Below are 56097 nucleotides of genomic sequence, written 5' to 3'. Positions count from 1 at the left end.
GTGTGGCCGGAATTCTGTTGGCAGGCAAATCGCTCAGGTGTTTCACAGGTATTGCGCCGTCCCGTTCCCGCACAGGTTGCGACCCTGAAGGCCCGCTGGGCCCAGGTCGGCCCCGGAGGAACGCGGGCGAGGCGGATTGCGGAAGGGCAGGCTCGTGGCAAGTGCATTACGTTGGATGGCCTGGATCGCGTCGGCCGCTGCCGTCCTCGTCCTGCTGAGCCAGCCCGTCAGCACGCAGGACCAGCTGATCATGAGCCTCTGCGCCATGGCGGCGATGGTGGTGCTGTGGGTGTTCTTCGACAACCAGCCGGCGCGCTTCGTCTTCCTCGCCCTGGGAAGCCTCGTCGTGCTGCGCTACATGTTCTGGCGCGTGACGAACACGCTGCCCTCGGTCGGCGACCCGGTCAGCTTCGGGTTCGGACTCCTGCTCCTCCTGGGCGAGCTCTACTGCGTCTTCATCCTGTTCGTCAGCCTGACCATCAACGCCGACCCGCTCCGGCGCGCGCCCCCGCCGATGGCCGCCGCCGATGATCCGGAGGCCCTCGACGCGCTGCCCACCGTCGACATCTTCGTGCCGAGCTACAACGAGGATGCAGGCATCCTCTCGGTCACCCTCGCGGCGGCCCGCCTCATCGACTATCCCGCCCACAAGCTGACGGTCTGGCTGCTCGACGATGGCGGCACCGACCAGAAATGCGCCGATCCCGATCCGGCGAAGGCGCAGGCCGCGATGCGGCGGCGCATGGAGCTCCAGGCCCTGGCCGCCTCCCTCGGCGTCGAGTACCGCACCCGCGCCCGCAACCAGCACGCCAAGGCGGGCAACCTCAACAACGGGCTCAAGCACTCGCAGGGCGAGATCATCGTGGTGCTCGACGCCGACCACGTCCCGTTCCGCTCCTTCCTGCGCGACACGATCGGGTACTTCGCCCAGGACCCGCGCCTGTTCCTGGTGCAGACGCCGCACGCCTTCCTGAATCCCGACCCGATCGAGCGCAACCTGCGCACCTTCGAGCGCATGCCCTCCGAGAACGAGATGTTCTACGCGGTGACGCAGCGCGGTCTCGACAAGTGGAACGGCTCGTTCTTCTGCGGCTCGGCCGCGCTCCTGCGCCGGCGCGCCCTCGACGAGGCGGGCGGCTTCTCGGGCGTCACCATCACGGAGGATTGCGAGACCGCCTTCGAGCTGCATGCCCGCGGCTGGAACAGCATCTACGTCGACAAGCCCCTGATCGCCGGCCTGCAGCCCGAGACCCTGGAGGCCTTCATCGGCCAGCGCTCGCGCTGGTGCCAGGGCATGTTCCAGATCCTTCTGCTGAAGAACCCGCTGTTCAAGGGCGGCCTGCACGCCATCCAGAAGGTCGCCTACCTGTCGAGCATGACGTTCTGGTTCTTCCCCGTGCCGCGGCTGATCTTCATGTTCTCGCCGCTGCTGCACATCTTCTTCGACCTGAAGATCTTCGTCGCCAGCGTGGATGAATCCATCGCCTATACGGCGACCTACGTCGTCATCAACCTGATGATGCAGAACTACGTCTACGGGAAGTTCCGCTGGCCCTTCGTCTCCGAGCTGTACGAGTACGTCCAGGGCCTGTTCCTGTTCCGCGCCATCGCCTCGGTCATCGTCTCGCCCCGGCGCCCGACCTTCAACGTCACCGCCAAGGGCACGACCCTGGAGCAGGACCACCTCTCCGCCCTGGCCTGGCCGTTCTTCGCCGTCTACGGCCTGCTGCTGCTCGGCTGCGCCACGGCCCTCTACCGCTACCTGTTCGAGCCCGGCGTCACCAACCTGATGCTCGTGGTCGGCCTGTGGAACTTCTTCAACCTGCTCATGGCCGGCGCCGCCCTCGGCGTCGTGGCCGAGCGCCGGGTCACGGAGGCGAGCCCGTCCCTGGCGATCAACCGGCAGGGCCGGATGATGCTGGCCGGCCGCGCCCTCGACGTCGCGGTGGACCGCGCCTCGGCCGTCGGCTGCACCGTCCGGTTCGGGGCCGACGTCCTGCCGTTCGGCACCGGCAGCACCTACCGCACCGGCCAGCTCTCGGTGCAGCCCCTCGACGGCGCCCCCGCCGGCGGCGTGCTGCCGTTCGAGGTCGGGACGATCGCCCATGCGGGCGACGACGTGGTGGTGACCCTGCGCTTCCAGCCCCTCGACGCGCAGGGCTATGCCGGCCTCGCGAACCTGATGTACGGCGATGCGGGCGCGCTGCTGCGCTTCCAGCAGAGCCGGCGCCGGCACAAGAACATCGTCTCGGGCACCCTCCAGCTGATCTGGTGGGGCCTCGTCGAGCCGTTCCGCGCCTTCAGCTACCTGTTCAAGCCGCGCCCGCAGGCGGCGCCCGCCCCCACCACCGACACGGCCCTTCCGCGCACCCCGCAGCGGGCGCCGCTCCTGCCCGGCGGAAGCCCCGGCGGGGCGGAGGCCGCCCGGCCGCGCCCGGCCGAGAATCCCCTGCCGGCCCGGCCGAGCTTCGCACGCAGCAACGACGGCGAGCCGGGCACCGACTGGGTCCGCCTGATGCTGGAATTCGAGAACGATCGCCTGCTCGGCGGGGCGGCGGGCGGCGGGCGCGGCGCCGACCTGCACGCCCGGTCGTGAGGGAGGCTCGCATGCGTGTCACGACGATCACCCGCGGGCTTCTCGCGCTGGCCCTGGTGGGCGGGGCCACGGAGGCCCGGCCTCAGAGCTTCATCGGCGCGGGCCCCGCCGAGCGCTTCTCGGTCCCCCCCGCGGGCGACGCCCTGCGCCGCGCGGGCGAGCCCGGGCGCGGCCCGGCGGCCGCCGTCGCCCCGGCGCCGGCGCCGGCGGTCCGGGAGGGCACCCTGGCGACCATCGGGCCCGCCCGGCGCCTGCCGGCCACCACCGGCGGGTTCCGCCTGGAGGGCGAGGAGGACGTCCTGCGCTTCCCCGTCTACGTCACGGAAGCGCAGAGCCGCGGGCGTCCCCGCCTGCGGGTGTCCTACCTCTCCGCCATCTCGGTGGCGCCCGAGACGTCGGAACTCGTCGCCAGCGTCAACGGCGTCGTGGTCGGCCGAACCCGCATCCAGGCGCCCGGCGCCGTCAAGGTGGTGGAGTTCGAGCTGCCCGAGGGCAGCCTGAAGCTCGGCTACAACGCCATCGATCTCTCGGCGAGCCAGCGCCACCGGGTCGATTGCTCCCTCAACGCGACCTACGAACTCTGGACGCAGATCGATCCCTCGCGCTCCGGCCTCGTGGTGGCCCCCGTGGCGGCCGCCGGGATCGAGCTGAAGGATCTCGCCGCGCTGGAACCCGACGACGGCGGTGCGCTGCCGGTCCGCGTCGTGATCAACGACAAGCCGAGCCTGCCCCGCCTGGAGCGGATGTTCCACGCCATCGAGGCGATCGGCCTCGTCGGGCGCATCGCCCGCCCGGTGGTGGAGTTCGGCTCGGTGATGACCGGCCGCGCCGGGATCAACCTCATCGTCGGCACCGCGGCGGAACTGCGCGGCACGCCGGACCTCGAGGCCGTCGGCCCGATCACCGGACCCAAGCTCGCGATGCTGCCGCCGCGGGAGGACCGGGCCCCCGCCCTCGTCGTCAGCGGCACCAGCTACGACGAGATCGAGTCGGCGATCGCGACCCTGGCCCGCGGCACCGAGCCCTACGGCACGCCGCGCGGCCTGAAGGCCGCGGCGCTGCTGCGGGGTGCGCCCCTGGAGAGCGGCGACCGGATCGCGCTGCAAGCCCTCGGCGTGGCGACCCGGGAATTCTCCGGACGCCTTCTGACCACCCGCTTCGACGTCCAGCTGCCGCCGGACTTCCTGCCCGCCGATTACGGCAAGATGCTCCTGAACCTCTCGGGGGCCTACGCGTCCGGCCTCTCCTCCGAGGCGCGGATCCTCGTCGACCTCAACGGCCGCAACGCCGCCAGCGTGCCCCTGCCGCAGACGCGGGGCGAGGTCTTCGAGAACAACACCATCCCGCTGCCCCTGGGCCTGTGGCGGCCGGGCCTGAACCGGGTCGAGATCTCCGCGCAGGTGCCGACGCCCGGCGATGCCACCTGCGCGGCGAGCACGGCGGACGCGAAGCGCGAGCGTTTCCTGTTCCTCGACCGGACCACCGTGAGCGTTCCGAACCTGGCCCGTGCCGCCCGGATCCCGGATCTCGCCGCCACAACCAGCGGCGGCGCCCCCTTCCTGGAGGATGGCAAGCGGCCGCGCCTCGTGCTGCCCGTTCTCGATCGCGACACGGTGGCGGCGGGCGCCATGATCGCCGCGCGGCTGGCGAGTGCGGCCGGGCGGGTGATCGATTTCGAGCTGGCCACCGAGGCGCAGAGCGGGACGGGACCGACCCTGATGGTCGCGCCCGTCCGCGCCGTGGCGCCCGCGACCCTGACCGGGCTCGGCCTCGATCCGGAGCAGATCCGGCGGATCTGGGAAGCCCGCGCCGAGACGGCCCGTCCGGCGGGCCAGTCCGGCTCGGTGCCGGCGCCGACCCTCGATCGCCTGCGCCGCAACGTGCCGGCACGCTGCAGCCTGCCGGATCTCAGCTTCCGCGTCGCCGGCCCGGCGACGCCCCGCGGCGCCGGACCGGACGCCGCCGCCGGAGACCGTGCGGGCCGGGTCCCCGCCAGCGACGGCGACCTCGTGACGAAGTGGGACGAGACCCTGCGCGCCCGCCATCCCCTGATCGAGGCCGCCGACGGCCTCGTCACGAGGGCCTCGACCACGGTGCGGGGCCTGCTCGGCGAGACGCGGACCTGGATCGACGCGGAGGCCTCGGAGCGGGCCTCCGCCGTGCCGCCCCGTGCGTCGCTGATCCTGGCCCAGGCCCTGTCCAGCGGCGGGATCGGCGTCGACGACACCACCACCCTGATCACGGCGCCGAACCCGCTCCTGCTCAAGGCCTCCGTGGCCTGCCTCATCGATCCCGGGGTCTGGTCGCGGATCGGCGGGCGCTTCGCCTTCCTGGACGCCGCCGACGGCCGCCTGGACACGGTCGAGCCCGACACCGTCCGCATCGTGGAGACCCGGGCCCCCTCGCTCTGGAATCTCCGGCTCGTGCTGGCGGGCTGGCTCTCGATGAATCCCGCCGTCTACGCGACGCTGGCGCTGACCCTGGCGCTCTGCCTCGGGCTGACCACCGCGCTCATGGTCCGCAACGTCGGCCGGAGGAATGCATGAGACGCCCGCTCCGGACCGTCCGCGGCGCGGCCCTCGCGGCCGCCCTGACCACGGGCCTCGCGACCGGCTTCGCCGCCGGGCCGGAGGCCCGGGCCCAGGGCGGGCCGGAGGCCCGGGTCGATGGCCGACCCGCGCTGATGCCCGCCGGCTCGCTCCGCGATCCCCAGCCCCGTGATCCCGCCATGCCGGACCAGCCGCGCTCCGTTCCCCCCGCCATCGCCCTGCCGGCCGCGCCGCAGGTCAAGGACGAGTCCGCCCGTGCGGCCCAGCCCCTCGTCGGGAGCCTGAAGGACCAGGACGGCTGGCGCCTCTACCGGTCCCGCTTCGTCACCGAGGCCGGGCGGGTGGTCGACACCGCCAATGGCGGGATCAGCCACAGCGAGGGGCAGGGCTACGGCATGCTGCTCGCCGTGGCGGCCAACGACAGGCCCACCTTCGAGCGGCTCTGGGGCTGGACCCGCGCCAACCTGATGGTGCGTCCGGATTCCCTCCTGGCCTGGCGCTGGGAGCCGGCCAAGCGCCCGGCGGTGGCGGACATGAACGACGCCACCGACGGCGACATCCTGGTCGCCTGGGCGCTGACGGAGGCCGCCGAGGCCTGGGACGATGCCGGCTACCGCGTTGCGGCCCGGCGGATCGCCGTCGAGGTCGGCCGCCGGACCATCCTGTTCAAGGACCGGAACGGGGCGCTGCTGCTGCCGGCGGTCACGGGCTTCTCGGCGGGGGAACGCGCCGACGGTCCCCTGATCAACCTGTCCTACTGGGTCTTCCCGGCCTTCGCGCGCCTGCCCCTGGTGGCTCCGGAATACGACTGGGACGCCCTGACCCGCAGCGGCTTGCGGCTCCTGCGCCGCGCCCGCTTCGGCAGCGCCAACCTGCCCACCGAATGGATCTCCCTGAAGGGGGACCAGCCCCGTCCCGCGGACGGCTTCCCGCCGCTCTTCTCCTACAACGCGATCCGGATTCCCCTCTACATGGCCTGGGCCGACGTGGGACGGCAGGAGGATTACGCCCCCTTCGTCGCCCTCTGGTCCGGGCCGGACCGCGAGCGCCTACCCATCGTGGACACCAGCGACGGGCGCACGGTCGAGTGGCTCGGCGAGAGCGGCTACGCGGCCCTCTCCAGCCTGCTGCTCTGTACCGTGAAGGGAACGCCGCTCCCCGAGGGCTTCGGCCAGGTGCAAGGCACCGAGAACTACTATCCGACCACGCTGCATCTCCTGGCCATGGTGGCCGCGCAGATGAGGGGACCCTCATGCTTGAAGCGTTAGCGCGCCGGCGGCGCCGTGGCCCCGCGCCCCTCGGCCTCCCGATAGGCCTCGCCCTCGCGGCGCTCACCCTCCCGGCGCTCACCCTCCCGACCCTGGCCCAGGGCCCCGGCGGCGAGGATGCCAGCCGCGCGCCCGCCATCGTCGTCGACCCGACGGGATCGGCGGCCAACGGCATGGTCGACGAGAGCGCCCTGCGCTACTACGCGGCGCAGAAGCAGACCGCCCGGATGAAGGCGGAGGCCGCGCGGCTGAAGCAGCTCTACCCGGGCTGGACGGAGCCCACCGACCTCGACACCCTGCAGCCGAGCCCCCCCGAAGAGGCCCCCCTCTGGGATCTCTTCACCGCCGGCCGCTTCGACGACCTCTACGCGGCCATCGCGGCGCGGCGCACGCTGGACGGGACCTGGCAGCCCTCGGACGAGCTGGCGCGCAAGCTGCGCCGCGCCGGGTTCCGCAGCCGCCTCAAGGGGCTCGCCAGCGCTAGGCGCAACCTCGACGTCGTCGCCCTCTACCGCGCCGATCCCAGCGCCCTCGACCCCAGCGACGTCGAGAGCCTCTGGATCGTCGCCGACGCGCTGGCGGCCGAGGAGGCCACGCCACAGGCCTACAACCTCTACAAGTCCGTCTTGGATACCAGCAACGACCCGGGCGCCCGCCTGGCCACCATCCAGAAGGCGATGTCGAACCTGCCGATGGCCGCGGCCGAGCAGCTCATCGCCCTCGGCCGGACGGATTCCGACGGCAATTCCGAGTTCCGGCGCATCGCCATCGACATCACGCGCGCGCGGATCGTCGCCTTCCTGCACGACGAGGCCGCGCACGAGCCCACCACCACGGAAATCGCCGTGTTCCAGGCCCAGGCCCGCAAGACCGGCGACCCGCGGGAGACCGGTCTCCTCGGCTGGTACGCCTACAAGCGCCAGCAGTTCCGCGAGGCGCTGGACTGGTTCAAGCTCGCGATCAGCCGCGGCGGCGACGCGATGATCGCCCACGGGCTCGCCCATTCGCTGCGCGCGGTCGGCATGACGCGCGAGGCCGAGGAGGTGGCCTATGCCTGGCGCGACAAGTACGTCGGCAACAGCATCCTCTTCATCGAGCTCCTGGAGCGGAAGCTCACCCAGGCCAATCCCGTCTTCATCGACCTGGACCGGATCAACCGCTACGCGAAGGTGACCCTGGCCTCGAGTTCCGGGGAGGGCGCGCAGGCATTGGGCTGGTACGCCTACAATTCCTGCCAGTTCGACGCCGCCCTGGAGTGGTTCCAGCACGGCATCGCCTGGCTGCCGGGCGAGTCGACGGTGCTCGGCTACGCCCTGGCGCTGCAGCGCCTGAAGCGCACGCGCGAGTACCTCGAGATCGTCAACCGCTACGACGGGCTGTTCCCGAAGGTGGTGGACCTGCTGTTCCGCGAGGGGCCGGAGGGTCCGCCGCTCGCCTGCAGCGTCGCGGCGGCGCCCCCGGCCGGCGCACGCCAGCCCGCGGCTCCCGCCGCGACGGCCGTGCTCGCGAACACCGCCCGCGCCCCCGCCGCCTACGGCCGCGTGCCGAAGCCCGACATCTCGGCCAACGGCGCAGTGCGTCCCCTGCCGGTCCTGCGCAGCGAATTCCCGCTCTCCGTCGCCGCCGAGAACCCGTTCCGCTACCTGCCGGCCGCCCTGGCCCGGCAGGTGCCCGAGCGGAGTGCCGGCGGCGTCCTGGCCGAACCCGCGACGGGTGCGCCACCCCTGGTCGCCCGCCGGGTGCCGGGCGCCGGGACGATGCCCTACGAGCGCTACGGCTTCGCCCTGCTGCCGGGCTACAACGGCATGACCCAGGCCTCCACCCTGACCGATCCGCCCGCCGGCACCCAGTGGCAGGACCAGCAGGCCGCCGGCGCCAACGGCCAGACCCGCTCGAGCCGGGAATCCGACCGCTTCGGCATCCCGGGATCGCAACGCGCCACCTTCATCGAGGCCGGCCCCACCGCCGGACAGCAGCCATGAGTCGGATACGGCATTCCGCAACCGCGGCGGCGCTGGCGGCGCTGGTGGTCCTGCCCTCGCCCCCCGCCGCCGCCCGGCCCGGCCGCGCGGCCCTCGAGCTGCCGGGCGCCGGCCCCGTGTCGGACGTGGCGCAGAATTCGTTCCGCGACGGCTTTTCCCAGCGGATCACCTTCCGGGACGATCCGCGCGGCGTCGCCGAGGTGAGCGTGCGCAGCGGGGAGGGGGGCTCCGGTCCCGCCCTCGCCATGGCCAAGCCGAGCCGTACCGGGATCGCGGCCGAGTTGCGGGCGCGCTTTCCCGGCGAGACCATGCGGGTGGTGACCCAGGCGCACCGCAACGCCCACGGACCGGTCGGCCTCGCCCTGGGCATCGACTGCCTCTACGCCTGGCAATGGATCGACCTCGGCGGCGATGCGGCGCGGAGGCGGCCGTCCTCCCTGTTCGGCAGCGATCCTGGCGCGCCGGCCGCCTCGGTGCGGATCAAGCTCTGCCGCACGGCGACGGCCACCCTCGCCGACCTGACCCGCGCGGTGGAATCGATGCGGCTCTCGGCGAATCCCGCCGATGCGCCCCGCCTTCAGCCGGAGACGCTCGCCCGCCGGCCTGCGCCGGCGCGCCGGCGCGAGGCGGTCACCCGGTCGACGGGGACGCCCCGCGAGACCGCGCCGGGATCGGCGACCGCGCTCCGTCCGCCCGGCCCGATGGAACGGCCCGGCTCGGAGAAGCGCCCGGAGGCCTCGACGCGCCGCATGGCCTCCGAGCAGTCCGGCGAGACGCGGCGCTACCTCGTGCCGGGGCCCGGTGCGGCGGCGCCCGCGGTGCCGGTTCCGGTCCCCCCGGGCGAAGGTCAGGCCCCGCGCTACATCACGGACGCCGCGCCGGCGGAGGGCGCCGCCGCGATCATGGTCCCCAGACCGGCGCCGAACCGGGCCGAGGTCGAGGATCTCATGGCCCGCGAACTCCCGGCACGGGCCCTTCGGCCGCCGCCCTGAGGCGGATCCCGGATCGGCCCACCGCCGCGATTTCTACCCGGGCTGCACGGGAGCGTCGGAGCGTCCGCCGGGGAGGGGAGCCGCGCCCGAGCCTGTGCGATTCCCCCCCTCCGTCGGGTCCCGCCCGGCGGCGACGGCCCATGCGATCTGTGATTTTCCCGATCCTGCGCACCTGCAACCTTGAATACCCATGCCCAGCGCGCGAAGAAGCGGTCAGCAGGGGTGGTGGGTTACGGATATGGCCCGGGTCGACGCGTGCGGTATTCCTTCGGGCCCGGTGGGCCCCGCCTCGAACCGTGGGCCTGCCGGCCGCGGGATCGCCGCATGAGCCGCGCGGCGGATGCGCCCGGCGCCGAGGCAGCGGTGCCGTCCGGTCTTCGCCCCGCATCCGGTCTTCGCCTCGCCTGCACCGCCACGGACCACGTCAGCCTCGCCTATTCGGCGAGCGCGATTCCGGTCATCCGGGAGATCGCGATCGCCAACGCCACGGAGGCCGATCTCGTCGACCTCCGGCTGCGCATCGAGAGCCGGCCACCGGTGGCGGGCCCACTGACGCTGCGCATCGACCGCGTGGCCGCGGGTTCGAATTATCGGGTCGAGACCCCGTCCCTGCCCCTCGATGCCGGCCTCCTCGCCGCCTGCACCGAGGTCGGCCGCCTCGCCCTGACGGTGATCCTGGAGGATGCGGAGGGCGAGCGGGGGCGGACGGTCGCCGAGATGCGCCTGCTGCCGCCGGCGCACTGGGGTGGCGCCCGGAGCGCGCCCCACCTCCTCGCCGCCTTCGTCCGACCCGACGATCCGGCCGTCGACGCCGTCCTGCGCACGGCCGCCAGGAAGCTCGGCGCGGCCGGCCGCGCGACCACGCTGGATGGCTACGGGCGCGGCGGCAAGGTCCGGGCCTGGGACCTCGCCGGGGCGATCTGGGCCGCCCTGGCCGACCATCGCCTCGCCTCCGTCCTCCCCCCGGCGCGCTTCGAGCAGGCCGGACAGACGGTGCGCGGTCCGGGCGAGGTGATCGAGGACCGGGTCGGGACCTGCCTCGACCTCTCCCTGCTCTACGCCGCCTGCCTGGAGCAGGCCGGCCTGAACCCGGTACTGGTACTGACCGTCGGCCACGCCTTCGTCGGCGTGTGGCTCCAGGACGAGGGCTTCGCGAGCGCGACGATCGACGACCGGCAGCACCTGCGCAAGCGGCGCGATCTGCAGGACCTGATCCTCGTCGACACGACGCTGCTGACGCAGGATCCACCGACGACCTTCCGGGCCGCGGTCGATCACGGCGCCGGGCTGGTGGAGGACGGCGCTCCGGCGGCCCTCGACATCGCCATCGACATCCGCGGCTGCCGCCGGCGCGGCATCCGCCCCATGGATCTCGGCGGCCGGGGCAGGGAGGCGGCCCCCGGTCCGGTCGAACCGCTGGACCAGCCCCTCTCGGAAGCCCCCGCCTTCGACGAGGCGGAGCGCCCGCGCCTCGACGCGGCGCCCGAGACGCCGGTCGGTCGCCTGGAGCGCTGGAAACGGAAGCTCCTTGACCTGTCGCTGCGCAACCAGCTCCTGAACTTCAAGCCCGGCAAGGGCGCCATCGCCCTCGCGGGCATCGATCCCGGCGCCCTGGAAGACGGCCTGGCGGCCGGGCACGCGTTCCGGCTGACGCCGGTCTCCGACGGGCCGGCCGGGTCCGAAGGCGCCCTGGCCCGGAACGAGATCCCCACCACCGCGACGGAGGCCGATCTCGACGGTCGCCTGCTCGATCTCTATCGCCTCGCCCGCAGCGGGTTCGAGGAGGGCGGGGCCAACATCCTGTTCCTGGCCATCGGGTTCCTGTCCTGGACCCGCAAGGCGGACGAGGCCGCCCACCGGGCGCCGCTGCTGCTGGTCCCGGTCACCCTCCGGCGTGCCAGCGTCCGCGCCGGCTTCCGCCTGGCGCTGCACGACGACGAGGTCCGCATCAACCCGACCCTGCTCGAGATGCTGCGCCAGGACTTCCGGCTGCGGATGCCGGATCTGGAGGGCGACCTGCCCCGCGACGCATCCGGCATCGACGTGGACGCGATCGTCCGGAGCGTCCGCGGCCACACGCGCGACCTGCGCGGCTGGGAGGTGGTGCCCGACATGGTGCTGGCGACCTTCTCCTTCACCAAGCACCTGATGTGGAAGGATCTCGTCGACCAAGGCGACCGCCTCACGCGCAACCCGGTGGTGCGCCACCTCATCGAGACGCCCAAGCACGCCTACGGCGACGGGACGCCCTTCCCCGATCCGTCGCAACTCGATCGGGACCATCCGCCCGAGACGGTCTTCGCACCTCTCTCGGCGGATTCCTCGCAGCTCTCCGCCGTCCTGGCGGCCGCCGGCGGCAAGGACTTCGTCCTGTTCGGGCCGCCCGGCACCGGGAAGAGCCAGACCATCGCCAACATGATCGCCCAGTGCCTGGCGCAGGGACGCACGGTGCTGTTCGTCTCGCAGAAGACGGCCGCCCTCGAGGTGGTGCAGCGGCGCCTGCAGGAGGTCGGTCTCGGCGATTCCTGCCTGGAGGTGCATGCCACCAAGGCCCAGAAATCGGCGGTGCTCGGGCAGTTGCGCCGGGCGTGGCACGCGCGCGCCGCGCCTGCGCAGACAGAATGGCCGGGCGCCACGCGCACCCTCGCGAGCCTGCGCGCCGAGCTGAACGGCCTCGTGCAGGCCCTGCATCGGCGGCGGGAGAACGGGCTCACGGCCTACGAGGCCTTCGGACGCGTGATCGCGGCGGGCCCTGACGCGGAGAGCCTCGTCCTTGCCTGGCCCGACCACCGGGCCCACGAACCGGACACCCTCGTGGCCCTGCGGGCGGCCTGCCGGGACTTGCGCCCCGTCCTGGCCTCGGTGGGTCCCCTGGCCGACCATCCGCTGCAAGGTATCGTCGCCACCGAATGGTCGCCGGTCTGGCGCGACGGCCTGGGCGCGGGGATCGCCGCCGTCATCGAGTCCCTGACGGCCCTGCGCGCGAGCGGACAGGCCTTCGCCGCGGCGATCGGGCTCCCGGGCCTGCCGGCGACCGAGGCGGGGATCCGCGGCCTCCTGGATCTCGGCAGCGCGCTGATCCGTCCCGAGGCCGCCTGCGGAGGCGCCTTCCTGGCGGATGCCGCCGGCGACCTGCGCCGGGCGGTGGCCGCGCGCGACCGCTTCCAGGCGACCCGGGCCGCACTCCGCGGCCGGCTCACCGGCGCGTACCGGCCCGGCCTCCTCGACCAGGACCTGCCCGGACTCCTCGCCGAGTGGGTCGCGGCGCGCGGCGCGAACTTCCTCGTCCGGGGCGGGCGCCTGAGGAAGGTCCTGCTGCAGGTTCAGCCCTATGCGGAGGGCGCATTGCCGGAGGATCTCGGGCCGGACCTCGCCGGCCTGATCGAACTCGCCCGGCACGGGCAGGCCGGCCGGCCCGAGGAGGCGGCCCTCGCCCGGCTGGGCCCGCCCTGGAGCGACCCGGAGGGGCCCGCCGCCGACTTCGCGCCGGCCATCGCCTGGGCCGAGACGGTGGCGCGGCTCCTGCCCCGCCTCGGGCCGTCGAGTCTCGGCCCCGAGCGCCTGCGCGACCACGTCGTCCGGCTTGTCACCCATCCGTCCCAGGGCTGGGAGGCGGGTGGCTCCCGTGCGGAGGCCTACGCCGCCTTCGCGCACGATCACGCCCGGACGCTCGACGCGACGACGGCGTTGGCCCGCCGAGCCGGGCGGGGCGATTCCGAGACGCCGCCGGCCGCGGAGGCGGACTGGATCGGCGCCGGCCTCGCCCGCGCCCGGCGCTGGGCCGCCGGGCTCGGACGCGCCCAGGGCTGGTGTGCCTGGCAGGGCGCGGCCCAGGCGGCGCGCGGCCTTGGCCTCGGCCCCTTGATCGAGGCCCTGGAGGCGGGCCGGATCAACCCCGACGCCGCCGAGGCGGCGTTCGAGATCGCCTATGCCCGCTGGTGGATCGACCGCGTCGTCGGCGACGACCCGGTCCTGCGGGGCTTCTTGCCGGAGCGCCACGAGGACGCGATCGCCCGGTTCCGCGCCGCGGATGCCCGGGTCGGCGACCTCGCCCGGCACGTCGTCCGCGCCCGCCTGGGGAGCGGTATCCCGGGTCCGACGACCTTCGGAAACGACCCCGAATGGGGCACGCTCTCGCACGAACTGACCAAGAAGCGGGCACAGATGCCCCTGCGCAAGCTGTTCGGCACGATGCCGAACGCCCTCGCGCGGCTCACCCCCTGCGTGATGATGAGCCCGCTGTCGATCGCCCAGTACCTGCCCCCCGATGGGACGCCGTTCGACATCGTCATCTTCGACGAGGCCTCGCAGATCGCCCCCTGGGACGCCATCGGGGCGATGGCGCGAGGCCGGCAGGTGGTCGTCGTCGGCGATCCCGAGCAGCTTCCGCCGACCAGCGTCGGCGACCGCGCCGGCGACGACACCGAGGACGGTGGCGACATCGCGGACCAGGAATCGATCCTTGATGCGTGCCTCGCGGCCAACCTCCCGCGGCGGGCCCTCGACTGGCATTACCGCAGCCGCCACGAGAGCCTGATCGCCTTCTCGAACGCCCGTTACTACGGCGGCCGCCTCGTCACGTTTCCCTCGCCGGTGACCCAGGACCGGGCGGTGCGCCTGACCTTCGTGCCGGACGGCGTCTACGAGCGTGGAGCCGGCCGCGTGAACCGGCCCGAGGCCCGCGCCGTCGTCGCCGACATCGTGCGCCGCCTGCGCGATCCGGATTTCGCGCGGGCGCGGCGCTCCCTCGGCATCGTCACCTTCAACGGCGAGCAGCAGCGGCTGATCGAGAACCTGCTCGACGCGCAACGGCGATCCGATCCGGAGCTGGAGCCGTACTTCGATCGCGACCGCTGGCACGAGCCCGTCTTCGTGAAGAACCTCGAGACCGTGCAGGGCGACGAGCGCGACGTCATCCTGTTCTCGGTCGCGGTCGGCCCCGACCCGGGCGGCCGAACGGTGAGCACGGTGTCCTCCCTCAACAAGGAGGGCGGCCATCGCCGCCTGAACGTCGCCATCACGCGGGCCAGGCAGGAGCTCGTGGTCTTCGCCTCGATCCGGCCCGAGCAGATCGACCTCGGCCGCACCCGGACCCGCGGGGTGCGCGACTTCAAGCACTTCCTCGAATTCGCCGACCGCGGGGCGCGGGCGCTCGCCGAGGCCTTCGCGCCCACCGGCGGAGAGGTCGAGTCGCCGTTCGAGGCCGCCGTCATGGCGGCGCTGCGGGCCAAGGGCTGGACCGTGCACGCGCAGATCGGCGTCTCGGGCTTCCGGATCGATCTCGGCATCGTCCACCCCGACGCGCCGGGGCGCTACCTCGCCGGCATCGAGTGCGACGGCGCCACCTATCATCGGTCCGCGACGGCCCGCGACCGCGACCGTCTGCGCGAGCATGTGCTGACCGATCTCGGCTGGCGCATCCGGCGGGTCTGGAGCACCGCCTGGTGGAGCGACGCAGCCGGCGCACTCGCGCAGCTCGACCGGCGCCTGCGGGAGGACCTGGAGGCCGACCGCCTCGATGCCGTCGAAGCCACGGCGGAGAGCGATCCGATCGCGGCACCCGTGCCCGACGCCCCGATCCTGACGGACCCTGCGGATTACACGACCGCTGCGGCGACGACGGGTGCTCCGAGCCCGACTCCCGTTCCGGAGGCGGACGACGCGATGCCGACCCACCGGCTCGACGCCGGGCTTCCCCCCACGCCTGGGCCGCCGCCGATTCCCACGGTGGCGCGCGATCCGACGTACCGTCTCGCGGACCCGGCCGATCTCGGCCTCGCCCTGGAGCCCACGCGCTTCCATGACGCCGCCTACCGCCCGATCCTGGCGGCCCTGGTGGCGCACGTGCTCACCGTGGAGGGGCCGATCTACGAGGACGTGCTGCTCCGGCGCGTGGCCCGCGCCCACGGCCTGCAGCGGGTGGGCCCCCTCATCCGCGAGACGATCCTCGAACAGGTCCCCGCCTCGGTGGCCCGCAGCGACGATGACGGTCGCGCCGTCCTGTGGCCACCCCACGACGAACCGCGGGCGCGGCATCCCTACCGGGTGGCGCCCGCCGGCCTGCGCAGCCATGCGGACACGCCAATGCCGGAACTCGTCGGTCTCGCCGAATCGGTGGCGCAGGGCACGTCCGAGGTCGAGCGCGCGCGACTGATGGCCCAGGTGGTCGGTCTGTCGCGAGTGGAGGCGGCGACACGGGTCCGGTTCGCGCGCGCATGCGAACGCGCCGCGGCGGCGGGCGCGCGCCGTGGCGGGCCGTCCGGAACCTGACGGGGCGGCCGCCGCGAACGCCATCGGCCTGGCCTGGCCCGCGCCGTTCACGAAGATCGCGGCTCAGGTCCCTGCACCGGGAGCTCGGGGCCTCGGGCGTGCGCATCCTGCCGAATCGGCAGGCGCGGAGGCGGCCGAACGGGGGCGTCAGCCGGAGCGCCGCCCGACGACCGGAGGAATCACCCCAGACCCTGCGCCAGGATCAGGACATCGCGCCCGCACACGCTCGAAACGCGACTCCATCAATGTTCGATTTCCGTCCACATGTCCCGGCGACAGATTGTGGGCGTGGATCAAACCTCTTGCTGCTCCGATGTCCCGTGGTTTATGTCGCATCGCAACAAAAGGACCCTGCCGCGATCCGAAAGCATGTTCCTTTCTGCTATGAAGCAACAGCCGAATTGAGCCTGACCTGCGATCCTATATTTAGCTAACTTCGCTTTATGACCCCGAGACAACCGTTAATTGTCGCTCGAACAGCAATGCCGAAGGGTGAGCAACGCCGGTCGCCGCGGAGAAAACGTCGATTGTCCGGCTCGCGAATAATTGGCTTGGTTTCTGCTTCATTAGGAGAGATAGACGTGCACCGGATCGAAATGGGACGGATTTGTCCCGTTTCGCTTCAGCGCCACGGGCTGATGGGAATCGATGTCTGCTTATTCTGAGGGCACTGTCACGATGGACACCACTTCTGCTCGGAAGGGCCTTCCCGTNGTTTCGCTTCAGCGCCACGGGCTGATGGGAATCGATGTCTGCTTATTCTGAGGGCACTGTCACGATGGACACCACTTCTGCTCGGAAGGGCCTTCCCGTCGGCACCACCACGACCGCGCTGACCCCATCCCATCCCGGCCTTGCCCRTCCCAGCCTCGCCCGTCCCAGCCTGGCGGCCCTCCGCCCCGCCCTGGACCAGACCCTGGCCGCCCTGGCCCTGTTCCTGGTCGCCCCGCTSCTGGTCCTGGTCGCCCTCCTGGTGCGCCTCGACAGCAAGGGCCCGGTCCTGTTCCGCCAGACCCGYACYGGCAAGGACGGGCACCCGTTCCAGATCTACAAGTTCCGCACCATGCGCGTGCTGGATGACGGGGCGGTCGTGCACCAGGCCACCCGGGGCGACGCCCGGGTGACCCGCGTCGGCGCCCTGCTGCGCCGGACCAGCATCGACGAGYTGCCCCAGCTCCTCAACGTGCTGCAGGGCGACATGGCCCTGGTCGGCCCGCGCCCCCATGCCCTGGCCCACGACCTCTACTACGGCGCCGAGATCCCGACCTACCGCCACCGCTTCGCCGTCAAGCCCGGCATCACAGGCTGGGCCCAGATCAACGGTTCGCGCGGGCCCACCCCCACCCTGGCCGACATGCAGCGCCGCGCCGCCCTCGACCTCTGGTACATCGAGAACCAGAGCCTGCGCCTCGACCTCCAGATCCTCCTGCGCACCGTCCTNCACCCTGGCCGACATGCAGCGCCGCGCCGCCCTCGACCTCTGGTACATCGAGAACCAGAGCCTGCGCCTCGACCTCCAGATCCTCCTGCGCACCGTCCTCGCCGAAATCACCCGCCGCACCAACGCCTTCTGAACAGAGCCGCACGCCCGACCTCGCGCGTGGCCTGACGGGGCCTCGACTGCGCCGAACGAGCAGCGACGGGACGGGACGGGACAGCCGAAGCATCCTCCCGGGGCCGCCCTTCACCAAGCCGATGCGCTTGCGATAGGCTGATGGGTGGCCGATTCACCACCCGCCTTCACGCAGAGCGACGTCCGATGCACGGTTCCAACACTTTCGACGCCTGGATCGAATCCCTCCGGGGTTCGATCCAGAGGAACATCCATGGGGTCCGCCTGGCCGCCGCCGTGGAAATGAGCAAGCCGCGCACCCGCGGCACCGGCTATGCGCTCTTCGCCCTGGGCATCGCACTCGGCGTCCTGATCGCGTTCCTGCTCCAGCTCCTGGCCGTTCTGGTCATGATCGCGCTGGGATTTGCCCTCGGCTACGCTGCTCGGTCCTACGTCTCGAAGCGCCGCAAGGACCGCTTCCTGCAGGAGCGGCTGATGCGCTGAGGCAAAGCGGAGGGGCCGTCCCCCTGCGTGACGCTCATGCGAAGCGCCGCCCGGCGCGGGATTCTTCTCGCACGGGTCGTAACGTGGGTGAATGCCGCCCCCCGGCGCGCCGGTCATAGTCGAAGGGCTGGCCGCGTCCCCCCGATGGCCAGTGTGGCCCCGCTGCGCGTTCCCCCCAATCGACCGCGGGTGGGGCCACCCCTGGGGAGAGGTCCGTCGGAACGCGATCTGCGGCCGGGGCTGCCCGCGGGGGCGCTGCCCCCCGACTCGGGCCTCGGCGCGTGTCCTCAGAGCGGGCGCGAAGCGCGCATGCGGGCCAGTTCCATCGCGGCCAGCGCCATGGGGATGCCGATGAGGAGGAGGGCGAAGAGGAGGGCCATGCGTCACCGTCCGGATGCGTCGGGTTGAGGCAGGCTGTCCGGGCACGCAGGGAGCCCGAGGCGAGACCCTGCCCGAGGGATCAGCATCAACGCCGCATCCGGCGCGAGGGTTTCGCGGTTCCGCGAACGCGCGACTCCGACGGGCATGCCCGCCAGGATCCGGTGCGCGTACATCCGGCGTCACCCGATCCGGCGGCATGGCCGTCGCCGGTCTGGCGCCCCAAGGGCGCCACCGGCTTGAGCACACCCTGACGCATCATGGTTAAGGATCGATGAAGGGCCCGGCGTGACGCGGCGCCAGAGGCCGCTGAGCCCGACCGTCGCTCGGTGCCGCACCCCATCTGGGGGGCATGGCCGGCCGGTCCGCAAAAAACGCGCGCCGCCCGGTTGCCCCTGGGCCTGCCCGTGGAGGACCTGGCCTTCCTGGCGGAGGTCGAGGGTCCGATGATCCGGGCCCTAGAGCAGGGAGCCGCCACTTCAAGAATGTCGCCGCCGCGCAAGCTTTGCTATTCGCCCGTCCACAGGAACGGGACGGGGACGAATGACGGCAGAAATCGACACGCGGGTCGGCAGCGCCCGGACCGAGGAAACCCGGGCCGACAAGGCTCGGGCCCTGCGGCTCCGGCGGCTCTGGCGGAGTCACGACACCACGCTGCAATCCAGCGGCCTCGCCCTCGGGCGACCGATCCTGACCACGAAACCCGCGACCGCCCGGCCGGATGCCTCCGAAATCCCGGCACGCGGCCTCACCGCCCGCGAACTCATCAACATGGCGCGCGCCGCGCGGCGCGACCGGGCCTGCCCGGCCGGCCTCGGGTCCTGCACCCCGTCCTGAGGGCCGGAACACCGCCTCGCCGCTCCCGTTGACGTGGCAACAGGGAGTGATGCCGATGGTCGATGTCTCGCAGATCCAGGAACATGCCGACGTGGTCGGCTCGGACGGCGCCCATGTCGGCACCGTCGATCACGTCGATAAAGGCGAGATCAAGCTGACGAAGACGGACGCGGAGGCGGGGGGCCTCCACCATTTCATTCCGGTGGACTTCGTCCAGTCCGTCGAGGGCAACACCGTGCGCCTCGACCGGCCGGCCGACGAGGTCAAGCGGGAATGGTCGACCTCCTGATCGCCCGACCTGCCTGTGCTCAGTCCGTCGGCGACCGGGTCCGCGCATCCGCCCCACCGGCCGGAAGGAAAAGAACGCATGGCTGACGTCATCACGGGCGATTTCGGCACGAGCCGGGAGGCCCTCGCAGGCCTGGAGCGCGTCTTCGGGGAAGCGGCGGGCCTGCGCGTCGGCCTGCGCCGCATCGAGGCCCCCCACGGCGACGAGCTTCAGGTCACGGTCGGGGCGCAGGCCCTGTCGGTGCCCCGCCCCGTGGCCGTCGTCCTGGCCAATGCCGCCGGCGAGGACGAGGCGGACCGCATCGGCAAGGCCGTCCTCGAGGCACTCCAGTTGTCCGAGGGCCTGCGCAAAGGGCCCTTTTCTGAATAAGCGACCGTTCTGGCCAGGCGCCACCGATCATGGGACGCTTTTGATCTTGCCAGCCGGCGCCCGAACCGCTTTCATTCCCGGGCTGCCCGTGCTGGTCCTCGGGTGATTGGCAACAACCTTCAGCGCCCGCGGCCCACCGGCCTGCGGGCGTTTCTTCTGTCCGGTCGAAGGGCTGCGCTCAATCCACGGCCGCGCCATGCAGCTCCGCGCGGGTGAAGCGCTGCTGCTCGGCCATCACCAGCCCGGCAAGCTCGCGCTTGAGGGCGTTGAACTCGCCCGAGGCCGTGTCGCGCGGGCGCGGAATTTCGACCGTGATGTCGCGCTTGATGCGGCCCGGCCGGTAGGTCATCACCAGGATGCGGTCGGCGAGGTAGATCGCCTCCTCGATCGAGTGGGTGACGAAGACCACCGTCTTGCGGGACTCGGCCCAGATCCGCAGGAGCTCGTCCTGCAGGGTGCGGCGGGTCAGGGCGTCCAGCGCACCGAAGGGCTCGTCCATCAGCATCACGGGCGGGTCCAGCGCCAGGATGCGCGCGATGGCCACGCGCTGGCGCATGCCGCCGGACAGGTCCTTCGGGTAGCGCTTGCGGAAATCCGAGAGGCCGAGGGTGGCCACGATGCGGTCCACCGTCACCGTGGCGTCGGCCCGCGGCACGCCCTGGATGTCGAGACCGAAGCGGACGTTGTCCTCCACGTTCATCCAGGGGAACAAAGCGTATTCCTGGAAGACCATGCCCCGGTCCGGCCCCGGCTCCGTCACCGGGCGCCCGCCCATGCGGATCTGCCCGGCGCTGAGGGGCGTGAAGCCCGCCACCGCGTTGAGCAGGGTGGACTTGCCGCAGCCGGACGGCCCGAGCAGGCAGAGGAACTGCCCCTCCGGCACCGTCGCGGTGATGTCGTCCAGCGCCGGCACGGCGCCGGCGCCCGCCCCGAACACCTTGCTGGCGTGGGCGATCTCGATGTGCGCCGACATGGTGAGGCGTCCCGGTTCAGCGTTCAAGGCCGCGATGCCAGCGCAGGAGGTGGTCGTTGAGGCGCGACATCGCCCCGTCGATGATGAGGCCGAGGATGCCGATGGTGAGCATGCCGCCGATGATCTTGTCCGACCACATGTACTCGCGCGCCTCGAGGATGCGGTAGCCGAGCCCGTCCGAGACCGCGATCATCTCGGCGACGATGACCACGATGAAGGCAGTGCCGATTCCGATGCGCATGCCCGCGAGCACGAAGGGGCTCGCCGCCGGCAGGATCACCCGGCGAAACATCGTCCAGGGCTTCGCCCCGAGGTTGCGGGCCGCGCGGATGTAGATCGAATCCACCTGCCGCACCCCCGCGATGGTGTTGACCAGCACGGGGAAGAAGGTGCCCAGCGCGATCAGGAACAGGGCCGGCGGATTGCCGAGGCCGAACCACACGATGGCGAGGGGAATGTAGGCGATGGGCGGGATCGGCCGCAGGATCTGGAGAAGCGGGTTGAACAGCGCGTAGAGCCGATCGCTGGTCCCGAGGACGAGGCCGACCGGCACCGCGAGCCCGGCCCCGACGCAGAACCCCATGATCACGCGGCCGAGGCTCGCCACCGCGTCGTGCGGCATCTCGCCGGAGAGCATCCAGCGCCAGTGGCTCTCGATCGCCGGGTCGTAGGGCAGGCCGGGCAGGAGGCCGTGATACCATTTCACCGCCACCGCGCTCGGCGGCGGCAGCACGATGGGGGAGAACACGCCGGCCCGGCTGAGGATCTCCCACAGGACGAGGAGGACGAGGGGGACGATGGCGCCGCGAAGCCGGTTCATGCTGCGGTTCAGTTCGTCTTGAGCTCGGCCTTGGCCTTGTCGAGGAGGTCGGTCTTCACCCACTCGGCATCGGATTTCGGCGGGTTCACCATCTTACCGAGGCCGTACTTCATCATGTAGTCGGTCGTCGTCTGCATGTGCCCGGCCGGGACGTCGTAGGTGTACTTCGCGTTGGCCATGCCGTCGCGAAAATCCTGGCTCGAGAGCTGGCCCTTGAACACGGTCTCGCGGACGTACTTCTCGGCCAGCGCCGGATCGTCGATGAAGGCCTTGGTGGCGGCCACGAACAGCTTCAGGACCTTGGCGGCGACCTCGGGCCGCTCGTTGTACATCTTCTCGGTCATCACCAGCGGGCGCACCGGCACGCCGATGGGGGTGTCGTAGGGCTTGACCACCTCGGTGGCGTAGCCGGCGCTGATGGCCTGGGTCGATTGCGGCTCGCTCTGGCAGATCACGTCGACGTATTTCTGCGACAGCGCCTGGTTCAGGTCGGCGTAGTTGTTGAAGTAGATCAGCTGCACGTCCTTGCCGGCGCGCTCGGACCAGGTCATCCCGTGCTTGTCGAGCTCGGCCAGAAGCATCAGGTCCTGGGTGCCGCCCCGGACGGTGGCGACCTTGAGACCCTTGACGTCCCTCAAGGTCTTGACGGTGTCGAGGTCGGGCCGGCGCAGGATACGCACGCCGCCATTGGCGAAGCCCGCCACCACGTAGAGCTTCACGCCGTTGCCGCGCGCGGCCACCGCACCGTCGGCGCCCGAGGCCGAGATGTCGATCTGGTCCACCGCCATGGCGGGATAGATGTCGGCGCCCTTGGCGAAGACCTTCTCGTCGATCTTCAGACCGTATTTCGGCGCGATCTCCTTCATGTAGGAGATGGCGCCGTAATGGGCGAATTTCAGGTTGCCGAGGCGCACCACGTCCTCGGCCCGGGCGCTGCCGAGGGCCCCCAGGGTCGCGAGAACGAGCAGGGCTGCGCGCGCGGTCGCATGACGCTTGAACATCGGCTTCCTCCGGTCGCGGGTCGTGTCGCCCGCTTCGTCCGCCGCGAAAACGGTCGGTACGGGCTTGAATAAGCGTATTCTGGATTCGAAAGTAAACCCGCCCGGGAGAGAGTTTTGACGGCCATCGAAGCGGATGAAATCGAACGGGTCACCGTGCTGGGCTGCGGCACCCTGGGCGCCAGTTGGGCGGCCCTGTTCCTCGCCCACGGCCTCGACGTGGCGGCCTACGACCCGGCGCCCGGCTTCGCGGCGGCGGCCCTCCGGGCTGTGGAGGCGGCGCGGGCGCAGCTGTCCGAGCTCGGCCTGAACGGGCAGGGCACGCTGCGCTTCCACGACCGTCTGGAGGACGCGCTCGCGGACACGGATTTCGTGCAGGAGAACGCGCCGGAGAACGAGGCGGTGAAGCGCGCGCTGCTCTTGGAGGTCGATCGCCGGCTGCCCCCGTCGATCCTCGTCGCCTCGAGCACTTCGGCGATGCTGCGCAGCGCCCTCGTGGCCGATTGCGCCCGGCCGGAGCGGATCCTGGTGGCCCACCCGTTCCACCCGCCCCATCTCGTGCCCCTGGTGGAGATCGTGGCGGGCGACCCCGCCACGGCGGCCCGGGCCGCCGCCTTCTACGCCCGGCTCGGGCGCCGTCCGTTGGTGCTCACCCGCGAGATGCCGGGCCATATCGCCAACCGCCTCGCCTCGGCCCTCTACCGGGAAGCCGTCAACCTCGTGGCCGAAGGGGTGGCGAGCGTCGCCGACATCGACGCCGCCCTGTGCAACGGCCCCGGCCTGCGCTGGGCCGCGATGGGGCCGCACATGACCTATCATCTCGGGGGCGGGGCGGGCGGCATCCGGCACTATCTCGACCATCTCGGGCCGAGCCAGGTCCGGCGCTGGGCCAGCCTCGGGACCCCGGAGCTCACCGAGGACGTGAAGGACCGGATCGTGGCCGGGATCGCGGCGGAGGCCGCCGGCCGCTCGCTCGCGGTCCTGGCGGAGCGCCGCGACCGTGCCCTCATCGAGATCCTCAAGGCCCGCATCGAGGTGGCGGGACAGGACCCCTGAGCCACCGCAGGCCGCCCGATCCCGGATCGGCCCCGCCCGCATTCCCGAAGGCAGACAGAGCGTGAGCGCATCCCGGCCCGAACGATCGCCAGACCTCCGCCCCCTGGTGGTCCTGACCAATCCCATCCATCCGGAGGCCGTCGCCCGGCTCACGGGCGAGGCCCGGGTGGTCACCGCCGCGGACACCCGGCCCGAGACCCTGCGCGCCCTGGCGGCCGAAGCGGCGGGCCTGATCGTGCGGGCGCAATTGCCCGACGACATCCTCGACCACGCGCCCCTCCTGCGCGGCATCGTCCGCCACGGCGTCGGACTCGACTTCGTGCCCCTGGCGGCGGCGACCGCCCGCGGCATCCCGGTGGCCAACCTGCCCGGCAGCAACACCCAGGCGGTGGCCGAGTACGTCTTCGCGGCCCTGTTCCACCTGCGCCGCCAGCTCGGGCCCCTGGACCGGACCCTGCGCGAGGCCGGCTGGCTCCCGGCGAAATCCCGGGCGAGCGATCTCGGCGAGATCGGCGGGACGACCCTGGGCATCCTCGGCACCGGCGAGATCGGCCGCCGGGTCGCCGCCATCGCCCGCCACGGCTTCGGCCTGCGGGTGCTCGGCCATTCCCGAAGCCCGCACACCGCCGGCGGGCTGATCGAGCCGGTGGACCGGGAGACGCTGTTCTCGGATAGCGACGCCGTCGTCGTCGCCTGCCCGCTGACCCCGGAGACGCGCGGGCTCGTCGATGCGGCGCTGATCGGCCGGATGCGGCCGGGCGCGGTGCTGATCAACGTGGCGCGGGGGCCCATCGTGCGGTCCGACGCCCTGGCGGCGGCCCTGCGGGCGGGCGCCATCGCGGGCGCCGCCCTCGACGTGTTCGAGACCCAGCCGTTGCCCGTGGACCACCCCTACCTCGCCTGCCCGAACCTGCTCCTGACGCCGCACGTGGCCGGCACCAGCGCCAACAGCCTGCGGGTGATGGGCCTCGGCGCCGTCGAGGCGATGCTGTGCATCCTGCGCGGCCAGCCGCCGCGCAACCTCGTCAATCCGGTAGTGCCGGCAGCGCCGGCGGTCCGCTGACCCTTCCGTTCCTCGCCCCCCACCGCCCCCCCAAGGAAGACACCATGGCTCTCACCAGCGCGATCAAGGGGGTGATCCCGATCGCCCCGACGCCCTTCCACCCCGATGGCCGGGTCGACGAGACCTCCCTCGACCGGATGTCCGAGTTCTTCCTCGGCGCGGGCATCGACGGCCTGACCATCCTGGGCCAGCTCGGCGAGGCGCCCAAGCTCGACCATGCCGAGGCGGTGGCCATCGCCCGGCGGGTCATCGGGCGCGTGGACGTGCCGGTCCTCGTGGGCGTCTCGGCCCCGGGCTTCGCGGCCATGCGGTCGCTCGCCCGGGAGGTGATGGAGCTCGGCGCCGCCGGCGTCATGATCGGGCCGCCCAACACCCTGCGCACCGACGACCAGGTGGTGGCCTACTACCGCAACGCGGCCGAGGCGATCGGCCCCGACGTGCCCTTCGTGATCCAGGACTACCCGCTCACCTTCTCGGTGGTGATGACGCCCGCCGTCATCCGCCGGATCGTCACCGAGAACCCGTCCTGCGTCATGCTCAAGCACGAGGACTGGCCGGGCCTCGACAAGATCACCGCCCTGCGCGGCTTCGAGCAGGACGGCTCGATGCGCCACATCGCGATCCTCACGGGCAACGGCGGCCTGTTCCTCGATTTCGAGATGGAGCGCGGCGCGGACGGGGCCAACACCGGCTACGCCTTCCCGGAGATGCTCGTCGACGTCGTGCGCCTGTCGCGGGCCGGCGAACGCGACGCGGCCCACGACCTTTTCGACGCGCACCTGCCGTATCTGCGATACGAGCAGCAACAGGGTCCCCTGGGCCTGGCCGTGCGCAAGTACGTCTTCCAGAAGCGCGGGATCTTCGCCTCGGACGCCCAGCGCAAGCCGGCCGCGAGCCTGTCGGCGCAAGGGCGGGCGGAGGTCGACTATCTCCTGGCGCGCATCGCCCGCGTCGATCCGCGTGCGCGCGTGGCCCCCTGACACCCGGAACCGGACGCGCATCATGAGCAAAGGTCTGCGCAAGGGCCTCACCAGCTACGGCGACGCGGGCTTCTCCCTGTTCCTGCGCAAGGCCTTCATCAAGGCGGCGGGCTACTCGGACGACGCCCTCGACCGGCCGATCGTCGGCATCACCAACACGGCGAGCGACTACAACCCGTGCCACGGCAACGCCCCGGCCCTGATCGAGGCGGCCAAGCGCGGCGTGATGCTCGCCGGCGGCCTGCCCATGGTATTCCCGACGATCTCGATCCACGAGAGCTTCGCGCATCCGACCTCGATGTTCCTGCGCAACCTCATGGCGATGGACACCGAGGAGATGCTGCGGGCCCAGCCGATGGACGCCGTCCTCGTCATCGGCGGCTGCGACAAGACCCTGCCGGCGCAGATCATGGCGGCGGCGAGCGTCGACCTACCCACCGTGGTCATCCCCGTCGGTCCCATGGTGGTGGGCCATCACAAGGGCGAGATCCTGGGCGCCTGCACCGATTGCCGCCGGCTCTGGAGCGCGCACCGCGCCGGCGAGATCGACGAAGATGAGATCGAGCGCGTCAACGGCCGCCTCGCCCCCTCGGTGGGCACCTGCATGGTGATGGGCACCGCCAGCACCATGGCCTGCGTGACGGAGGCGCTCGGCCTGTCGCTGCCGATGAGCGCCACGGTGCCGGCCCCCCATGCCGAGCGCATCCGCATCGCCGAGGCGAGCGGTCGCCGTGCCGCCGAGATGGCGGTTTCGGGCGGTCCGCGGCCGAGCGAACTCCTGACGCCGGCCGCCTTCCGCAACGCCCAGATCGTCCTGCAGGCGATCGGTGGATCGACCAACGGCCTGATCCACCTGACCGCCATCGCCAACCGGACGCCGCACGGGATCGACCTCGATGCCTTCGACGCCCTCGGGCGCGCCGTGCCCGTGCTCGTCGACCTGAAGCCCTCCGGCCAGCACTACATGGAGCATTTCCACCATGCCGGCGGCGTGCCGGCCCTGCTCCGGAACCTCGGAGCCCTGATCGACCTCGACGCCGCCACGGTCGCGGGCGGCACCCTGCGGGACGTGGTGGCGGCGGCCGAAGCGGTGCCGGGCCAGACCGTGATCCGCTCCGCCGACGATCCGATTAAGCCGGTCGGCGCCATGGCGGTGCTGCACGGCAACCTCGCCCCGCGCGGCGCCCTGATCAAGCACAGCGCCGCGAGCCCGGCCCTGCTCCAGCACACCGGCCGGGCGGTGGTGTTCGGCTCCATCGCCGAAATGACCACCCGGATCGACGACCCCGACCTCGATGTCGGGCCGGACGACGTCCTCGTGCTCCAGAACGGCGGCCCGAAGGGCGCGCCCGGCATGCCGGAGGCGGGCTATCTGCCGATCCCGAAGAAGATCCTGGCGCGCGGGATCAAGGACATGGTGCGCATCTCCGACGCCCGCATGAGCGGGACGGCCTTCGGTACCATCGTGCTCCACATCACGCCGGAATCCGCCGTCGGCGGTCCCCTCGGGCTCGTCCGGACCGGCGACCGCATCCGCCTCGACACCGCCGGCCGGCGCATCGACGTCCTCGTGGACGACGCGGTCCTGGAGGCCCGCCGCACCGCCCTCGGCCCGACGCAACGACCGGACTGGGCGCGGCGCGGCTACGCGCACCTGTTCTACGGATCGGTGCTGCAGGCGGACGAGGGCTGCGACTTCGATTTCCTGCGCGCCGAGCCCCCGCCGGACGGCGAGGGCTAGGGCCGCCATCGTCAGGCCGCGGGGGCGACCGCGGGGGATGCCGGCTGCCGCGTGAGGACGAAGAAGCCGAGGGCGGCGGCGGCGATGACGGCGCCGAACGCCGCCGCGATTCCCAGCACGAGGCCGAAGCCGCCCCGGTCGTGCAGGAGGCCGATCAACGGCACCACGAACCCGCTGACGGTGAAGCCGAGGAAGTAGCGCACGCTGTAGGCCCGGGCGCGGTAGAGCGGGGGCACGTAGCGGGCCACCATCGCGTCGTTGATCACGACCTGTCCGTAGAGCGCCGCCATCGTCAGCACGAGGCCGGCCATGAGCGGCACGCCCGTGCTCGCCGCCGCGAGGCCGAGGCCGAGGGGCTGCAGGATGGACAGGCCGAGGAAGAGGACCGGCAGGCTGTAGCGATCGATGAGGCGGCCCATCAGCAGTTGGGTCAGGGCACCGAAGGCGAAGACGAGGGTGGCCACCGATCCGATCAGGAACAGGGGCAGTCCGGCGCCGACGCGCTCGTCGACCACCTTGGGCAGGGCGATCGTGGTGATGTTGAAGGTCATCCCGCCCGCCACGACCGCGAAGGCGAACACGCAGAGGAGCGGGATCGGGCGCGCGACCGGGAGGACGGGCTTGCCCCCGGCCCGGCCCTGCGATCCGGCGCCGTCGCCCGGCACGAGGGCCAGGAACGCCGTCCCGCAGGCGAGGCAGACCAGGCCCGGCACCACGAAGGCCGCCTGCCAGCCGAACGCCGTGGCGAGGAGCGCCGTCACGCCCGAGGCGGTTGCGGCCCCGAGATTGCCCCAGACGCCGTTCACGCCGAGGTCGCGCCCCAGGCGCCGGGCATGGCTCACCAGCATGGTGGAGCCGACCGGGTGATAGATCGCGGAGGCGAGCCCGAGCATGCAGAGCCACACCAGGAACGCCGTCGGACTGCCCGCGCTCGCCACGCCGAGGCAGGACAGGCCGTAGCCGAAGAAGAAGATCGCCAGCAGGGTGCGACGCCCGAACCGGTCGGCGAGCCAGCCCATCGGCAGGGCGCAGAGCCCGAAGGCCACGAAGGCGCCGGTGGCGAGCGGGATCAGTTCGCCGTAGCTCCGGCCCGTCTGCGCCGCGATCGCGATCACCGCGGTGGGGTAGATCAGCAGGACGAAGTGGTCGAGGGCATGCGCCACGTTGACGAAGCGCAGGGTCCGGCGGGACAGGGTCTCGGCGTCCATCGGTCGGTCCTCTCCTCCGGCAAGCATCCGCGTCGGCTGCGCCTCGTGCTCAGACACCGGCAGCCTTCCGCAGGGACTTGCCTCCCGTTTACCTGACCCGTTGAATGGCGTCGGGCCGAAGGCGTACGCGATCGGGCCAGGGAGACGCCGATGCGTTCGATCCGGGCGGAGGATTACCAGGCTGTCCCGCGCGCGGTCGCGGTGATGCCCAAGACCTTCGCGGCCGGCAGCGGCACGGACCGGCACCACCATCCGCGAGCCCAGCTTCTCTACGCCACCGCCGGCCTGATGATGGCGACGGCCGAGGACGGGACCTGGGTCGTGCCGGAAGGACATGCCCTGTGGATTCCGCCAGGCCTTCCGCACGCCGTCGTCATGCACGGGGATGTGGCGATGTGCTCGGCCTATCTCGCGCGGGAGGCGATCGCCGGCTTTCCGAGCCGGGCCCGGGTCATCGAGGTCTCGGCCCTCCTCGCCGCCGCGCTGGCCGCCCTGACGAACGAGCCGGTGCTCTACGACGAGGCCGGCCGGGGTGGGCACCTGGCAGCCCTCATCCTCGACGAGATCGGACGCGCCCCGGAGACACGCCTGACCCTGCCCCTGCCGCGCGATGCCCGGCTCCGGCGAGTCTGCCTCGGAGTGATCGACGATCCGGCCGGAGCGCTCGATCTCGATGCCTGGGCCGCGCGGGCGGGTCTGAGCCGCCGGACCCTGACGCGGGGATTCCACCGGCAGACGGGGCTCACCTTCGGGCAATGGCGGGCCAGGGCCCGGGTCGTGCGAGCCCTGGCCCTGGCGGCCGATGGGTGGGCGCCGCGCCAGGTCGCCGCCTCGGTCGGCTACCGCAGCCTCCAGGCCTTGCGGGACCGGACGGCGGCCCTGGTCGGGAGCGCGCGGGACACCTGACGGGATCTCCCGTCCCGGAGGCGGCGTCCGGTCCCGCCCGCGAAGCGCACGAAAACGCCCGCCCGGGCGAGACCGGGCGGGCGTCCTGATGGTGCCGTTGGCGTCAGGCGATCAGCAATCGTCGCCCTTCTTGCCGATCTCCTGGTTGGCGCCGGCATTGTTCATGGCGCCCACCGTCCCGGGCGAGGCCGGCTGCTGGCCGCCCGCGAGGTTCTTGCTGGACGTGCCGACACCGCCGCCCTGGTCGTTCTTGCCCTCCGAACCGGGCTTGTCGCCGACCATCTGGTTGGCGCCCACGTTGTTCATCGCGCCGACCGTTCCGGGGGAGGCGGGCTGCTGGCCGCCCGCGAGGTTCTTGCTGCCCTGGTCGGCCGTCGAGCTCTTGTCGTTCATGGTCTGCTGACCCGGGCTGGTGCCCTTCGTCGAGCCGGTGTTGCAGGGCGCGGCGAGCGCGGTCCCGGCCGTGATCGCGAAAATGGCAGCGGCGCCGGCAATCGTCGAGAATTTCACGTGGCGTTCCTCCGGAGATGTTATCGAGAAGTATAATTCTGTGCCCTGGGATCGGTTCCCCGACCGGATGGATCGTCCGGCAATAGAAATTGCCAACATATCTCTGCCCGCCCGTGTGAGATCGCCCGAACTCCGGCGCCGACCGCCCCAGATCCTGTCGGCGGTGCCGCTCTATGTTCGCAGCCAAGATCCTTTCGCAGCCAAGATCGTTCGACCGGCGGCTCGGCCGACGCGCCTGTCGAGGCCCCCCGCGGAGCCGCCCCTCCGTTCTGTCTCCACCGATCGATCCTGTTTTCGGGACCGGAGCGGTGCCGGCGGCGCGGCGCCCCCCCGGATGAGGCGGGGAGCCGGGCCAGCCCGATCCGGCGGAATCGCCCACCGGCCGACGCAAAGATCCGCTAGAGCCTGGGCATCCGGCCCGACGCCGCGAAGAGGTCCGCCATGTCAGAATTCCTGCCCGAAGCCGTGCTGAAAGCCTACGATCCCCAGCCCGCCGCGGACCTGCTGCTGGCGGCCTATCGCGCGGGGCGGCAGCTCGGCGAACTGCCCGAGGCCGTCCGTCCGCGCACGATGTCCGAGGGCTACGACGTCCAGGACCGGCTCGTGGCGGCGCTCGGCGCAGAATTCGCCGGCTGGAAGCTCGCCATCGGCAGCCACAAGGGCAAGCGCAGCTCGGGGGTCGGCCGCTCCATCGCCGGGCGGGTACTGCGGGACCGGCTCCATGGCGACGGGGCCGAACTCCGGATGCCCCATGCCGGGGCGGTGACGATCGAGTTCGAGATCGCCTACGGGATCGCCCGCGACATCGCCCCCGACGCCCCTGTGGTTCCGGCGGCCGAGGTCGTCGGCGAAACCCGCGCGGCGTTCGAGCTCGTGCTGTCCCGCTACGTCGATCGGCGTGCCGTCGGCTGGCCGAGCTTCGCGGCCGACAATTCGGCCTTCCAGGCCCTGGTGCTCGGCCCCGTGCTGGCCACGGGAGACCTCGCCGAAGTGGCGCGCGGCCTCGTGGTCGAGGTCGACGGCGTGGAGCGGGTGCGGGCCGTGACGGGGGAGGACGAGACCGATCCCCTGGCCGCGCTCACGGACCTGATGGCCGTGGCGCGCGAGCGCGGCACGACGATCCCGGCCGGCAGCCTCGTCTCCACCGGCACGCTCTCGGTGCCCTTCGACCTGACCGGCCCGGGCCGGATCACGGCCCGGTTCCTCGGCCAGAGCCTCGGGTTCACCCTCCTGCCGGTTTGACCGGGTCGCCCGAGGGGCGCTCGGCCTCCGCCGCGCGCCGCGCCGCGCAGTCCGCCCGGATCTCGGCGCTCGACGCTCCGAGGGCCGGCGGCATTCGGCGGACGGGCAGGCGCTCCCCGTCGAGGCGGTAGGGCGGGGCGAGGACGTAGGCGGTGGGATCGGCGTCGCCGCCCTGGGGCAGCACGAGGTTGCCGGCCCGGGCCCGGTCGGAGGTCAGGGCCTCGTGCAGGCCCAGCACCTCGCCGCAGGGGATGCCGGCCGCGTCCAGCCGGGCGATGAGATCGGCACGGGTCCAGCGGGCGAGCTCGGCCTCGATCGCCGGCAGGAACTGCGCGCGGTTGCGGGAGCGCTCCAGGTTCGTGGCGAAGCGCGGGTCCGCGGCGAGGTCCGGCCGCTCCAGGATTCCCTCGCAGAGGCGGCGATACTGCCCGTTGTTGCCCACCGCCAGCACGATGGGTCCGTCGCCGGCCTGGAACACGCCGTAGGGGGCGATCGACGGATGGGCGTTGCCGGCGCGGGCGGGGTCGTGCCCGCGCACCATCGCCTCCAGGCCGCAATAGGCGGTGAGCGCCAGGCCGCAATCGAACAGGGCGAGTTCGATGTGGCGTCCGCGCCCGGTGCGCTCGCGCTCGAACAGGGCGGCGAGCACCCCCTGGGCCGCGTATTGCCCGGTGAAGAGATCGACCGCCGCGAGGCCGAACTTCAGGGGCGGGCGGCCGGCCTCGCCGTTCAGCGCCATCAGGCCGGCCTCGCCCTGGACCACGATGTCGTAGCCGGGCCGCGTCGCCTCAGGCCCATCCGAGGCGTAGCCGGAGATCGAACAGTAGATCAGGCGCGGGTTCTCGGCGCTCAAGGTCGTGTAGCCGAGGCCGAGGCGGTCGGCGCCGCCGGTCTTGAAGTTCTGCACCACCACGTCGCAGGTGCGGGCGAGGTCGCGCGCCACGGCGAGGCCCTCCGGGGTGGCGAGGTCGAGGGTGATCGAGCGCTTGTTGCGGTTGGCGGCGTCGAAGTACGAGGTGTTGGTGGCCCCCGTGCGCAGGCCCCAGTCGCGGGTGTCGTCGCCGCGCTCCGGGTGCTCGACCTTGATCACCTCGGCGCCGAGGTCGCCGAGGCACATGGCGCTCCAGGGCCCGGCGAGCACGCGCGAGAGGTCGAGCACGCGGATGCCGTCGAGCGGCAGGGGCCGCGCAGGGGAGCGGGAGCCGTCGTCGCGCGCCGTCGTCTCGGCCATGGTCGGTTCTCCCTCTCGTGCGGGCGGCATCCGTTCCGGCATCCGGAGCGCCGCTTCAAGCCGCGCCTGTCTATCAGGTTTCGGTCCCGATCCCGGAACCGATTCCGGGCCGGACAGGTGGCCTCTCCGACGGAGCCTGTTAGGGTCGCGAAAACACAGAAACCCGAGGAACCGCCCCATGAACGCCCCGACGCGCCCGCCCGGCTCCGCCGCGCCCACCGCCCCCGCCTCGGCGAGCTTTGCCTGGGACGATCCCTTCCTCCTCGACGACCAGCTCAGCGACGACGAGCGCGCCATCCACGAGGCCGCCCGGGCCTTCGCGCAGGAGGAACTCCTGCCCGGCATCGTCGAGGCCTACGCGCAGGAGACCAGCAACCCGGAGCTGTTCCGGAGGATGGGCGAGCGCGGGCTCCTCGGCGTCACCCTGCCGGAGGCCTATGGCGGCGCCGGCGCGACTTACGTCGCCTACGGCCTCGTGGCCCGTGCCGTCGAGGCGGTGGATTCCGGCTACCGCTCGATGATGAGCGTGCAATCCTCCCTCGTGATGTACCCGATCCACGCCTACGGCTCGGAGGCGCAGCGCCAGAAATTCCTGCCCAAGCTCGCCTCGGGGGCGTGGATCGGCTGCTTCGGCCTGACCGAGCCCGATGCCGGCTCGGACCCGGCCGGCATGACGACGAAGGCCGTGAAGACCGACGGGGGCTACCGCCTGTCGGGGGCCAAGACGTGGATCTCGAACGCGCCCTTCGCCGACGTCTTCGTGGTCTGGGCCAAGTCCGAGGCGCATGAGGGCGCGATCCGGGGCTTCATCCTGGAGAAGGGCATGCCGGGTCTCTCCGCGCCCACCCTGAAGGGCAAGCTCTCGTTGCGCGCCTCCACCACGGGCGAGATCGTGATGGAGGACGTCGAGGTCGGCGAGGACGCGCTCCTGCCCAACGTCTCGGGCCTGAAGGGGCCGTTCGGTTGCCTGAACCGGGCCCGCTACGGCATCGCCTGGGGCGCCATGGGGGCGGCGGAGGATTGCTGGCACCGGGCCCGGTCCTACACCCTGGAGCGCAAGCAGTTCGGCCGACCGCTGGCCCAGACCCAGCTCGTGCAGAAGAAGCTCGCCGACATGCAGACCGAGATCGCCCTCGGGTTCCAGGCCGCCCTGCGCGTCGGGCGCCTGTTCGACGCGGGCCGGATGGCGCCCGAGATGATCTCGCTGATCAAGCGCAACAACTGCGGCAAGGCGCTCGACATCGCCCGGGTCGCCCGGGACATGCACGGCGGCAACGGCATCATGGGCGAGTACCACGTGATGCGTCACGCCCAGAACCTCGAGACGGTCAACACCTATGAGGGCACGCACGACGTCCATGCGCTGATCCTCGGCCGGGCGCAGACGGGCCTGCAGGCGTTCTTCTGACGGAGCGGGTCGGGACGCCGCGGGTCCACATCCGCATCACGCCGCGTCCCTGGTCTTCCCCGGAGAGGACTGGCATCGTTTCCCCGGGGGAGGACACCGCGCCGTGGCTCAGAGGGACGTGATGCCGTCGCCACCCCGGCGCCTCGGTCGCCCGCCGCGCGGGACCGAGGGCGACGTGCTGCTGCGCGTCCTCGACGCCGCCCGGGTCGTGTTCCTCACCGAGGGCTTCGAGGCGGCGAGCATCGATGCCATCGCGGGCTCGGCCGGCCTCTCGAAGAAGACGATCTACGCGCGCTTCGCCTCGAAGGTCGATCTGTTCGAGGCCGTGTGCGTGCGGTTCATCGAGGAGAACGTGCCCTCCATCGAGAAGGTGGCGGCGGAAGCCGGATCGGTGGAGGAGCGCCTCCACCGCATCGCCCTGGCGATCCTCGAGACCGTGGTGACGCCGGACTGCATCGCGTTCCGGCGGGTGATGGTGGCCGAGGCCGGACGCTTCCCGGAATTCGCCCGGGCCCTCCACGATTTCGGACTGGCGCGGGTGGTGCCCCTGGTGGAGCGCTGCCTGGAGGACGGCGTACGCTCCGGTGCGATCGCGGTGGACGATGTCCGGCACGCGGCCGATGCCTTCCTGGGCCTGACCATCCGGGGTTTCGTCGACCGGACGGAGCTGGGCCTGGAGCGGCCGGGCATGACCCACGTCAAGCGCGCGACGCTGAAGCGCTCGCTCGACTTCTTCCTGCGGGCGTGCCGGCCCTGACCCGGGTTCAGACGGCCTGCGGGGCGGGGCGCCGGAGGCCGGCCGCCAGGGGCAGCGCGCCCGCGCAGAGCGCCGCCATGCTCCAGAACGCATCCGCCCCGAACCGCCCGTAGAGCCACCCGGACAGGCCGGTCAGGACGGTGTTCGCGAGCCCGAGGCCGAGGGTCGCGTAGAGGGTCTGGGCGGTGGCGGCGCCACGGGCGGGTACGAGGTCGGCGAGGAGGCGCATGTTGGCCAGGTGCAGCAGCGCGAAGGTGAAGCCGTGCAGGGCCTGGCCGATCGCCAGCATCGGCACCGCCACCGTGGTCGCCAGGATCGCCCAGCGCAGGATCCCGGCGCCGGCCGCCAGCATCGCCGCCCCGGCGGTGCCGAGGCGCTCCAGCAGCCAGGAGCCGCACAGGACGAACACCACGACCTCCGAGAGCACGGCCAGGGACCAGAGCAGGCTGACGGTGCCGGGGCCGAGGCCCGCCGCCCGCCAGCGGATCACCGCGAAGGCCTCGTGCAGGGCGTGGCTGCCGATGACGAGGGCCGCCACCAGGAGCACCCGCCGGAAGAGCGGCACCGCGAGCAGGGCGCGCAGGGTGGTGCGGGTGGGCGCTTCCGGAGCCGGGGAGCTCGGGTGTCCGGTCCGCGGGGCCGCGGGCACCCCGCGGACGGCGAGGGCGGTGAGCAGGAACAGCAGCCCGCTCGAGACCAGGATGCTGGGCAGGCCGGCCCAGGCGACGGCCTGCCCGGACACCAGGGTCGCCAGGATGAAGGCGGCCGAACCGGCGCCTCGGACCCACCCATACGCGAAGGTCCTCTCCCGCTCCATCGCCGCGAGGGTGAGGGCATCGGACAGGGGCGCGAGGGCCGCGAGGGCGAGGGCCTGCGCAAGGCCCAGGACGAGGAGCGCGGGGAAGCCGTGCCCCAGGAGGGTGGCGAAGGCCAGGAGCCCGGCGGCGGCGGATCCGGCGGCGAGGACAGCCCGGGTGGCGTCGAGGCGATCCGCGATCCGCCCCGCCACCGGTCCGGCCACGAGGCGCATCAGCGTCCCGCCTGCGAGCACAATGCCGATCTCGGAGGCGTCGAGCCCGCGGTCGCCGAGGAAGCTCGGCAGGAACGGCGAGACCATCCCGTAGGCGGCGTAGAGGCTGCCCTGCAGGAAGACGAAGGCCGGGAAGGCGCCGAGGCCGGACCGGGCAGGGGGAGCGTGCATCCGTCCAGCCTCCCTTACCCACTCCGGGTCTCAGACGCCGCGTCCGGTTCCTCAGGGTGCCTTGATCCCTCAGGGTGCCTTGGCGGGCGGGAAGGCGGTGCCGGGGCAGTTGGCGGCCAGTCCCGTCTCGCCGATGCGGTCGGGCGCGCAGGCGGGGATGGCCGGACGTCCGCCATTCTCGATGCGCGCCTCCTGCAGGCGATCGTACTTCCAGAACCCGAGGCCGATCACCACCAGGATGGCGAGGAGGGCGGCGCCCGCCAGGGGCAACCAGCGCGGCATCAGCGGGCGCTCGCGCCGGCTTCCGGCACCGGCTGGGTGTGGGCGGTGTCGCCGTGCTTGACGAAGGTGAACAGGATCACCCCCGCCAGGAGAGCGACGGCGGCGATGAAGACGGGGAACAGGCGACGCATCGGGAGGAGACCACTTTGGTAGGACGACCCGTCGGAATCGCGCCGGCGGGTGTGGGTAACGCGCGGGCCGGGCCCGGGGTCGCAGGGCAGGGCATCACAAATTCGGCGAAGCGCGGCGGGGCGCCCGTCAGGCCGGGGTCGCGACCCGCTGGCCGGCCTCGCCGTAGCCGAGCCGCGCCCCCTCGCGGTTGACGATCCCGAAGCGCAGGGTCGCCTCCTCGAGATAGTCGATGGCCGCCACGAGGGCGCTTCGCGCCGGCTCCACGGCCTCGGGCTCGTCGTCGGGCGGCGTCTCGGCGAAGTTGACGGCGGCGATGAGCACCCGGTCGCGCTCGTCCTCGATCCGGCGGTCGCGCTCGACGCGGCCCCGGATGTCGGCGTCGAAGGCCGCCACCACGGCGAAGGGGAAGTCGTCGCGGCGCGATCCCCGCGGATAGGCCAGGGTCAGGCGACGGGCGAGGTCGGCCGCACGCCGGACCTGATCCGCGAGCTTGGCCTCAGTAAACTTGCCGTCCATGGGACTCTCCGGCGCCGACGGGGCCGTCGGCGCGGGGGCAACGCACCGCATCCGGTCCCCGGTTCCGGCCGTGCACCAATGCCGCTCCGCCGCGTTATCGCCCCATGACCGATCCAGCCTCGACCGATTCCGCACCCCGCCTCGGCTTCTGCTGCAAGTTCATCCTCGAGCCACCGTCCGAGCCCTTCAAGACCCTGAAGGCCGCCCGCGAGGCGACCCTGCAGATGAACCTCACCCACGCCACCATGGCGCACCTGAAGACCCTGGCGCCCACCGCGCGCCGGGACAAGCTGGAGGGCCTCGTGCGCCACAACCTCGGTGCCCTGGAGCGGCAGGTGGCCTGGGTCGCCGCCCGGCCCGCGATCGAGCGCCTGCTGCGGATCGCCAGCAACGTCCTGCCCGGCTACACCCACGCGGTGGCGCGGGACCTCTATGCCGAGCCCGAGATGCGCCGCCTCGTCCAGGACGGCCTCGCCCGGATCGGCGCGATCGCCCGGGCCGGTTCGGTGCGCCTGAGCTTCCATCCCGGCCCGTTCTGCGTCATCGCCTCGCAGAACCCGGCGGCCCAGCGCAACGGCATCGAGGAGCTGGAGCACCATGCCGAACTCATGGCGATGCTCGGCTACGGCCAGGGCTGGCATCCGCACGGGGCCCACATCAACATCCATGTCGGTGCCCGCGACCCCGGCATCGCAGGGTTTCGCGCCAGCCTGCCCAAGCTCTCGCAGACGGCGCGCGATCTCCTCACCGTCGAGAACGACGAGAATTTCTTCGGATTGGACACGGTGCTGGAGCTGGCCGACGTCGTGCCGGTGGTGCTCGACCTGCACCACCACTGGGTCGAGAGCCGGGGTGCGTACATCGAGCCCGACGATCTCCGCGTCGCCCGGGTGCGCGAGTCCTGGCGGGGCGTGCGCCCCGTGGCCCATATCAGCGTCTCGCGCGAAGCCCTGCTGGAGGGGCATACGCCCGACGCCCTGCCGGACTTCGCCGCCCTGACCGAGGCCGGTCACAACTGGCGCGATCTGGCCGCCCATTCCGACATGATGTGGAACCGGGCCGTGAACGCCCTGGTGGCCCGCCACATGGCCTGGGCGGATTTCGAGATCGAGGCCAAGTCCAAGAACATCGCCTCGGCCGGCATCGCCGCCGAGATCGCCGCGACCCTGCCCACGGCGCAGATCGAGGTGGCGGCCTGACGGGGCCCTCGGCCGCGCAGCGCGCGTTTCAGCGCGCCGCTCAGTGCCCGTGGTCGTGCCCGTCGGGCTCCGGCAGGGTCAGGCCGAAATGGCTGACGAGGTCCTGCACCTGCCCCGGCGAGAGGTGGCGCGGGTTGAGGTTGCGCAGGAGCAGGTAGAGCTTGGCCGTCTCTTCCAGCTCCTCGGTCGCGAAGACCGCGTTCTCCAGGGTGGAGCCGGCCACCACCGGGCCGTGGTTGGCCAGCAGCACCGAGGCGTAGCGGCCGGCCAACCCCCGGATCGCGTCCGCCACCGCCGGGTCGCCGGGCCGGTAATACGGCACCAGGGCCGTGGCCCCGGCCCGCATCAGGTAATACGGCGTCAGCGGCGGCAGAACCGCCTTGGGGTCGATCTCGGGCAGCATCGACACCGCCACCGCATGGGTCGAGTGCAGATGGACGATGGCGCGCGCCTCCGTGCGGCTGTCGTAGAGCGCCGCATGGAGCGGGATCTCCTTGGTGGGCGCGTGGCCCGAGACCAGGGCGCCCTTCGCGTCCAGGCGTGAGATCGTGCCTGGGTCGAGGAAGCCCAGCGACGCGTTGGTCGGCGTCACCAGCCAGCCGCCGTCGTCCAGGCGCAGGGAGATGTTGCCCGACGAGCCCGGCGTCAGGCCGCGCTCGAACAGCGAGCGGCCGAACCGGCAGATCTGCTCGCGAAGCTTCGATTCGCTCATGAAATCCCTTCAGGTCACGGGAGGAGGGGGCGATCTCAGGCGGTGGCGCCCGCGATCAGTTCGTAGCCGAGATCGACGGTCTCGGCCGGGCCGTCGGCGGCGAGGCGCTCGGCGGCGGCGGCGCCGATCTCCAGGCGCGGCGTGCGGATGGTGGTCAGCGGCTGCGGCAGGGCGGCGGCGATGTCGAGGGCGTTAAAGCCGAACAGAGCGAGGCGTCCCGGCACCGCGATCCCGTCCGCGAGACAGTGGAAGTAGCCGCCCAGCGCCATGTCGTCGTTGGAGAAGTAGACCGCATCGAGGTCGGGCCGGCGGCCGACCAGCCGCGCCAGGGCCTCCCGCCCGGCCGCGGCCGAAGAGGGTCCGGACGCGATCTCGCGCTCCGCCAGGGGGCAGCCCGCCTCCCGAAGGGTTTCGCAGAACCCCGCGAGCCGCTTGGCGGCGCGGAGATCCTGCGTGATGTCGTGGCCGACGAAGCCGATGCGGCGGTAGCCCCGTGCCAGCAGGTGCCGGGCGCTGTCGCAGCCCACCGCCCGGTTGGAGAATCCCACCACGATGTCGAGGCCGGCCCCGTCGGTGTCGATCATCTCGACGATGCGAATGCCGCTCGCCCGCAGGCGGGCCAGCGCGCCGGGCGTGTGTTCCAGGCCGGTGACGATGAGGCCGGCGGGACGCCAGGAGAGGAGGGCGCCGATCAGCGCCTCCTCCCGCTCCGGGTCGTAGTCGGAGACCCCGATCACGCTCTGGAAGCCGCCGCGGTCGAGGACCGCCGTGGCGCCCCGCAGGAGGTCCGGGAACACGATGTTGGTGAGCGACGGGATCACGATCCCCACGAGCTTGGCCCCCGCCGTGGAACCGGAGCCCGCCAGCATGCCGGCCAGCCGGTTCGGCACGTAGCCGAGACGCGCCACCGCCTCCGCGACCCGGTCCTGCGTGCGCTTCGAGAACGAGCCCTGGTTGCGCAGGACGCGCGAGACCGTGCTCTCGCCGACTCCGACTTCGCGGGCCACGTCGGACAGGGTCACGAGCCGGCGCTCCGGCTCGTGCAGGGACCTCTGGACGTTCATCGTCGACCTTCATCTCCGGTCCCGGGCTGCACAGCCCATAGCAAGCTTAGTTGGCCGCAACAATGAGATTGGCAGCGCTGCCATCATCTGTTACGCAAGATGCAAGCGCTGCCACAACGAGTAGTGCTGCAATAAGATGGTGCAACGCCAGAACGGCGACGTGCAACGCGCGCCGGCAGGAGGAAACATGAGCGTTCAGGCCGCAACCGCGCGGGGCGTCGATGCGCCCGCGGCGGATTTCGTCGAACAGACCTATCGCAAAGTGTTCTGGCGGCTCGTGCCGTTCCTGATGCTCTGTTACGTGGTCGCCTATCTCGACCGCGTGAACGTCGGCTTCGCCAAGCTGCAGATGTCCCAGGAGCTGGGCTTCAGCGAGACCGTCTACGGCCTCGGCGCCGGCCTGTTCTTCATCGGCTACTTCCTGTTCGAGGTGCCCTCGAACGTGATCCTGCACCGGGTCGGCGCCCGGGTCTGGATCGCCCGCATCATGATCACCTGGGGCATCATCTCCGCCGGGTTCATGTTCGTGAACTCGGCCACCTCGTTCTACATCATGCGCTTCCTGCTCGGCCTGGCCGAGGCGGGCTTCTACCCGGGCGTGATCCTCTACACCACGACCTGGTTCCCGGCCCATCGCCGCGCCCGCGTGATCGCCGTGTTCATGTCGGCGATTCCCGTCTCGGGCATCTTCGGCAACCCGCTCTCCGGCTGGATCATGGACGCCTTCAACGGCACCTACGGCCTGTCGGGCTGGCAGTGGATGTTCCTGATCGAGGCGGTGCCGGCGGTGCTGGTGGGTCTCGCGGTGTTCTTCTACCTCGACAACCGCCCATCCGAAGCCAAGTGGCTCACCGCCGCCGAGAAGCAGGTCATCGAGCGCGACATCGCCGCCGACGGCGCCGGCAAGGAGCAGAGCCCCCACTCCATCGCCACCGTGTTCCGCAACGGGCGGATCTGGTTCATGAGCCTGATCTACTTCGCCTTCGTCACCGGCCAGTACGGACTGACCTTCTGGATGCCCACCATCGTCAAGGCGTCCGGCATCCAGGGCAACCTGAACATCGGCCTCGTCAGCGCGATCCCGTTCCTGTTCGCGGTCTTCGTGATGATCCTGCTCGGCCGCAGCGCCGACCGGATGCGCGAGCGCCGCTGGCACCTCATCGTCCCGGCCCTCTGCGGCGCGGTGGGCTTCGTGGTCGCCGCCAGCACGGGGAGCACCGTCGTGGCCATCGCGGCGCTCGCCGTGGCCGCCGGCGGCGTGCTCACCTGCGCACCCCTGTTCTGGTCCCTGCCCACCGCCTTCCTCAGCGGCGCGGGGGCGGCCGCCGGAATCGCGCTGATCAACTCGGTGGGCAACCTCGCGGGCTTTGCCAGCCCCTACGTCATCGGCGCCCTGCGCGATTCCACGGGCAGCACCGCCGCCGGCATGTACGCGCTGGCCGGCATGCTGGTGATCGGCGCGGTCTGCGTGTTCGTCACCCCGAAGCAGGTGGTCAACCGCTGAGACGGCTGCGCCGACGGCCGGCGGCTCCGAAGCCCGCACCGTCATCCCGGGGCGCCGCAGGCGAGCCCGGGATGACGGGATGGGTCGCAGCACCGTCGTTTCGATTTGCCCGCTCCGATCCCTCCCTCCCATGAACAGGTCCCCATGAGCATCAACACCCAGACCCAGCGGGCCGCCGTGATCGGCCTCGGCTCCATGGGCGCCGGCATGGCCGGTTCGCTCCTCCGGGCCGGCTTCGCCGTCGCGGCCTGCGACGTGGACGCGGACGCCGTCGCGCGCTTCGCCGCGACCGGCGGGCAGGCGGCGGCGAACCCCGCGGCGGCGGCGGAGGGCGCCGACGTCGTGGTCTGCGTCGTGGTCAACGCCGCCCAGACCGAGGCCGTGCTGTTCGGGCCCGGCGGCGCTGCAGAGACCATGCGGGCGGGCGCGGTGTTCGTCTCCTCGGCCACCATGGACCCGGCCGTCGCCCGGCGCCTCGCGGCCCGCCTGGAGGAGACCGGCCGCCACTACCTCGACGCGCCGATGAGCGGCGGCGCCGTCCGCGCGGCCGAGGGCGAACTCACCTTCCTGGCCTCCGGCACGAAGGCGGCCTTCGACGCGGCCCGCCCAGCCCTTCACGCCATGGCCGGCAAGCTCTACGAGCTCGGCGACGCGGCCGGGCAGGGCGCCGCCTTCAAGATGATCAACCAGTTGCTTGCCGGCGTGCACATCGCCGCCGCCAGCGAGGCCATGAGCTTTGCCGCCAAGCAGGGCTTGGATCTCCGCAAGGTCTACGAGGTCATCACGGCGTCGGCCGGCAATTCCTGGATGTTCGAGAACCGCATGCCGCACGTCCTCGACGGCGATTACAGCCCGAGAAGCGCGGTCGACATCTTCGTCAAGGATCTGGGCATCGTGCAGGACATGGCGCGGGCGGAGACATACCCCGTGCCGGTGGCCGCCGCCGCGCTGCAGATGTTCCTGATGGCGTCCGGCTCCGGCATGGGCCGGGACGACGACGCCTCGGTGGCCCGCCTCTACGCCCAGGTGGCCGGCGTCGCCCTGCCGTCGCCCAAGGCCTGAAGGGAGAAGAGCCGATGCCGCGTTTTGCCGCCAATCTCACGCTGATGTTCACGGAGCGGCCGTTCCTCGACCGCTTCGCCGCCGCCGCGGAGGCGGGCTTCACCGCCGTGGAGTTCCTCTTCCCCTACGATCATCCGCCCAAGGCCATCGCCGAGCGCCTGGCGCGGTTCGGGCTGACCCAGGCCCTGTTCAACCTGCCGCCGGGCGACTGGGCGGCGGGCGAGCGCGGCCTCGCCGCCCTGCCGGACCGGTTCGCCGAGCTGCAGGCGGGCGTCGAGACCGGCCTGACCTACGCCAAGGCCACGGGCGTCGCCCGGCTCCACCTCATGGCCGGCATGGCGGATGCGCGCGATCCGGCGGCGCAGGACGCCTATCGCCGGGCCGTGGCCTGGACCGCCGAGCGCGTCGGCCGCGAAGGCCTCGACCTCGTGCTGGAGCCGATCAACGCCCGCAACATGCCGGGCTACTTCCTCAACGACTTCGACATGGCCGCCGACCTCATCCGCGACCTCGCCCTGCCGAACCTGAAGCTGCAGTTCGACCTCTACCACTGCCAGATCCTGCACGGGGACGTGACCACCCGCCTGCGCGACCTGATGCCGATGGTCGGGCACGTCCAGACCGCCAGCGTCCCCGCCCGGAACGAGCCCGGCACCGGCGAGATGAACGACGCCTTCCTCTTCGCCGAACTGGACTACCTCGGCTACGCGGGCTTCGTCGGCTGCGAGTACAACCCGGCCGGCGGCACCGGGGAGGGCCTGGGCTGGTTCGAGCCCTACCGCGCCTCGCAGGTCCGGGAGGGCACCCGATGAGCCTCGCCCTCGGATCGGTGGCCGACGACTATACCGGCGCCTCGGACCTCGCCAACACGCTCAGCAAGGGGGGCCTGCGCACGGTGCAGACCATCGGCATCCCCGCCGACGACCTCGATCTGGCCGGTGTCGAGGCCGTGGTGGTGGCCCTGAAGAGCCGCTCCATCCCGGCCGCGGAAGCCGTGGCGCGCACCCGCGCGGCCGAGGCCTGGCTGCGCGGACGGGGCGCCGCCCACGTCCTGTTCAAGATCTGCTCGACCTTCGATTCCACCGACGCGGGCAATATCGGACCCGTCCTGGACGCCCTGCGGGGCGAGGCGGGCGAGGCCATCGCCCTCGTCACCCCCGCCTTCCCGGAAACGGGGCGCACCGTCTACCAGGGCAACCTGTTCGTCGGCGCGGTGCCGCTGAACGAGAGCCCGCTCAAGGACCATCCCCTCAACCCGATGCGGGACGCCAACCTCGTGCGGGTGCTGGGCCGCCAGAGCGCGTCGCCCGTGGGTCTGGTGGATTTCGCCACCGTGGCGAAGGGGCCGGACGCCGTCGCCGCGTGCCTTGACGCGCTCGCCGCCGAGGGGATCGGCGCGGCCATCGCGGATGCGGTGGTGGAGGCCGACCTCGAGACCCTGGGCACGGCGGCGCTCGGCCACCGGGTGTCGGTGGGCGCCTCGGGCCTCGGCCTCGGCCTCGCCCGGGCCCTGGTCGCGACCGGGCGTGCCGCCGCGCCGGACAGCGCGGCGGATCTCGGCGCGCCCGTGGGGGGGCTCTCCGCCTGCCTCGCCGGCAGTTGCTCACAGGCGACCCTCGGCCAGATCGCGGCGGCCGAGGCCCTGATGCCGGTGCGCCGCCTCGACCCCGAGCGGATGCTCGTCGGCGAGGCCGAGACCGAGGCCGAGATCGCGGCCGTCCTGGCCTGGGCCGGCGAGCACGTCGGCGCCGGCCCCGTCCTCATCGCCAGCAGCGCCGAGCCCGAGACCGTGCGGGCCCTCCAGGCGCGCCACGGCGGCGATCGGGTCGGCCACGCCCTCGAGGACGCGCTGGCCCGCATCGCGGAAGGCCTGGTGGCGCACGGCGTGCGCCGCCTCGTGGTGGCGGGCGGCGAGACGTCGGGGGCGGTCGTGGACCGGCTCGGGCTGAAGGCCTTCCGCCTCGGGCCCGAGATCGCCGCCGGGGTACCGGTGCTGCGCACGATGGGGCAGGGTGAGCCCATGCTGCTCGCCCTCAAATCCGGCAATTTCGGCGGCCGCGACTTCTTCTCCCGCGCCCTCGACCTGATGCGCTGAGCCTGAAAGGACGACCCATGCACGCACTGATCCTCGGCGCCGCCGGCATGATCGGCCGGCGCCTGACCGACGCCCTCGCCACGCAGGGCGATACCCGCGCCCTCACCCTGGTCGACGTGGTGGAGCCGACCGCCCCGGCGGGCTTCACCGGCTCCGTCGTCACGGCTGCCGCCGACCTCTCCGTGCCCGGCGCGGCGGAGGCCGCCATCGCGGGCCGACCGGACGTGGTCTTCCACCTCGCGGCGATCGTCTCGGGCGAGGCGGAGGCCGATCTGGAGAAGGGCTACCGGGTCAATCTCGACGCCACCCGGCTGCTCCTCGAGGCCATCCGGCAGGCCCATGTCGCCGAGGGCTATCGTCCCCGCGTGGTCTTCACCTCGTCGCTGGCCGTGTTCGGGCCGCCGCTCCCGGGCGTGATCCCGGACGACATGATCCTGACGCCGGCCACCTCCTACGGCACCCAGAAGGCGATGGGCGAACTGCTGCTCGCCGACTACAGCCGGCGCGGCTTCCTCGACGGCATCGGCCTGCGCCTGCCCACCATCTGCGTGCGGCCGGGCAAGCCGAACAAGGCGGCGTCCGGGTTCTTCTCCGGGATCATCCGCGAGCCGCTGGCCGGCCAGGAGGCGATCCTGCCGGTGCCCGATACCGTGCGCCACTGGTTCGCCAGCCCGCTTTCGGCCACGCAATACCTCCTGCATGCCGCCCGCATCGACCTCGCGCCCCTCGGCCTGCGCCGCAGCCTGACCATGCCGGGAATCTCGGCGACGGTGGCCGACGAGATCGAGGCCCTGCGCCGCGTGGGCGGGGACAGAGCGGTGGCGCTGATCCGGCGCGAACCGAATCCGGCCATCCAGGCCATCGTGGAGACCTGGCCGGAGGCCTTCGACACGCGCCGCGCCCTGGACCTGGGCTTCGAGGGCGATGCCAGCTTCGATGCCCTGGTGGCGCTGCATCTGGCCGAGACGCAGGGCTGAGCGAACGACGCCCTTTCGGCGACGACGCGTGTCCCGATCCCTTGCGGGGGAGGGACACGCGAGCGGCCTCGGGGGGATCCCTGCGGAACGCCCTCAGCCCCGCACGCGGCCCTCGATCGGGTAGGCCGGGTCGTTGTAGCCCGGCGTCGAGGAGTGGCCGGTGACGACGTGGGCGTCGACGAGGGCCTCGTCCTCGTCCGTGAAGGTGTAGCCCAGCGCGCCCAGATACGCGTCCCACTGCGCCTCCGTGCGCGGCCCGGCGATGACCGAGGTGACGGTGCGGTTGGCCAGCACCCAGTTCACTGCGAACTGCCCCGCCGTCAGGCCCCGCGCGGCCGCATGGGCCTGGAAAATCCGGGCGATCACCAGGGATTCCGGGCGCCACTCCGTCTGCATCATGCGGGTGTCCTGGCGCCCCGCGCGGGTGCCCTCGGGGGGCGGGGCATCGGGATCGTATTTGGCGGTGAGCACGCCGCGGGCCAGCGGCGAGTACGGCACCACGCCGAGGCCGTAATGGGCGCAGGCCGGCAGGTGCTCGGTCTCGGGCATCCGGTTCAGGGCGTTGTAGTAAGGCTGGCTGACCACGGGCCGGTCGATACCGAGGTCGTCGCACAGGCGGCAGATCTCGGCGACCCGCCAGGCCCGGTAGTTGGAGACGCCGAAGTAACGGATCTTGCCCTGGCGCACGAGGAGCGCGATGGCGCCGATGGTCTCGGAGAGCGGCGTCGTGTGGTCCTCCTTGTGGAGGTAGTAGATGTCGATCACGTCGGTGCCGAGCCGCTTCAGGCTGGCCTCGGCGGCGCGCAGCACGTGGGGGCGCGACAGGCCCCGGTCGTTGGGGCCCGGTCCCATCGGGTTGGCGACCTTGGTGGCGAGCACCCAGGCCTCGCGGTCCCGGCGAAGCGCCCGGCCCACCACCTCCTCGGAGCGGCCCTCGTTGTAGACGTCGGCGGTGTCGAGGAAGTTGATGCCGGCGCCCCGGGCGCTGTCGATGATGCGGCCGGCGGTGGCCTCGTCGGTGGGGCCGCCGAACATCATGGTGCCGAGGCAGAGCGGCGAGACCTTGAGGCCCGAGCGGCCGAGATTGCGGTACTGCATCGTGGCATTCCACTCCATCAGGGGCGCTCAGGCCCCGTCGCGTATCCATTGCACCACGCCGGCGGGCTGGCGAAAGTCCTCCAGCGCATGAACCCGCGCCTCGGGCAGGGCCGCGCGGGCCATGGTGGCGAGGGCGTGGCCGGGGCCGAGTTCGAGCACCCGGGTCGCGCCGAACTCACCGACGCCCTCCAGGCAGGCGGCCCAGTCCAGGGTCTGCGCCACCTGCGCGGCAAGCTTGGGCAGGCCCGCCTCCGGCCGGAACACCGCCGCTCCGTCGAGGCCGCTGAGGAGGCGCGGGGCCGGACGCGGCGGGGTCGCCAGGGGAGCCTGCGCCAGCCGCTCGGCGAAGCGCGCCGAGGCCTCGGCCAGGAGCGGCGTGTGCGAGGGAATGTGGACGGGCAGGCGAACGGCCCGGGCCGCGCCCGCCGCAAGGGCCTGGGCGCAGAGGGCGTCCAGCGCCGCGACGGGGCCGCCCACCACCACGCTGTCGGCGGCGTTGCGGATCGCCGGATGGCACCCCTGCGCCTCGGCCAGGGCGAAGGCCCGCGCGGCAGGCAGGCCGCGCAGGCCGGCGAGGCCGTAGCCGGGACCGGCCGCCGCATCCATCGCCTCGGCGCGGGCGGCGGCGAGGTGCAGCACCGTCTCGGGCGCGAACAGGCCGGCGCAGCCGAAGGCCGCGAGATCGCCGATGCTGTAGCCCACCACCACGACGCGGGCGGCCTGAGCCCTCCGCACCAGGGTCCAGGCGGCGAGGCCAGCCACGCAGCACAGGATCTGCCCGATCCGGTTGGCGTGCAGGTCCTTCCCTGAGCGCACGAAGTCGCGCGGATCCTGACCGAGCAGGGGGGCCGCGGCCGCGAAGACGCCCTGCGCCTCGGGCAGGGCGGCCGTGAGGTCGAACATCCCGGGATGCTGGCCGCCCTGGCCGGAGAGGAGGACCGCGAGGGTCATGGGCGATCAACGCTCATGGTCGCTCCCAGGCGTCGACGAACAGCGTCATGGCCAGCAGGTCGGCCGCTCCGCCGGGGCTGAGGCGGCGGGCGACGAAGGCGCGGTGCAGGTTTTCCGCGTGTGAGACCCAGTCGTCCCGGGCAATGCCGCCCTCGGCGAGGAAGCGGGCGGCTTCCGCCCGGGCGAAACCGAACCCCTCCGGGCCGCCACGATGCAGGAGGTTGGTGTCCTCGAGGGCCGCGACCAGGGCGAGGCAGGCCTCCACCCGCGCCGCCTCGGGCGACTCGGGACGTCGGGCACGGGCCCGGCGCAGGGCCGGCAGGCCGGTGCCGTAGAGGGTCGGGAAGCCGGCCGCGGCCTCGGCCGGCGCGCCCCCGACCCCGTGCCGCCGCCGCGCCCGCGCACCCGGCGCGTGCAGCAGTTCGGGGCCGTCCAGAATGGCACCGGCGTAGCGTGCGCGGACATGGGCGCCGAGGCTCCCGGCCGCCGGACGCCGCCCCAGGGCGCCGGCCGCCGCGCCGAGGAGGCCCAGGCCGAAGATGGCGCCCCGGTGGGTGTTCACGCCCCCCGTGGCCGCCCGCATCGCCGCCTCCGCCGCGAGGCCGATCCGGCGCAGATGCGCCATCCCGGCCCCGGCCGCGCCGGCCTCGGCCAGATCCGCGAAATAGGGCTCCAGGGCGGAGGCACTCGCCCCGAAGGTGCCCGCATCCATGTCGGAATGGCTGCCGCGGTCCACGTGGCTGACGAGGCCGGGCTTGGGATAGGTGGCGAGCTCCAGGCGCAGGCAGTGCGTGGCGAGGCGGGCGATTGCGTCCGGGCCGCCGACAGTCGCAGCGGGGACCCGGGTCTCCCACGGAGCCGCGGGCATCGGCAAGAGGGCACGCATCGGCATGGCTCAGGCCGCCGGCGTCAGGGCGGCGCGAAGGGCCGAAACGGGCCGGAGCTCCAGCCGCTCCAGGCCCTTGGCCAGGACGGTGTCGCCGGGGCCGGCCGCCTGCAGCTCGCGCCAGTTCACGGCGAAGCCGTCGGCGAGGCCGATCTCGCCGTCGAGGCGCATCGGCGCCTGTGCCGCGAGATCGGCGAGGCCGTCGAGGAAGGCCGGGCGGACGGGACCGGGCCAGAGCAGGTCGAGGTCGGAGGTGGCGGAAAGGTAGGGCAGACCCGTCAGGGCCTGCCAGAGCAGACCACCGAACACCCGGGGCACGCGACCATGGGCGGCCCCGTGCGCCAGGAGCGCGTCGAGGGCGGGCTGCCAGGTGGCGGGCGCGGCCGCCCGCGCCTCGGCCAGGGTCAGGCCGGGGCGCGGGCGCAAAGCCGCGGGCGGAAGCGTGAGGCCGATGCGGCGCTTGCCGAGGGAGGGCGGCAGCGGCAGCCCGGCCGGAACCAGGGTGCCATCCTCGCCGGGCCCGCGGCGGCGCACGATCACGGGCCAGCCGCGCGCGGCCCAATCGGCGAGATGGGGAATCCCGTCGAGGTCCGGCCGCTGCGCCAGCAGCGGGCCCCAGGCGGCGGGCGCCACCGTGAGCAGGTCGTGGCGCGCGGCATCACGCACCCGGCGCCTCGCGCAGCACCCGGTCCTGCGCCTCGCGCACCACCTGAGCGGCGATGTCGTGGGCGAGGGGGCGCCCGCCCCGTTCATGGCCCAGCGCGTCGCGGGTATCGGCCGCCGGGCTGTCCGCGATCAGCGCGGCGACCTGCAGGCCGAGGGGCTTGTCGGGGTCGAGGACCGCCTGCACGGCGCCGGTCTGGACCATGTTGTCGAGCCCCGGCGCGAAGACCGAGGTCGAGCGGGCCATGTCCTGCAGCGTCTCCAGGGGCAGCTTGGTGACGCGGGCCACGGAGGGGAGGTCCATCACGCTCGGATGGGCGCCGGGCAGGGCCGCGAGCACGCGGGTGGCGAGCGCCGTGGCGATGAAGGCCCCGGCCGCGCTGTGGCCGTAGAGCAGGCCGAGGGTCGGGTGCCCCTGCGCGTCGGCCAGCAGCAGCGCCTTGGCCAGATGGGCGAGGTACTCGTTGAGGCCGAGAAGCTCGTCGCGCCGGCTCATGCGCTGGCTGTCGGAATCGATCAGGACGAGGATGGGCGTGCCGCCGCCCGCCCGCACCACGTCGAGGACGCGCCCCGCCAGGAAGCAGGCGCCCTCGATGCCCAGCGCCGCCTCGCCGTCGATGCCGATCACGGCGAGGCGGCCGCCACCGAGGGGGCCATCGCCGGATATCAGGCCGTCCGCCACCGTGACGGCGTGGCCCGCCGGAAAAAGCGAGGCGAGCAGGGCGTCGAGGGGCATCTTATCGGGCATGGTGCGGCCCCTCCGGGAGGCGGGCGAGCAGGGCGTCGAAGCCCTCGGTGGTCAGGCCCGGCACGGCGGCGGGGTCGTTGACGCCGAGGCGCCCCCAGATCTCGGTGGCGTCCCGGGCGTCGCCGAAGCGGTCGAGGCGGGCCTCCAGCCGGGCCTGCTCGGCCTCGAGCGTGGCGAGATCAAAGGCCGGGGCCGCCGGGATCGCCGCCAGGGCGGCCCGCCGAAACGCCCCGATCGTGTCGTCCACGAAGGCGTCGGCGGCGCCGATGAGACGCCGGTGCTTTCCGCCCATGGTGCGCCACACCAGCGCCCGGTCGCGGGAATCGAACTCCTCCGCGCCCTTGTTGGTCTCGATCACCTCGGGGCCGGAGACGCTGAGGCGTCCCCCTTCGGAGATGATCAGGCGCGCGCAGGTGCCGGCGACGAGGCCGCCGCCGCCGTAGCAGCCGGCCCGCCCCCCGATCAGCCCGATGACCGGGATGCCGGCGGCCCGCGCGACCGTGATCGCCCGCATGATCTCCGCGATGGCGGTCTCGCCCGCATTGGCCTCCTGCAGGCGCACGCCCCCGGTGTCGAACAGGATCAGCAGAGCGGCAGGCTTCACGGCCAGCGCCGCCCGCAGCAGACCGACGAGCTTGGCGCCGTGGATCTCGCCGAAGGCGCCGCCCATGAAGCGGCCCTCCTGGGCGGCGACCAGCACGTCCTGTCCGTCGAGGCGGCCGCGCCCGACGATCATGCCGTCGTCGAAGGCGCGCGGCAGGTCGAACAGCGGCAGGTGCGGGCTCATTCTCCGCTGCTCGGGGCCGACGAACTCCTGGAACGTGTCCATGTCGAGGAGGCCGGCGAGGCGGGCGCGGGCGCTGGCCTCGTACCAGCTCTGGTCGAGGGGCCAGGAAGAGAGGGAGACGGGCTTCCAGTCCATCACGGCATCTCCATCAGGCGGGCGCCCTGGGCGAGGCGCAGGGACACGGTGTCGGGGCGGGCGCCCCCGTCGTTGATGGTGATGGTGAGCCCGCCGGGCTGCCGGCGGGCCACGAAATCCGCGACCACGGCGGCCCAGACCTCCCCGTACCCGGCGATGGCGGTATCGATCTCGACGTGGCACGCGTCGGGGGCGAGGTTGCGCTCCAGCAGCACCTCGAGGTTGCCGGAGGCGACGACCCCGGTGATCGCGCTGGCCCGCGTGCCGGGGAGCGCCGTCCGGGTGGCGTGGCGGAAGCTCAGCTTCTCCATGACGCGAAAATCCTCACCAGTTCCGGAACTTGGCCGGCGGCTCGTAGAGGCCGCCCGACCAGTGCACGAGGTCCTTGATCGAGCGCGCGGCGAGCAGCGAGCGGTCGGCGTCCAGGGGCTCGATGCCGAGATCCTCGGGGCGCCGGATGATCCCCCTGGCGCGCAGGCGCTCCACCTCCGCGTGGTCGCGGCCCCGGCCCACCTCGGTGTAGCCGGCCACCCCGCGGATCGCCTGCTCCCGCTCGTCCGGGGTCCGGCACAGCAGCAGGTTGGCGATGCCCTCCTCGGTGACGATGTGGGTGACGTCGTCGGCGTAGACCATCACGGGGGCGAGCTCGAGCTTGAGCTTGCGCGCGAGTTCCAGGGCGTCGAGCCGCTCCACGAAGGCCGGGACCAGCTTGTCGCCGAAGGTCTCGACGAGCTGCACCACGAGCTTGCGCCCGCGCCGGAGCGCCGGGTCGCCCGTGCCCCCGGCCTCGCGGCCCGCCTTCATCCAGGTGTCGGAGGGGTGGCGCCGGCCGTGCGGATCCGAGCCCATGTTCGGGGCGCCGCCGAAGCCCGCCACCCGGTTGGTGGTCACGGTGGAGGAATGGCCGGCCAAGTCGATCTGCAGGGTCGAGCCAATGAAGAGGTCGCAGGCATAGAGGCCGGCCGTCTGGCAGTAGGCGCGATTGGACCGGAGTGAGCCGTCGGAGCCGGTGAAGAACACGTCCGGCCGGGCGCGGATGTACTTGTCCATGCCCACTTCGGAGCCGAAGCAGTGGATTTGGCTGACCCAGCCGGATTCGATGGCCGGGATCAGGCTCGGATGCGGGTTGAGCGCCCAGTGGGTGGCGATCCGGCCCTTCAGGCCGAGGCGCTCGGCATAGGTGGGCAGCAGCAGCTCGATCGCCGCGGTGCCGAAGCCGATGCCGTGGTTGAGGCGGCGGATGCCGTATTCCGCGTAGATCCCCTTGATCGCCATCATGGCCATCAGGATCTGCGTCTCGGTCACGGCGCCGGGGTCGCGGGTGAAGAGCGGCTCGACGTAGAACGGCCTGTCGGCCTCCACCACGAAGTCCACCCGGTCGCCGGGGATGTCGACGCGGGGCACCCGGTCGACGATCGCGTTCACCTGGGCCACCACCACGCCGTTCTTGAAGGCGGTCGCCTCCACCACGGTGGGCGTGTCCTCGGTGTTGGGGCCCGTATAGAGGTTGCCGTCCCGGTCGGCCGAGACGCCCGCGATCAGGGCCACGTTCGGTGTCAGGTCGATGAAGTAGCGCGCGAAGAGCTCGAGGTAGGTGTGCACCGCCCCGAGCTCGATCTGGCCGCCATACAGCATCTTGGCGATGCGGGCGCCCTGGGGACCGGAATAGGAATAATCGAGCCGCTTGGCGATGCCCTGCTCGAAGATGTCGAGATGCTCGGGCAGGACGATGCCCGACTGCACCATGTGCAGGTCGTGGACCCGGGCCGGATCGCAGGCGGACAGGCCGCGGGCGAGGCAATCGGCCTGCTTCTGGTTGTCGCCCTCCAGGCAGACCCGGTCGCCCGGCCGGAGGATCGCCTCGAGGAGGTCGACGACCCGGGCCGCCGGCACGACCTTGCCGTCCGCATGCGGCCGCGCCCTTTCAAGGCGCGCCTCGCGGGCGGTGCGTTCCTGACGCCAATCCGTCATCCTGTCCGCCCCCTCGTCCCAGCCTGCGTATACGGCACTCCGCGATCGACACCCTACGACATGCCGAACCCGATTCATTCCCTCGATCAGTATTCCAAATTGCGAACCTGTCAATCAACGGTATACTGAGAGCAATCAAAAACGAATCGTCGAATACGCAGGAGGAACGCTCCATGCCCCGTGCATTCCGATCGCCGTCCCCCGTCACGACGACGCGGAGCCACGCCCGATGACCATCCTCGGCGTCGCGCTCCTGGCGCTCTGCACCCCAATCGGCGTGTTCCTCGGCGACCGGCTGGGCATCGCCCTTGGGGTCAAGGCCAATGTCGGCGGGGTCGGCCTCGCCATGATCCTGCTCATCGCCGCCTGGTCCTGGCTCCTCGCCCAGGGCAAGCTCGGCGGCGGCATCACGCTGGGGGTCGAGTTCTGGTCGACCCTGTACATCCCGATCGTGGTGGCGATGGCCGCGCAGCAGAACGTGATGGCGGCCGTGCGCGGCGGGGCCCATCGTGCTCACCGCCGCCACGGTCCCATGACCCCATGCTGGCCATGATCGAGCACGTCTTCGTCGAGCAGGGCCTGGCGGCCGCCTTCGCGGCGGTCGGCGCCCTGATGCCGGTCTCGAACCTCGCCAGCCGTTGGCTCACTGCCGGCCGGGTCCACGGCTCGGCCATCGCCATCGTCCTCGTGCTCGCCTATGTGCGGGCCTCTATACCGGTGGCAGGAAGGGCGTCGCCGACCGGCCGGCCTTCGCCGGCATCGGCCTGATGGGCGGGGCGATGCTGCGCGACTTCGCCATCGTGGCCACCGCCTTCGAGGTCGACGTGCCGGAGGCCCGCCGCGCCAGGCTCCTCGGCGTCCTGGCCTTAGGCCTCGGCCCCGTGCTCCCCTTCATCCTCGGCGCCCTGACGGCGGTGGCCTTCGGCTACACCGACGCCGTCGGCATCACGACGATCGGCGCGGGGGCCGTGACCCACATCGTCGGGCCGGTGACGGGGGCGGCGCTCGGCGCGGACTCGGCCGTGATGGCGCTCTCCATCGCCACCGGCGTCACCAAGGCCGTGATGGTCATGGTCGCCCCCCCGTCGCCCAGCTCATCGGTCTCGACAATCCGCGCTCGGCCATGGCCTTCGGCAGCCTGATGGGCACGGTGAGCGGCGTCGCCGGGGGCCTGGCCGCCACCGACCCGAAGCGCGTGCCCTACGGCGCGCTGACGGCGACCTTCCACACCGGAATCGGCTGCCTCGTCGGTCCGTTGCTGTTCTACCTCACGGTTCGGGCCATCGTGGGATGACGGATGGGGTCTCGCGCGTCCCGGGCAGGGAGCGAACCGGGGGAGAGCGGATGATGGACGCGGGCACGATGGACGAGCCGGTGGCGGAGCGCGGACTCCTGTCGGACCAGATCCGCAACGCGCTCACCGACGAGATCGCGGCCGGGCACCTCGCCGCCGGCACCGCCCTCGACGAGCAGGATCTCGCCGACCGCTTCGGCGCCTCGCGTACGCCCGTCCGCGAGGCGCTCCGCCAACTCGCCTTCAACGGGCTGGTGGAGCTGCGCCCGCGCCGGGGGGTCGTGGTCACGCGCATGACGCCCGAGCGGATCATGGACATGTTCGAGACCACCGCCGAGTTCGAGGCGATGTGCGTGCGGCTCGCCACCTACCGGATGACGCCCCTGGAGCGGTCCCACCTGATGGACCTGCATGCGCGCTCCGGCGACATGGTCGCGGCCGGCGACGTCGACGCCTACGATGGCTTGAACCGCAGCTTCCACGAGGCCCTCTACGGCGCCACGCATAACGGCTTCCTCAAGGAGCAGGCGCTGGCCCTGCGCACCCGCCTCTCGGGGTTCCGCCGGACGCAGCTGCGCTACGGGGACCGCATCCAGGGCTCCCGCGCGGAGCACGGGGCCATCCTGGCGGCGATCGCCGAGGGCGACGGCGAGGCGGCCGCCCGGCGGATGCGCGCCCACATGCTCAATGCGGCCAGCGCCTTGCGTCATTACATCGACGCCCACTCCGACGTGTGATGCAACACACACATAGGCGAGACCATATCATCCGAGAGAAATGCGCCAAACGCATGCGCTGGGTGTTGCAGCGCACGCCGTTCCAGAGGGGCGGGTCCTACATCACGCTCATACCAACAAGAACGGCCCCCGGACATCTTGGACATGATCCTCGCATGTTTGACGGAGACCGGACCTGTACTGCTGGATACGACGACTATGAACACCCGTCTTGCTTCCGCCGCCGTCGCCCTGGTCCTGACCCTCGGCGCCCCCGTCACCTCCGCCCTCGCGCAGAGCTACAACGCCCCGGCCGGTATCCCCGCCGCCGCCGCGCCCGGCAGCCGCGTCGTCGGCGCCTTCGATGACGTGACCACCGGCTCGCTCCGCCGCCGCGCCGACGACTCTGCCAAGGCCGGCAATGCCGAGCAGAACAACAAGCCGACGGCCAATTACGGCACCACCTCGGGCGGCCCGGCCTACTGAGGCCCCGACCGAGGGACGGCGTGCACCGCGCGCCGGTCCGAGGCCGAGAACCACCCGAGCCGATGACGGCGGGGCGCGAGCCCCGCCGTTTTCGTGCGTCGGGGGGGTCAGCGCCCGAGGGAATCGGTCAGCGTCATCCCGAACAGGATCGCGACCCAGAAGAACCCGACCCCGGCGAACAGGCGCACCAGGGGCGGCTCGTGGCGGACCGCCATCGACACCCGGATGATGATCGCCGCCATGCACCGACCACCCCGAGCTCGACGAGCCAGACCTGTTCGAAGGGGCGCGTCGCCCCGAGCGCGACGTTCACGGCAAGCAGCGACAGGAGCGCCAGGACGGTGCGCACCGGCGTGAGCAGGCCGTGCCGGAGGAGGGCGCAGTCGGCGGGGCCGAGGGTCTAGAAGGGCTTGCGCAGCGTTGCCTTCTACCGGTTGACCCGGTGGAGGACCGCGAAGGCGACGATCTAGAACCTGAGATGCCCGGCCGCCGCCCGCACCGCCTCCGGATGGAGCAGGCGCAGGATCAGCCCCGTGCGGAACAGCCCGGCGAAGAGCAGCCGTTCCGTGAGCAGCCAAGCCCCCATGCCCAGCGTCGCGGCGCAGCGCTGCTGACCAAAGGTGGCGAAGGGCTCGGCGCGCGTCACGCCGACGGGTTCGGCGGCGGGGTGCGCCGCTCACGTGTGGTGGCTCCCGGTCTCGGGGGCCTGGATCGGGCAGTCCTACGGGACCTTCGGCACCGGCGGAGCCTCGGAGAAGTTGTGCGGCGGAGGCGGGGAGGCGGCCTCCCATTCCAGCCCGTTGGCGTCCCAGGGTCTGAACGGCCGCGACCTGCGCCTGGCCTGATCGAGGCGGGAGAGGGGCGAGGCAGCACGCTGGCCGATCGGCTCACGCCGCTCTGTGACGGCTACGACGCCGTACGGGGCGTCTCCGCGCCCTTGATCGAGCGGATCCTGAGCCTTGCCGCCGCCTCGACGGTTCTAGGGATCGGTCTGGACGTCGTCCTGCTACACCGACGCAGCCAGGGCGCGGCCGGCTTCGGAACGTCGAAAGCCCGCCCTGGATTTCACCGGGGCGGGCTTTTTGTTGAGTTTGGTTGCGGGGACAGGATTTGAACCTGTGACCTTCAGGTTATGAGCC

Annotated in this window: 51 protein-coding genes and 2 pseudogenes; 31 read left to right on the top strand and 22 right to left on the bottom strand. The window is 72.2% G+C overall.

Features of this window, described 5'->3' with window-relative positions; translation table 11 throughout:
• Positions 1-175 precede the first annotated feature (175 nt).
• From bcsA to ASF41_RS09050, 12 genes and pseudogenes are all read left to right on the top strand, one after another.
• Complete coding sequence (gene bcsA / locus ASF41_RS09100; protein ID WP_056378314.1) at positions 176-2596, top strand: UDP-forming cellulose synthase catalytic subunit; 2421 nt, start codon at positions 176-178, stop codon at positions 2594-2596.
• An 11-nt stretch (positions 2597-2607) separates the two neighbouring features.
• A complete protein-coding gene (locus tag ASF41_RS09095) occupies positions 2608-5142 on the top strand; it encodes a cellulose biosynthesis cyclic di-GMP-binding regulatory protein BcsB (protein WP_082504212.1) in 2535 nt (844 codons plus the stop codon).
• A 182-nt stretch (positions 5143-5324) separates the two neighbouring features.
• Positions 5325-6413 (top strand): glycosyl hydrolase family 8, encoded by a 1089-nt coding sequence (locus ASF41_RS09090; RefSeq protein WP_407067269.1) that lies wholly within the window; start codon positions 5325-5327, stop codon positions 6411-6413.
• Positions 6398-8395, top strand: a complete 1998-nt coding sequence (locus ASF41_RS09085; protein ID WP_056492589.1) for a hypothetical protein — start codon at positions 6398-6400, stop codon at positions 8393-8395. Before ASF41_RS09090 ends, ASF41_RS09085 begins: the two co-directional genes overlap by 16 nt.
• On the top strand, positions 8392-9387 hold the full coding sequence (bcsN, locus tag ASF41_RS09080; RefSeq protein WP_056492586.1) for a cellulose biosynthesis protein BcsN: 996 nt from the start codon (positions 8392-8394) through the stop codon (positions 9385-9387). Before ASF41_RS09085 ends, bcsN begins: the two co-directional genes overlap by 4 nt.
• Positions 9388-9711: 324 nt before the next feature.
• The gene (locus ASF41_RS09075) at positions 9712-15657 is read left to right on the top strand and encodes a DUF3320 domain-containing protein (RefSeq protein WP_082504210.1); all 5946 of its coding nucleotides are present in this window, start codon (positions 9712-9714) and stop codon (positions 15655-15657) included.
• A gap of 748 nt (positions 15658-16405) precedes the next feature.
• A pseudogene (locus ASF41_RS26035) lies at positions 16406-17097 on the top strand (sugar transferase); the annotation flags it as partial.
• A 14-nt stretch (positions 17098-17111) separates the two neighbouring features.
• Positions 17112-17231 carry a sugar transferase gene (locus tag ASF41_RS26030; RefSeq protein ID WP_156653189.1) on the top strand — a complete coding sequence of 40 codons (120 nt, stop codon included), beginning with the start codon at positions 17112-17114 and terminating at the stop codon, positions 17229-17231.
• A gap of 185 nt (positions 17232-17416) precedes the next feature.
• The gene (locus tag ASF41_RS09065; RefSeq protein WP_056216578.1) at positions 17417-17713 is read left to right on the top strand and encodes a hypothetical protein; all 297 of its coding nucleotides are present in this window, start codon (positions 17417-17419) and stop codon (positions 17711-17713) included.
• Positions 17714-18634: 921 nt separating this feature from the next.
• Complete coding sequence (locus ASF41_RS09060; protein ID WP_056216580.1) at positions 18635-18928, top strand: hypothetical protein; 294 nt, start codon at positions 18635-18637, stop codon at positions 18926-18928.
• A 55-nt stretch (positions 18929-18983) separates the two neighbouring features.
• Positions 18984-19217, top strand: a complete 234-nt coding sequence (locus ASF41_RS09055) for a DUF2171 domain-containing protein (protein ID WP_056216583.1) — start codon at positions 18984-18986, stop codon at positions 19215-19217.
• A gap of 78 nt (positions 19218-19295) precedes the next feature.
• Positions 19296-19586: a hypothetical protein gene (locus tag ASF41_RS09050; RefSeq protein ID WP_056216586.1), complete on the top strand. Its 291-nt coding sequence runs from the start codon at positions 19296-19298 to the stop codon at positions 19584-19586.
• Between the two features lie 178 nt (positions 19587-19764).
• Here ASF41_RS09050 and ASF41_RS09045 read toward each other — a convergent pair whose 3' ends face one another.
• From ASF41_RS09045 to ASF41_RS09035, 3 genes are read right to left on the bottom strand one after another with little or no spacing between them, the layout of a single operon-like run.
• Positions 19765-20559 (bottom strand): ABC transporter ATP-binding protein, encoded by a 795-nt coding sequence (locus ASF41_RS09045; RefSeq protein WP_056492583.1) that lies wholly within the window; start codon positions 20557-20559, stop codon positions 19765-19767.
• A gap of 16 nt (positions 20560-20575) precedes the next feature.
• Positions 20576-21379: an ABC transporter permease gene (locus ASF41_RS09040; protein WP_056349457.1), complete on the bottom strand. Its 804-nt coding sequence runs from the start codon at positions 21377-21379 to the stop codon at positions 20576-20578.
• An 8-nt stretch (positions 21380-21387) separates the two neighbouring features.
• On the bottom strand, positions 21388-22380 hold the full coding sequence (locus tag ASF41_RS09035) for an ABC transporter substrate-binding protein (RefSeq protein WP_082504201.1): 993 nt from the start codon (positions 22378-22380) through the stop codon (positions 21388-21390).
• Positions 22381-22494: 114 nt separating this feature from the next.
• Here ASF41_RS09035 and ASF41_RS09030 point away from each other — a divergent pair, with 114 nt between their 5' ends.
• From ASF41_RS09030 to ASF41_RS09015, 4 genes are all read left to right on the top strand, one after another.
• Positions 22495-23433 (top strand): 3-hydroxyacyl-CoA dehydrogenase NAD-binding domain-containing protein, encoded by a 939-nt coding sequence (locus ASF41_RS09030; RefSeq protein WP_244479603.1) that lies wholly within the window; start codon positions 22495-22497, stop codon positions 23431-23433.
• Positions 23434-23494: 61 nt separating this feature from the next.
• The gene (locus ASF41_RS09025; protein WP_056492580.1) at positions 23495-24496 is read left to right on the top strand and encodes an NAD(P)-dependent oxidoreductase; all 1002 of its coding nucleotides are present in this window, start codon (positions 23495-23497) and stop codon (positions 24494-24496) included.
• A gap of 44 nt (positions 24497-24540) precedes the next feature.
• The gene (locus ASF41_RS09020; RefSeq protein ID WP_056492577.1) at positions 24541-25476 is read left to right on the top strand and encodes a dihydrodipicolinate synthase family protein; all 936 of its coding nucleotides are present in this window, start codon (positions 24541-24543) and stop codon (positions 25474-25476) included.
• 22 nt (positions 25477-25498) lie between these two features.
• Entirely contained in the window at positions 25499-27217 is a 1719-nt protein-coding gene (locus tag ASF41_RS09015) for an IlvD/Edd family dehydratase (RefSeq protein WP_056492574.1), read from the top strand.
• 11 nt (positions 27218-27228) lie between these two features.
• On the opposite strand, the gene ASF41_RS09010 is transcribed toward ASF41_RS09015, so the two are convergent.
• Positions 27229-28425 (bottom strand): MFS transporter, encoded by a 1197-nt coding sequence (locus ASF41_RS09010; protein ID WP_056492570.1) that lies wholly within the window; start codon positions 28423-28425, stop codon positions 27229-27231.
• 150 nt (positions 28426-28575) lie between these two features.
• Here ASF41_RS09010 and ASF41_RS09005 point away from each other — a divergent pair, with 150 nt between their 5' ends.
• A complete protein-coding gene (locus tag ASF41_RS09005; protein WP_056492567.1) occupies positions 28576-29331 on the top strand; it encodes a helix-turn-helix domain-containing protein in 756 nt (251 codons plus the stop codon).
• Positions 29332-29442: 111 nt separating this feature from the next.
• On the opposite strand, the gene ASF41_RS09000 is transcribed toward ASF41_RS09005, so the two are convergent.
• On the bottom strand, positions 29443-29841 hold the full coding sequence (locus tag ASF41_RS09000) for a hypothetical protein (RefSeq protein WP_056216603.1): 399 nt from the start codon (positions 29839-29841) through the stop codon (positions 29443-29445).
• Between the two features lie 441 nt (positions 29842-30282).
• On the opposite strand from ASF41_RS09000, the gene ASF41_RS08995 reads away from it, so the two are divergent.
• Positions 30283-31083: a 2-keto-4-pentenoate hydratase gene (locus tag ASF41_RS08995; protein WP_056349474.1), complete on the top strand. Its 801-nt coding sequence runs from the start codon at positions 30283-30285 to the stop codon at positions 31081-31083.
• Here the strand turns inward: ASF41_RS08995 and ASF41_RS08990 are convergent.
• Positions 31064-32314: a CaiB/BaiF CoA-transferase family protein gene (locus ASF41_RS08990; RefSeq protein ID WP_056492564.1), complete on the bottom strand. Its 1251-nt coding sequence runs from the start codon at positions 32312-32314 to the stop codon at positions 31064-31066. The two genes, ASF41_RS08995 and ASF41_RS08990, sit on opposite strands and share 20 nt — an antisense overlap.
• A gap of 178 nt (positions 32315-32492) precedes the next feature.
• Between ASF41_RS08990 and ASF41_RS08985 the strand changes: the two genes are divergently transcribed.
• Both ASF41_RS08985 and ASF41_RS08980 read left to right on the top strand, forming a co-directional pair.
• A complete protein-coding gene (locus ASF41_RS08985; RefSeq protein WP_056216610.1) occupies positions 32493-33722 on the top strand; it encodes an acyl-CoA dehydrogenase in 1230 nt (409 codons plus the stop codon).
• 103 nt (positions 33723-33825) lie between these two features.
• Positions 33826-34479: a TetR/AcrR family transcriptional regulator gene (locus ASF41_RS08980; RefSeq protein ID WP_156389826.1), complete on the top strand. Its 654-nt coding sequence runs from the start codon at positions 33826-33828 to the stop codon at positions 34477-34479.
• 7 nt (positions 34480-34486) lie between these two features.
• On the opposite strand, the gene ASF41_RS08975 is transcribed toward ASF41_RS08980, so the two are convergent.
• The 4 genes from ASF41_RS08975 to ASF41_RS08965 all read right to left on the bottom strand — a co-directional run bounded on the left by ASF41_RS08975 (position 34487) and on the right by ASF41_RS08965 (position 36610).
• Positions 34487-35680, bottom strand: a complete 1194-nt coding sequence (locus tag ASF41_RS08975) for an MFS transporter (protein ID WP_056492561.1) — start codon at positions 35678-35680, stop codon at positions 34487-34489.
• Between the two features lie 69 nt (positions 35681-35749).
• Entirely contained in the window at positions 35750-35962 is a 213-nt protein-coding gene (locus ASF41_RS08970) for a hypothetical protein (RefSeq protein WP_056271132.1), read from the bottom strand.
• Positions 35962-36093: a hypothetical protein gene (locus tag ASF41_RS26440; protein WP_274533606.1), complete on the bottom strand. Its 132-nt coding sequence runs from the start codon at positions 36091-36093 to the stop codon at positions 35962-35964. The genes ASF41_RS08970 and ASF41_RS26440 overlap by 1 nt, the downstream gene beginning before the upstream one ends.
• A gap of 127 nt (positions 36094-36220) precedes the next feature.
• The gene (locus tag ASF41_RS08965) at positions 36221-36610 is read right to left on the bottom strand and encodes a hypothetical protein (protein WP_056271135.1); all 390 of its coding nucleotides are present in this window, start codon (positions 36608-36610) and stop codon (positions 36221-36223) included.
• Between the two features lie 104 nt (positions 36611-36714).
• On the opposite strand from ASF41_RS08965, the gene ASF41_RS08960 reads away from it, so the two are divergent.
• Positions 36715-37809 (top strand): UV damage endonuclease UvsE, encoded by a 1095-nt coding sequence (locus ASF41_RS08960; protein WP_056492558.1) that lies wholly within the window; start codon positions 36715-36717, stop codon positions 37807-37809.
• A gap of 40 nt (positions 37810-37849) precedes the next feature.
• Here the strand turns inward: ASF41_RS08960 and ASF41_RS08955 are convergent, their stop codons facing one another.
• Positions 37850-38521, bottom strand: a complete 672-nt coding sequence (locus tag ASF41_RS08955) for an aldolase (protein WP_056349486.1) — start codon at positions 38519-38521, stop codon at positions 37850-37852.
• 35 nt (positions 38522-38556) lie between these two features.
• Positions 38557-39585 carry a LacI family DNA-binding transcriptional regulator gene (locus ASF41_RS08950; protein WP_056492555.1) on the bottom strand — a complete coding sequence of 343 codons (1029 nt, stop codon included), beginning with the start codon at positions 39583-39585 and terminating at the stop codon, positions 38557-38559.
• Positions 39586-39772: 187 nt separating this feature from the next.
• Between ASF41_RS08950 and ASF41_RS08945 the strand changes: the two genes are divergently transcribed.
• From ASF41_RS08945 to denD, 5 genes are all read left to right on the top strand, one after another.
• A complete protein-coding gene (locus tag ASF41_RS08945; protein WP_056349489.1) occupies positions 39773-41089 on the top strand; it encodes an MFS transporter in 1317 nt (438 codons plus the stop codon).
• A 144-nt stretch (positions 41090-41233) separates the two neighbouring features.
• Positions 41234-42151, top strand: a complete 918-nt coding sequence (gene ltnD, locus ASF41_RS08940; RefSeq protein WP_056216630.1) for an L-threonate dehydrogenase — start codon at positions 41234-41236, stop codon at positions 42149-42151.
• Positions 42152-42165: 14 nt separating this feature from the next.
• On the top strand, positions 42166-42963 hold the full coding sequence (gene otnI, locus ASF41_RS08935) for a 2-oxo-tetronate isomerase (protein ID WP_056492552.1): 798 nt from the start codon (positions 42166-42168) through the stop codon (positions 42961-42963).
• Positions 42960-44246 (top strand): 3-oxo-tetronate kinase, encoded by a 1287-nt coding sequence (gene otnK, locus ASF41_RS08930; protein ID WP_056492549.1) that lies wholly within the window; start codon positions 42960-42962, stop codon positions 44244-44246. The genes otnI and otnK overlap by 4 nt, the downstream gene beginning before the upstream one ends.
• Before the next feature lie 17 nt (positions 44247-44263).
• Complete coding sequence (gene denD / locus ASF41_RS08925; protein ID WP_056492546.1) at positions 44264-45223, top strand: D-erythronate dehydrogenase; 960 nt, start codon at positions 44264-44266, stop codon at positions 45221-45223.
• Between the two features lie 93 nt (positions 45224-45316).
• On the opposite strand, the gene ASF41_RS08920 is transcribed toward denD, so the two are convergent.
• The 8 genes from ASF41_RS08920 to mdcA are packed head-to-tail and all read right to left on the bottom strand — an operon-like array spanning position 45317 to position 52462.
• Positions 45317-46321: an aldo/keto reductase gene (locus ASF41_RS08920; protein WP_056383255.1), complete on the bottom strand. Its 1005-nt coding sequence runs from the start codon at positions 46319-46321 to the stop codon at positions 45317-45319.
• 27 nt (positions 46322-46348) lie between these two features.
• Positions 46349-47272 (bottom strand): acyltransferase domain-containing protein, encoded by a 924-nt coding sequence (locus ASF41_RS08915; protein ID WP_056492543.1) that lies wholly within the window; start codon positions 47270-47272, stop codon positions 46349-46351.
• A 13-nt stretch (positions 47273-47285) separates the two neighbouring features.
• Entirely contained in the window at positions 47286-48140 is an 855-nt protein-coding gene (mdcB, locus tag ASF41_RS08910) for a triphosphoribosyl-dephospho-CoA synthase MdcB (RefSeq protein ID WP_156653254.1), read from the bottom strand.
• A 27-nt stretch (positions 48141-48167) separates the two neighbouring features.
• Positions 48168-48824: a malonate decarboxylase holo-[acyl-carrier-protein] synthase gene (gene mdcG, locus ASF41_RS08905; protein WP_056492537.1), complete on the bottom strand. Its 657-nt coding sequence runs from the start codon at positions 48822-48824 to the stop codon at positions 48168-48170.
• Entirely contained in the window at positions 48817-49557 is a 741-nt protein-coding gene (gene mdcE, locus ASF41_RS08900; RefSeq protein WP_056492534.1) for a biotin-independent malonate decarboxylase subunit gamma, read from the bottom strand. Before mdcE ends, mdcG begins: the two co-directional genes overlap by 8 nt.
• A gap of 1 nt (position 49558) precedes the next feature.
• The gene (locus tag ASF41_RS08895) at positions 49559-50491 is read right to left on the bottom strand and encodes a biotin-independent malonate decarboxylase subunit beta (RefSeq protein ID WP_056492531.1); all 933 of its coding nucleotides are present in this window, start codon (positions 50489-50491) and stop codon (positions 49559-49561) included.
• Entirely contained in the window at positions 50491-50802 is a 312-nt protein-coding gene (gene mdcC / locus ASF41_RS08890; RefSeq protein WP_056216648.1) for a malonate decarboxylase acyl carrier protein, read from the bottom strand. The genes ASF41_RS08895 and mdcC overlap by 1 nt, the downstream gene beginning before the upstream one ends.
• Before the next feature lie 13 nt (positions 50803-50815).
• Complete coding sequence (gene mdcA, locus ASF41_RS08885) at positions 50816-52462, bottom strand: malonate decarboxylase subunit alpha (protein ID WP_056492528.1); 1647 nt, start codon at positions 52460-52462, stop codon at positions 50816-50818.
• A 229-nt stretch (positions 52463-52691) separates the two neighbouring features.
• Between mdcA and madL the strand changes: the two genes are divergently transcribed.
• The 4 genes and pseudogenes from madL to ASF41_RS08865 all read left to right on the top strand — a co-directional run bounded on the left by madL (position 52692) and on the right by ASF41_RS08865 (position 54958).
• Complete coding sequence (gene madL, locus ASF41_RS08880) at positions 52692-53015, top strand: malonate transporter subunit MadL (protein WP_082504198.1); 324 nt, start codon at positions 52692-52694, stop codon at positions 53013-53015.
• Positions 53003-53756: pseudogene (gene madM, locus ASF41_RS08875) on the top strand (malonate transporter subunit MadM). Before madL ends, madM begins: the two are co-directional and overlap by 13 nt.
• 68 nt (positions 53757-53824) lie before the next feature.
• Positions 53825-54493, top strand: coding sequence for a GntR family transcriptional regulator (locus tag ASF41_RS08870; RefSeq protein WP_407067268.1), 669 nt, complete (start codon positions 53825-53827; stop codon positions 54491-54493).
• 198 nt (positions 54494-54691) lie between these two features.
• Positions 54692-54958, top strand: coding sequence for a hypothetical protein (locus ASF41_RS08865; RefSeq protein ID WP_056216654.1), 267 nt, complete (start codon positions 54692-54694; stop codon positions 54956-54958).
• A gap of 107 nt (positions 54959-55065) precedes the next feature.
• Here ASF41_RS08865 and ASF41_RS26435 read toward each other — a convergent pair whose 3' ends face one another.
• Both ASF41_RS26435 and ASF41_RS08855 read right to left on the bottom strand, forming a co-directional pair.
• Positions 55066-55200, bottom strand: coding sequence for a hypothetical protein (locus ASF41_RS26435; RefSeq protein ID WP_280138138.1), 135 nt, complete (start codon positions 55198-55200; stop codon positions 55066-55068).
• A gap of 224 nt (positions 55201-55424) precedes the next feature.
• Complete coding sequence (locus ASF41_RS08855; RefSeq protein ID WP_056492525.1) at positions 55425-55604, bottom strand: hypothetical protein; 180 nt, start codon at positions 55602-55604, stop codon at positions 55425-55427.
• A 34-nt stretch (positions 55605-55638) separates the two neighbouring features.
• Here ASF41_RS08855 and ASF41_RS08850 point away from each other — a divergent pair, with 34 nt between their 5' ends.
• The gene (locus ASF41_RS08850) at positions 55639-55803 is read left to right on the top strand and encodes a hypothetical protein (RefSeq protein WP_156653252.1); all 165 of its coding nucleotides are present in this window, start codon (positions 55639-55641) and stop codon (positions 55801-55803) included.
• Positions 55804-56097: the final 294 nt, after the last annotated feature.

This window comes from Methylobacterium sp. Leaf111, from assembly GCF_001423285.1.
Lineage (GTDB): Bacteria > Pseudomonadota > Alphaproteobacteria > Rhizobiales > Beijerinckiaceae > Methylobacterium.
The sequence above is the reverse complement of the archived record's forward strand: the minus strand, read 5'-3'. Positions and strand labels throughout refer to the sequence as shown.

Coding starts and splice junctions, on each gene's coding strand:
- bcsA (WP_056378314.1), top strand. CDS start 176: ATGGCCTGGATCGCGTCGGCCGCTGCCGTCCTCGTCCTGCTGAGCCAG.
- ASF41_RS09095 (WP_082504212.1), top strand. CDS start 2,608: ATGCGTGTCACGACGATCACCCGCGGGCTTCTCGCGCTGGCCCTGGTG.
- ASF41_RS09090 (WP_407067269.1), top strand. CDS start 5,325: ATGCCGGACCAGCCGCGCTCCGTTCCCCCCGCCATCGCCCTGCCGGCC.
- ASF41_RS09085 (WP_056492589.1), top strand. CDS start 6,398: ATGCTTGAAGCGTTAGCGCGCCGGCGGCGCCGTGGCCCCGCGCCCCTC.
- bcsN (WP_056492586.1), top strand. CDS start 8,392: ATGAGTCGGATACGGCATTCCGCAACCGCGGCGGCGCTGGCGGCGCTG.
- ASF41_RS09075 (WP_082504210.1), top strand. CDS start 9,712: ATGAGCCGCGCGGCGGATGCGCCCGGCGCCGAGGCAGCGGTGCCGTCC.
- ASF41_RS26030 (WP_156653189.1), top strand. CDS start 17,112: ATGCAGCGCCGCGCCGCCCTCGACCTCTGGTACATCGAGAACCAGAGC.
- ASF41_RS09065 (WP_056216578.1), top strand. CDS start 17,417: ATGCACGGTTCCAACACTTTCGACGCCTGGATCGAATCCCTCCGGGGT.
- ASF41_RS09060 (WP_056216580.1), top strand. CDS start 18,635: ATGACGGCAGAAATCGACACGCGGGTCGGCAGCGCCCGGACCGAGGAA.
- ASF41_RS09055 (WP_056216583.1), top strand. CDS start 18,984: ATGGTCGATGTCTCGCAGATCCAGGAACATGCCGACGTGGTCGGCTCG.
- ASF41_RS09050 (WP_056216586.1), top strand. CDS start 19,296: ATGGCTGACGTCATCACGGGCGATTTCGGCACGAGCCGGGAGGCCCTC.
- ASF41_RS09045 (WP_056492583.1), bottom strand. CDS start 20,559: ATGTCGGCGCACATCGAGATCGCCCACGCCAGCAAGGTGTTCGGGGCG.
- ASF41_RS09040 (WP_056349457.1), bottom strand. CDS start 21,379: ATGAACCGGCTTCGCGGCGCCATCGTCCCCCTCGTCCTCCTCGTCCTG.
- ASF41_RS09035 (WP_082504201.1), bottom strand. CDS start 22,380: ATGTTCAAGCGTCATGCGACCGCGCGCGCAGCCCTGCTCGTTCTCGCG.
- ASF41_RS09020 (WP_056492577.1), top strand. CDS start 24,541: ATGGCTCTCACCAGCGCGATCAAGGGGGTGATCCCGATCGCCCCGACG.
- ASF41_RS09015 (WP_056492574.1), top strand. CDS start 25,499: ATGAGCAAAGGTCTGCGCAAGGGCCTCACCAGCTACGGCGACGCGGGC.
- ASF41_RS09010 (WP_056492570.1), bottom strand. CDS start 28,425: ATGGACGCCGAGACCCTGTCCCGCCGGACCCTGCGCTTCGTCAACGTG.
- ASF41_RS09005 (WP_056492567.1), top strand. CDS start 28,576: ATGCGTTCGATCCGGGCGGAGGATTACCAGGCTGTCCCGCGCGCGGTC.
- ASF41_RS08995 (WP_056349474.1), top strand. CDS start 30,283: ATGTCAGAATTCCTGCCCGAAGCCGTGCTGAAAGCCTACGATCCCCAG.
- ASF41_RS08990 (WP_056492564.1), bottom strand. CDS start 32,314: ATGGCCGAGACGACGGCGCGCGACGACGGCTCCCGCTCCCCTGCGCGG.
- ASF41_RS08985 (WP_056216610.1), top strand. CDS start 32,493: ATGAACGCCCCGACGCGCCCGCCCGGCTCCGCCGCGCCCACCGCCCCC.
- ASF41_RS08975 (WP_056492561.1), bottom strand. CDS start 35,680: ATGCACGCTCCCCCTGCCCGGTCCGGCCTCGGCGCCTTCCCGGCCTTC.
- ASF41_RS08970 (WP_056271132.1), bottom strand. CDS start 35,962: ATGCCGCGCTGGTTGCCCCTGGCGGGCGCCGCCCTCCTCGCCATCCTG.
- ASF41_RS26440 (WP_274533606.1), bottom strand. CDS start 36,093: ATGCGTCGCCTGTTCCCCGTCTTCATCGCCGCCGTCGCTCTCCTGGCG.
- ASF41_RS08965 (WP_056271135.1), bottom strand. CDS start 36,610: ATGGACGGCAAGTTTACTGAGGCCAAGCTCGCGGATCAGGTCCGGCGT.
- ASF41_RS08960 (WP_056492558.1), top strand. CDS start 36,715: ATGACCGATCCAGCCTCGACCGATTCCGCACCCCGCCTCGGCTTCTGC.
- ASF41_RS08955 (WP_056349486.1), bottom strand. CDS start 38,521: ATGAGCGAATCGAAGCTTCGCGAGCAGATCTGCCGGTTCGGCCGCTCG.
- ASF41_RS08950 (WP_056492555.1), bottom strand. CDS start 39,585: ATGAACGTCCAGAGGTCCCTGCACGAGCCGGAGCGCCGGCTCGTGACC.
- ASF41_RS08945 (WP_056349489.1), top strand. CDS start 39,773: ATGAGCGTTCAGGCCGCAACCGCGCGGGGCGTCGATGCGCCCGCGGCG.
- ltnD (WP_056216630.1), top strand. CDS start 41,234: ATGAGCATCAACACCCAGACCCAGCGGGCCGCCGTGATCGGCCTCGGC.
- otnI (WP_056492552.1), top strand. CDS start 42,166: ATGCCGCGTTTTGCCGCCAATCTCACGCTGATGTTCACGGAGCGGCCG.
- otnK (WP_056492549.1), top strand. CDS start 42,960: ATGAGCCTCGCCCTCGGATCGGTGGCCGACGACTATACCGGCGCCTCG.
- denD (WP_056492546.1), top strand. CDS start 44,264: ATGCACGCACTGATCCTCGGCGCCGCCGGCATGATCGGCCGGCGCCTG.
- ASF41_RS08920 (WP_056383255.1), bottom strand. CDS start 46,321: ATGCAGTACCGCAATCTCGGCCGCTCGGGCCTCAAGGTCTCGCCGCTC.
- ASF41_RS08915 (WP_056492543.1), bottom strand. CDS start 47,272: ATGACCCTCGCGGTCCTCCTCTCCGGCCAGGGCGGCCAGCATCCCGGG.
- mdcB (WP_156653254.1), bottom strand. CDS start 48,140: ATGCCCGCGGCTCCGTGGGAGACCCGGGTCCCCGCTGCGACTGTCGGC.
- mdcE (WP_056492534.1), bottom strand. CDS start 49,557: ATGCCCCTCGACGCCCTGCTCGCCTCGCTTTTTCCGGCGGGCCACGCC.
- ASF41_RS08895 (WP_056492531.1), bottom strand. CDS start 50,491: ATGGACTGGAAGCCCGTCTCCCTCTCTTCCTGGCCCCTCGACCAGAGC.
- mdcC (WP_056216648.1), bottom strand. CDS start 50,802: ATGGAGAAGCTGAGCTTCCGCCACGCCACCCGGACGGCGCTCCCCGGC.
- mdcA (WP_056492528.1), bottom strand. CDS start 52,462: ATGACGGATTGGCGTCAGGAACGCACCGCCCGCGAGGCGCGCCTTGAA.
- madL (WP_082504198.1), top strand. CDS start 52,692: ATGACCATCCTCGGCGTCGCGCTCCTGGCGCTCTGCACCCCAATCGGC.
- ASF41_RS08870 (WP_407067268.1), top strand. CDS start 53,825: ATGGACGAGCCGGTGGCGGAGCGCGGACTCCTGTCGGACCAGATCCGC.
- ASF41_RS08865 (WP_056216654.1), top strand. CDS start 54,692: ATGAACACCCGTCTTGCTTCCGCCGCCGTCGCCCTGGTCCTGACCCTC.
- ASF41_RS26435 (WP_280138138.1), bottom strand. CDS start 55,200: ATGGCGGCGATCATCATCCGGGTGTCGATGGCGGTCCGCCACGAGCCG.